The organism is Bacillus cereus group sp. BceL291, from assembly GCF_051776705.1.
GTDB lineage: Bacteria > Bacillota > Bacilli > Bacillales > Bacillaceae_G > Bacillus_A > Bacillus_A cereus.
On sequence record NZ_JBPWAP010000012.1, the window covers coordinates 57,672 to 105,164 of the forward strand.

The window sequence follows — 47,493 nt, forward strand, 5'->3', positions numbered from 1 at the left end:
AATAATAATGTGATCAAAGAAATTACATAAAGGCGAATTTCCGATTCTTGATTGTTGCACCTTCGTATATCCATTCGTAATAATACCTAACTTGCAATCTTGAAGATTTTCACATAATTGCACTGCACCTTCTATAAGGTGTACCTCTTTTCCTAAGTTTTCAAGATATACATCACTAAATTGCTGCGCATCTACGTCTATATTATGAAGTGCAAATAATTGTCTAAATCGCTCTACGGCTAATTCACTTAGCGTAATCATTTTATTTTCTAAATCTCTCCATAATCCATTACTAATCTCTTTATAACTTGCAAGATGATCATTATACCCTGTAGGCATACCAAACTGTACAAACGCATTATGTAATGCGTGTCTTTCCGTTTCAGGGAAATCTAATAATGTATCGTCTACGTCGAATAATATAAATTTGTATTTCATGATGTTCTCCTCAATTCCTATTTTAAAAGCTTCGTTCTCATTGCTTATAAGTTTTTATATATGTCGTGATGAAGCGCTTTAACCCGCTCTTTATAGAATACACCTTTATCTTTTATTTTCAAATGTGCTATAAATAAATTTGCTAGCATGACTGCTGTATCTAGTCTATAAAATAAACTAACAATATGAGGAGTAACATTAAAGATACTATCATTCTTATATCCATCTTTAAATTCATCCCAACTAACCTCATTTGTTTCAGCTATTCTCATAAGCTCCAGCAATGGATGACCAATTAAAGCATTATCCCAATCAACTATTGCTTTAACTTCTCCATTATACCCGATTAAATTGGCTGGTCGAATGTCCATATGTAATAAACATTTTACATGATCTGCTGTACTAAGAATATATTCAATTGTTTTTGTATCCGGAAGATTAATTTTGCAGTTCGTGATTGTATTAAACCCTTCTATCCGTTTCACAATTCGTTCTGCTATATACTTACTAATGGGCTTTTGTTTGTAATACAAACCATCAATTGGCATACTATGAAGATTGCTCACTAACTCCCCTATTTTGCATGCGGAAATTGGCATATGATCAGCATACACACAATCCGAAATTAAAAAATCAAGTTCGGTTGAAAGATGCAATCCGTGTATCCTTGGTACTGGAATACCTTTTGAATGACAATACTTAGACAGCACCGCTTCCTTTTGCAACGAAATCCGACTGTTAAATAAGTCTTCATTTATATTTTCCACTTCTCTTTCCCACGGTACTCGAAATGCCAAAGACCCCTTTTCTGAATCTCCTTGAAAAACAATATTTTGCACTCCCGTTCCAATCACCTTTAAATCTTGAATAGCTAGTTCCTTATACTCTTGACTTAGTATTGTTGCCAGCTTCTCTCTTAACCCCTCTGCTTTTACACGTGTATGAATCATTTTATCCCCCGATTCTTAAGTTCTTTTCATCCATTTTCTCCTCTGTGCACAACATCCTCATTAACAAAATTATAGCAACAATAGTAAAAGGAGGCTAATCCGCTCAGCCTCCTTCTCATTATTAATCTTCTAGCAATAACTCTTTCATTTCCTCTAACGACTCTTTCGTAAAGCCAAGAGCTTTTTCAGCGTATGCTTCAACTGATCCGTATTGCTTTTGAATTTCACCAATCGCAGCTTGCAAGTATTCAGCACGTGCTTCAAACATTGCACCTAATATCGCTCTGCTCTCATCGTTTTGTAATTTCGCACCTAAAAAGGCCATCATTTTTTCATTTAGCTTTTCACGGAATCCGTTACTTAGTAAGTAGTCTTCCATTACTGTTTTTTCTGGTACACCTAGTAAAAGTAGTAATAATGCTGAACCAAATCCAGTACGATCTTTTCCAGCTGTACAGTGGTTTACTAACGGTAAGTTTTCCGGGTTTTGCGCTAAGTTTAAGAAGCTCACGAATGCCTCGTTACCACTTACGAAATCTTGATTCATTTTCACAAGATACTCACCTGGTTTTCCTAACATAGAAAGGTCACCAACTTGGAAAAACTCATTTATATTTAAGTCTTTCGCTAAGTCTTGCATAACTGGTAAGCACACTTGACGAGCACCCGTAATTTCTGGATTCGGCTTATGCTTCACTTCAAAGTCTGTACGGTAATCGCAAATTAACTTTAAACCAGACTTTTGTAAATAGGCAATATCCCATTCAGTTAGCCCTGCTAATTCTTCAGAGCGGTATAATTTGCCCCATTTTACTTTACGGCCTTCAGTCGTTTCATATCCTCCCATATCACGGAAGTTAAACGCACCTTGTAATGGCAATCTACGCTCGGCTACTGTTACTGCTTGTCCATTACTTCCTACTAATTTAAAATATGGACGCTCATTTTCACTCGGGTTTTCAATTGTATATGATAATTCCCCATTTACTGTTGCAAGTAATTCTCCATTTTCTTCAATATGATCTGGTGAAGTACTCCAATAAATACGAACTTCTTCTATATTATTTTCCCACTTTATTTGTAACGTATTATCTTTATTTCTTTCTACAGTTGCTTGTAACCAATTTCTTTGCTGTCCCATTCTTTCACCAACGCTTTCTCATATAATCGAATCTCACTCTATTGTATTATACAAATATCTACTTTGTCGTTCTCATTTTTCTTTTTATCTTACAAACAGGCGAAAAGTTCTTTTACTTGTTCAAAATTTGTACAAGGGTTCTCACTAGATGTGTCCCAGATTATATCCTAAAACTTCCTTACATACCGCTCAGTACAACTCAGCAACTGACATCCATTCTTTTCAAAAACATCCTTCATCCATTCATTTTGTATATTTGTCTCACCAATATAATAAGATGCACCTATTTCCTTTAAGACAAACATCGCACCTGCAAATAATGCCGCTTCATATCCCTTATTACGCATATTTGGAGTAACTGCGAAGTACATAAGTTTCCCTTCTTCTAACGTACCTCTTTCAATATGCGGGATTACAATTCCTATCGGCTCTTCATCGACACTCGCTGTTAAGCAATGTTCTTTCCATTGCTCACCAATTTCTTGTAGCATCATATGCACAAATTGATCATGAGCGACTGGTTCTCCCGTCGCTTCATTCCACAGTGAATAAAAAGCCTCTTCTCCAACTTCTTCAATAAGCTTAAAATCAATTTCACTTTCTGCATCTTCTACTTCATATATATCTTTAAATACAATCATGTTTTCCGTAACATATTCAAATGAATACGTTTCAAAACATTTTTTATACACATCATAATTTGGACTTTTTGAAGAGATTTCAAAATGTAGTTTTTCTAATCCATCTTTTTTAGCTTCAGCAACGCAATATTGCATCATTTCCTCTAATTGCTCTTCTGTAAAAATCTCTGCATTATTTTCTTTTATCATAATAGAAGAAGCATTTCTTCTTATTTTAAAATATTTTTCTAACTGTTCTATCGTCGTCATATTCTTCCCTCATCTATATCATACTCGAATTTCTAATCGTTCTCCTTGCATGAGCAGGATTGTCCTTGAATATATAGAATACTAGAAAAGATCGCATCTTTAAAGTGCGGAGGAGGTTCTCCAGTGGATATTACAGCATTGCAACAACAGTTAGAGCTTATACAACAAAATGACTATACGCAACTACAGCATATAGACGTAAATGAGTTAACTTTGAACATGCTTCAGTATATCGGAACGACTGATAGCTACGTTCGTTACCAACTTATATATAAATGTTTTGCGCATTTCATTCATCATGAATTCCTTATGGACGATCAGCTGAAATTACTTCTGCAAACTTGTTTAAGTGATGAGTATTTATATTGTGACATTTACTCCCCACATTCAGATGGGGTTTTCACACGTTCTTACACTATTTCGTTAATTGCGTTAATACTCCAATTCGCTAATTCGCACTACTTTTGTACAGAGGAGGATATCGAAGAAATAAAAAACAAACTCATTACATACACAAACTTAGAAACGGATTTTCGGGGCTATATCGAAAATAAAGGATGGGCTCATTGTCTTGCTCACGTATCTGATGCCTTTACTGAAATTGTTCATAATACGTATACAACTTTTGAATGGTACGAAGAATTAATTCATTGTTTATTAAATAAAATCTTTATTCCATCTGACCTTTTTCATAATAACGAAGATGAACGCATTGTTACTCCATTACTAGCAATGCTGTATCATGATTTTCCTCAGAACGATTTAATTTCTATTATTCATAAAAAAATAAAAAGGCTTCCTCAAATTAGAAAACGCCTTTCGCTTAATGAGTATTGTATTTTATGTGCCAATATTAAAACCTTTTTACGCACATTATTTTTCAGAACGAAAGATGACCATAACTTAGCCTTTACAGCACGTAAAACAGAAAGAATGTTAAAAGAACTTCCTAACTATTATTAAATACAAGGAGCAATGACATGGGTTATATTGAAGATATGAGAAATCTAGTAGGAAATCATCCACTTATTTTAATAGGATCACACGCCATTATATTAAATGAAAAAGATGAAGTATTGCTGCAGCTCCGTACAGATTTTAAACGCTGGGGCATTATTGGAGGCGCATTAGAATATAACGAAACGTTAGAAGAAGCTTTAAAACGAGAAGTATATGAAGAAACTGGACTTATCATTAAAAATCCAGAACTATTCCGTACATACTCAGGGCCTGATTTCTTTCAAATCTATCCAAACGGCGATCAAGTACACGGTGTACTCGTTGTTTATATTTGCCGAGAATTTTATGGTGAACTTGTATGCGATCAAAGTGAATCAAAAGAACTACGCTTCTTTTCACTTGATGAATTACCTAATAATCTTCCCCCTGTTATTGAGAGGATTATTACAGATTATCAAAAAAAATAAGGGAACGCTTAACGTTCCCTCTCAAATCCAATCCGTTTTTTAATTTCCGCTAAATTTACCTTTGCAATAGCGCGTGCCTTCTCAGCACCGTTTTCTAATGCTTCATATAATAAATCCGGCTCATTCATATACATTGCGTACTTTTCACGAGGTCCAGCTAACTCTCGATCTACAACGCGAAACAACTCTTTTTTTACATCGCCCCATCCGATTCCAGTCTCATATTTTTCACGTAATGACTGTATTTCGTCTTCTGTCGCAAATTCTTTATAAATTGTAAATAAGGTTTCTAGTTCTTTCGGTTCATTTGGAAGTGAAGAATCTGTTTTGATTTTAAATATTAACTTTCGTAGTTTTTCTTGCTCTGCAAATAATGGGATTACATTTCCGTAACTTTTACTCATCTTCCTTCCGTCAAGACCAGGTAAAATAGCTCCTTCTTCTTGTATGACATACTCCGGAAGTGTAAATGTCGTGCCAAATGTATGATTAAAATACGTCGCAATATCACGCGCGATTTCAATATGCTGAATTTGGTCTTTTCCAACTGGTACATGGGTAGCTTGAAATAATAATATGTCAGCTGCCATTAAAATCGGATACGTATATAACCCCATATTCACTCCTGCATCGACCTCTAACCCCGCTTCTTTATTTTGCTCCACCTTCGCTTTATACGCATGAGCACGGTTCATAAGACCTTTCGGAGTTAGGCAAGCTAAAATCCAAGCTAATTCTAGAATTTCTGGTACTTCTGTTTGCCGATAAAAAACAACATCTTCCCCAAGTCCAAGCGATAACCAAGTAGCTGCTACCTCTTTCGTATAACTGCTGAACTTTTCTGAATCATGCACAGCATTTAATGCATGATAATCAGCTATAAAGTACAATGCTTTTCCTTCATTATTCTTTGACATTTGTAATGCAGGTTTAATCGCACCAATATAATTCCCTAAATGCGGATAACCTGTCGGCTTAATTCCTGTTAACATTATTTTTTCACTCACACTAACTCCTCCTTTCGCAAAATAAAAAGAGCCCCTCATCCTTAAAAAGGACGAGAGACTCCCGCGGTACCACCTTAATTAGCTATCATTAGCTCACTTCATACTTCAATAACGTGAAGTAACCGTCTTTACCTACTCATTTCAGTTAGAAGCTCCAGAGTCCATTCCATATTCATCCCTTACTGATTCTCACCACATATCAGCTCTCTGAAAAGTTTCGAATATGTACTCTTCTCTTTCATTGCTTTTTCGTTATTTTTTACAGTTTATCACATTTCACTTCCAAACAAACCCGAATTTTCTATTTTATATAGCAGGAATTTCCACTTCAATTGTCTAATATTATATAGGTTTGCAGAAATATTCGAAACAACTTTGGAGGTTTTTTCATGGTAAAATATATATCCATTTTAGGTTCCACAGGATCCATCGGCACATCTGCATTAGATGTCGTTTCAGCTCATCCTGAACATTTCAAAATCGTCGGTTTAACCGCAAATTATAATATCGATCTTCTTGAGCAACAAATCAAAACGTTTCAACCTCGTATTGTAAGCGTTGCAACAAAAGACTTAGCAGACACGCTTCGTACGCGTATTTCAGCGAATACAAAAATCACATACGGAACTGATGGCTTAATTGCGGTAGCTACTCACCCTGATTCAAATCTTGTATTAAGTTCTGTTGTCGGAGTTTCCGGACTACTTCCAACGATTGAAGCATTAAAGGCGAAGAAAGATATTGCCATCGCTAATAAAGAAACGTTAGTTGCAGCTGGACATATCGTAACTGAACTAGCGAAACAAAACGGATGTCGCTTAATTCCAGTAGATAGCGAACATTCAGCTATTTTCCAATGTTTAAACGGAGAAAATAATAAAGAAATTGAGAAATTAATCGTTACAGCTTCTGGCGGTGCATTCCGTGATAAAACACGTGATGAAATGCAAACATTACAAGCAAAAGATGCTTTAAAGCACCCAAACTGGTTAATGGGCGCAAAACTAACGATTGATTCTGCCACATTAATGAATAAAGGGTTCGAAGTAATGGAAGCGAGATGGCTATTTGATATTCCATATGAAAAAATTGATGTAATGATTCATAAAGAAAGTATCATTCATTCTTTAGTAGAATTTATTGATGGATCAGTTATGGCACAGCTCGGTGCTCCTGATATGAGAATGCCGATTCAATATGCGTTTCACTATCCTACTCGGCTACCTTCTTCCTATGAAAAATTAAATTTATTAGAAATCGGTAGTTTACATTTTGAAAAACCAGATTTAGAGAAGTTCCCTTGTCTACAATACGCATATGAATGTGGCAAAATCGGTGGTACTACTCCCGCTGTATTAAATGCAGCAAATGAACTTGCGAATGCACTATTCTTAAAAAATGAAATTGCCTTTTTCGCTATTGAAAAAACAATTTACAAAACAGTTGAAGCTCATCATAACGTAAAAGATCCTTCACTAGATGCTATATTAGAAGCGGATCAATGGGCGCGCCAATATGCAAATGAATTGTTAATAAAAAAGCGCTAAAACAGTTCCCACTGTTTTAGCGCTTTTTTTCACGTATTCAACTTAACAAATCTATAACCGTGTGTAACTAACACTTTTAATATCGCATACCCTGGAATCGCTAAAATAATCCCCATAATCCCGAATAAGTTTCCGGCAGTTAAAATGATAAAAATGATAGTAATCGGGTGAATATCTAACTTTTTACCCATGACTTGCGGAGAAATAAATTTACCTTCTGCTAATTGTACAACCATCATAACGATGATTACTTTTAACACCATTGCTGGCGAGTCGATAAATGCGATAATTAACGCTGGTGTAATGGCGATAATTGGTCCTACGTACGGAACGATATTTACAATCATCGCTAAAATAGCAAGCAGTACAGCATATTTAATACCGATAATAAGGTAACCGATTAATAACATAATACCGATAAATAAGCTCACGATAATTTGACCTCTAATATACGAGCTAATCGCATAATGCATATCATCTAGTATTCTCATTGCTGCTGGTTGTCTTTGCTCTGAAATAAACTTTAAAAAGTGATTCGGCAATTGCTCACCATCTTTTAAAAGATAGAACAATATAAATGGAACCATTACAAATGTTAAAACAACCTCTGTAACAGTACTCAAAAATCCAGTTACATTCCCAGTTACTGATGATAATGACTTTGTAAAATCAACTGTGTATTCTTTTACCATATTCGCAACATTAATATTTAAATTCTCTTGAATTTTACCGAGTAAATTACTTTCCCCGAATCTACGTGCTGCTTGTTCAATCTCATGGCCAAAATACGGTAAGTTATCAATTAATGCATCAATTTGATCTTTAATAATAGGGATAACCGTTACAACTAAAAATACAAATAATCCTAGTACGATTAAATATATGGAAGCTATCGATACGATTCTTGAAACACCTTTCTTTTCTAAAAGCGAAACGAATGGATGTAAAATATAGAATAGTACGCCTGCTAATAGTACTGGGAAGAAAATTGTTTTTAAAAATACGATAAACGGTGTAAAAACAAATGATATTTTTGTTAGCAATAAAATATTAATGAACAATAACGCAAATCCAAGTAATACCGCCAAATAATTTTGTTCTCTAAAAAACTTTCTTAACTTATCTCTTTTTCTTATATTTATTTTCTCCAATGAAACCACCTCTTCGAATGATGAAAAGCCCTTATTCAGGGCTCTTCATCATAATCTATATATCTATTTCTTTGCAGCTTTCACTACAAATGATACAATAAAAATTAACACGATTGCACCTAATAATGCTGGCACGACGTGAATCCCACCAAATGATGGCCCAAAGGAGCCAAATAATCTACCACCTAACGAAGCACCTAATAAACCTGCGATAATATTTCCGAACATACCACCTGGGAAATTTTTACCTGTTATAGAACTAGCAATTGCACCTATAATAGCACCAACTATTAATGTGATAATCCACCCCATTTTTAGTCCTCCATTTCTATTATAGTTTGTATGATTTAATACAAACATATGTATTTATCATTGCTAACCATATTTCACTATAGAAATATATTTACTACTATTTTACATATGGAGATACATATATTATATGCAAAAAAGAAAAATATTGTCAAACTCACCCATAAAGCAATTATATTCATATACCATATTTAAAGGAGGCTTCATTATCTATGATTCTTAAGTTAAATTCCACTTCTTTTGAAGTAGCAACATCCATTTTACAGGTTCAAATTCCAGCTTATAAAGTTGAAGCAGGCTACTTAAATAGTACTGCCATACCTCGTTTATATGATACTGTAAACGATATTCAAAATTGCGTTGAAACATTCTATGGATATTTTTCTGAAAATAAACTTGTCGGTTTTATTTCTTTTGTACAAGAAGAAAAACTAATCGATATCCACAGGCTAGTTGTATCGCCCGATTTTTTTCAAAAAGGAATCGCAACGAAACTCCTAATTTATATATTTAACATGTTCCCTTCTTCTATGACATACATTGTGCGAACGGGTAAAGCGAATACCCCTGCTATTACTTTATATAAAAAACACGGATTCATTACAGTATCAGATACAATACTTCCTGACGGTATGATTCTTACGCAATTAAAAAAGACAGAATACACAAAATAATTTGACTTGTTCGCTCCTTTATGTTATTTTTTACTTTATAAAACCTTTTGCTGAGTCCAAATTTTGGAGCGGGGGAACCATTTTTGTAGCTATGCTACTTGGGGCGAATCTTTTTTAAGTAGGGAAACTCTCACTTCCCGAGTCCGACAGCTAACCTCGTAAGCGTAATGGGAGAGGAAGGTGCTTTTTGCCTATGTTACACATTTTGCCTCCTTAATTATAAATATGGGATCGATATCAAATAGTCACCTATATTTATAGAAAAGGAGAATGTATTATGTTACGTTTATCTGATCACGCAATAAAAATGATGGAGCAAAGACTCCGAATTGAAAAACAACGCACATATCAAGCAAATAAAGTTGTAGATAACTTACATCACAAATACTTCTTTCAGCATATTTTCCAACCGAAAAGATGAAGAAAATGTTTATTTAATATTAAAAAACACAAGGTGTGTCTTACAAAGACTTTCCTTGTGTTTTTTATATTCTTTATAAAATTCTCACTATATTTAAGCTTGCTGTAATCGCACCTGCTATAGTAGTCACATGCCCTACACCTAACGGGCCATTTTGTAATATTAATGTTGAATTGGCACTCGTCACATTCACAAGAAGTGTATTTGAAATGGCTGGTTCGATTACTACAGTTGATGTCGTTACGTTTTGTATAAAACTCCCTGTTAGTTGCGTTCCATTTAATAGCAATCTAACAGATACTGTCTCATTCCTACCATTGGCATCCCCTTGAAAATATTACACCTTTTATATGAAATGCATTTTTATAAGAAAAGTACACCTTTGACCTCATTTTTTTAAAATAAAGAAGCCTATCATTTCATCTATTTGAAATGATAGGCTTCTTTTTATAAAACAATTTACTTCCTCGCCTTAATAATAAAAGTAGTTGGCACCATCCTAGCTTTATATAAAGAATAATATTTCGTAGACGGCTCAGCTAGTTCTCCATCAAGCGAGCTCGATGGTTCAGGCTCTTCTATTCTCTCAATTTTAAATCCCGCTCTATTTAACTCATTTATGTATGTACTTATTTTTCTCTTATGTAATGTCGCTTGTACATTTTCTCCTTTAAAAGTTTCAAACGTAATGGGCGTTTCCTCATGATAAGAAGACTTTATAGCAACTTCTTCCGTACCATACTGTAAGTTTGAATATACTGGGTGCTCCCAACTAAAAATAAAACTTCCCCCTGGCTTTACATATGAATAAATCAGTTCCAACGTTTTTCTTAAATCTGAAGTCCAACCTAATGCATAAATGGAATATACAATATCAAAATATCCTTTCGGAATATCTCCTTCTTCTTCCATTGCTCCGCATACTAACTTTGGATTCCAATCCTTTAACGTCTTATTCGCTATTTCAATTTGTGTACTCGAAAGATCAAGCCCCCATAATTCCTCTGCCCCTTGTTCCGCCATATATTGCAACGAATGCCCACTTCCACAGCCAATATCAAGAACCTTTTTCTTTCTGATTGAATCGAACAAACGAATCTCATCTTCAGACGCCGTATACGGACCATATTTAGGTAAACAATCCACTTGAAAGAAATAAGGTGCAACTGTATCCCAACACTTTTTATTTGTAGCTAGCATTTGTGTGCCTTTCATATTATTCATTCCCCCATCCATTTTTCTTTCTCTAATATTACTTACATATCATAACCAGATCGCCCTTTTCTCTTCGCCCTGTAGTTTTTCACTTTCGCAATCGTACCGCATGCTCTTCCTCCTTCTTCTCCAGCATACATACCGCACCATCTTTTACTTCCATTTCGCGAATGATCATAAAATACCCAGCGACAATCTGGACATGCTTTTAACCTTCCCCACACATTTTCTTGAATTGACATTAACACAATGCTTAAAACTTTTGTATACACATTCTCTTCATATACTGGTTCATATGTAATACCTTTCATATCATCCTTTATATGTACATGAAATGGGTATTTCTCTAACCATTTTTGCAATGATCCTTCGCCTTCAATTGTCATCCGAATATCTTCTCGAAAACCTCTTAATTCCTCTATCGTATGAAATGGAAACTCTTCATCAAAATATTCTTTCATAAAGAGCTTTATATCTTCTTTTGTTTGCAGCAAATCAATTGGCTCTCTCGTATCGTTTGGTATTCTCCATGTATTTAAAAATTCCCGAATATATTCTAGTTCATTTGGAGCGTTTTGATTCAATTCAATCCACCTTCTTCTTAAAATTTACTTTTTTCTGACTTTATGTATAATTATAATATAAAGTAGTTAACCATCAAATAATTTTACTGGTTACATAATTAGGAGGATTTCTATGAAAAGTTTCTCAACACCGATACGTTTCATGCTTATTTCTTCATTTTTTATGTCTTTTGGGTATTTTGCAGTATACGCATTTTTAGCTATTTATCTATTAACCTTTCTTCATTTTTCTGCTGTCCAAGTAGGAACAGTGTTGACGATTATGACAATTACATCACGAGTTATCCCATTATTCTCAGGGTTAATTGCTGACAAAATAGGCTATATCATTATGATGATAGCCGGTTTATTTTTGAGAGGAATCGGATTTATCGCTTTAGGAATATGCTCTGATTTCTATACAATTTCTATTTCTTCTGCACTTATTGGCTTCGGAACTGCATTTTACGAACCTGCCGCTCGCGCTATATTTGGCTCACAGCCAGCTCATTTGAGAAAAAATTTATTTACATATTTAAACCTTAGCTTTAATTGCGGTGCAATAATCGGACCAATTGCAGGAGGATTCTTACTCTTACTCGATCCACTCTACGCTTTCTCTCTAACAGGATCTCTTATGCTGTTATTTGCTTTTATTTTTTACTTACTTAAAAATCACTTCCAAGTCACTACTGAAAACACGTCTATTACATTAGGAATACAGGTCATCTTACAAAACAAATCTTTCCTTCTGTTTTCCTTTATCATGATTTTCTTCTATATTATGTTTACTCAGCTTACTGTCGCACTTCCACTTCATATGAAAAACATTAGTAATAGCAATCAACTTGCTACACTCGTTATTACGATAAATGCGATAACAGGCGTCATATTTATGGTATTATTCCGAAAATTATTCCACAAATACAACACACTTTCGATTATTAAATACGGTGTTTTATTAATGAGTATTTCCTTTTTACTCATTCCTTTATTTCAACACCCATATTGGCTCTTTATTTGTGTAATTTTATTTACAATCGGTGAAACACTCGTATTACCTAACGCTGATATCGCTATTGCAAATTACAGTAATGAATCATATACAGCCACTTTCTTCGGATTTTATCAACTATCACTCGCATTTGGTTTTATCATTGGTAATTATACCGGTACATCTTTTACATCCAACTTAAGCGGAATGTATACACCATGGCTTATTTTTGGCGGAATAGGACTTATTGGTTTTATTTCACTACATATTTTGAATATAAAAAAAGTGGCCTCTAAAGAGGATATACACCTATGTAATACAAGCGACCTATAACGAAAAAGATTCGACCATCATATGTGACAGTCGAATCTTTTTATTTTTCATATTCAAGGTGATTATGTCTTTTACAACCAAATAAATAGCAAGCCCCTATATGATCAGTTTCAAACTCTAATCCTGGAACGTATCCAGATTTGATACGTTCTACCATTGTTTTATAACAATTATTCTCTTCTGTATATTCCTCAATTAACTCTTTCTTATCATTTTCTGTCCAGTTTTCTTCTACTTCTTCACTCTGAACATCTTCTATTTCTGCTGTTTTCGCTTCGATAGATTCCCGTATAACTTCATTTATACGGGAGAAATTATTCGTTTTATATAGAGCATACACAAATCTACCAATCCAATTAGGACTTTTCCAGCATTCTTTATATCCCTTTTCGAACCATTCAATTGCTTCTTTATAGCAATTCAATTCAACATATAAATCTGCTACATTAATTTCCCCTAAAAAATTATCAGATTCCCTGTTAAAAGTATCTAACTTCTCTTTTGCTTCTGTCGTTCGTTCTAAATCAATTAAACATTTTACATAGCTATACATGATATAGTCCGAATCCCCTGCAACTCGTAAAAAAAATTCCGAAGCTTTTTCCAGCTCTCCAAGGTTATAATGAGCTACAGCTACATTATGATATGCTTCATCCGATGGTTGAATCGAAATAGATTTTTGTAATACTTCTTTCGCTTCTGTCCATTTTTCTTGTTTCATGTAAATGTCCCCTAAGATGTTATAAGGAAAGTATGAAGAAGGATTCAACTTAACAACTTCTCTTATTAATTCAAGAGCTTTATCATCATTCTCTTCCTCATAGAAGTACATCCAAGCAAGATTATTGAGAGATTGTACGTCTCTAGATTCATGTACTGCTTGTTGAAACAGTTCCATTGCTTCCTCATATTTATTTTGTTCAAACATTTCAATTGCCTTCTCGTTAATATTCAAATAACTACCTCCGAAGTGAATAAATTCATCTACGCTTTATCATTATTTTAAGATGTAAAAATTGAAATTTCTATAAAAAATTTCTTTATCCTGTCTACATTTCGATTGAAATAGAAGCTAAAACACACGAATTTACAACAATGAGTAAATTTTTCAATCTCCCTTAAATTGGATATACATCCTGTTTCATTTTACATATTATGGTACAATCAAAAGGGTACTAACTAAACATTTACGCTCCACACTAGTAATCTAGCAATACCAAAATCAAAATTCACATGGAATTGAGGGATGTTATGAAACAGAAATTAGCTGTTCTTCTATTCACCGGAATCATATTATCAGGATGTTCAACTATAGCAGAGAATTCTTTAGAAAGCGGGAAAGGCAGTATGGAATTATTAACACCAACGATCACAGCAAAAGATAATGAATTAGAAATTAAAACTAAAGGCATTGATGAAAATAAAGTAACTTTTATTTATGTTGCTAATAAAAAAGTATTGGAACAAAAACTAAAAAATGGTGAATCCTACAAGCTTAATATTAAAGATATCGAACACGCTCATAGGACAGACTACAAACCAAAAGTTCAACTTTTCCAAACGAAAGATGATAATGATGATGGAGAAATGGTAACCTTCAAACAAGTTAGATATACAGTTAAAAACTGATTTTAAAGTTGTTTCATTATAAATGTAACGAACGAAAATATACTTTTAACAGTAGATAAATGTAGGGGGTGCTAACATGAAAAAACGATGGATTTCTTGGTGGATTGGTAACATATTTTGGATTATCGTTTTTGGAATATGGGCCGCTATTATTTGGCTACGAGATGTTGATGGTGCTGGTGTTATTCAAACACCTGAAATTAAATCAATATCACTTATCGTTTTATTAATTGCGTTTATCATACCGGTATTTTTTCAAATTATATGGCTAATCATTAATTTGAGAATGAGTAAAAAAAATAATTATACGATTTAGTTTTTTTGAATTAACAGATCAATATTTTTCATAAAAAAAGAGAGGAATCTACATCAAAATAGATTCCTCCTTTTACATTTGGACTTATACTGCACTTTTACTGCAGCACTACTCCTCTTTTTTACGATGCATGTTCATCTTTCTTCTTCATTAACGCTCTTTTCTTCATCGCCTTCGTTAAATATCCACCCTTAAACGAGCGAATTTCATACGAAGACATAAACGCTTTCGGTGCAATTTCATTAATGATTTCTAAAAGCTCTTTCTCTCTAGAACGCTTTGCGACGATATCTAAGCGATAACGTATAGAATTAATACCTTCGCCTTCAAATACTGTAACGCCAAATCCAGAGTGACGTAACTCATCTACTAATTCATTACAACGGTCTAGTAAACTAACTTGATACGTAATATAACCAATTGCTAATTTATTCTCTATATAACCGCCTAATAACAGTCCCGCACTAAAGCCAATGACATAGGCAACGATGTTCATCCAATTTGATAAATCTTGAAACACAATACCTAAACTGACAATGTAAATAGCTCCTTCTAACAATCCAACACCAGCAGCGGATCTTGTTTGATTCTTTACAAGCAAAATCGTACGGATTGTTAAAATTGGAACGTAAATAATTTGTAGCACAAAAATAAGTAGCGCTTGTAACATTGGTATCCACCTCTTTCAAAAAGTCTTTTGTCATAATAACATACATAACCTTTAGAAATCGATGGGTTTTTTAAAATTTTTTTATTATTTTTCATACTATTGAAAAACGTAAAAAAGAAGCGTATTATATTTGTCGTTAATTTGTTTACTTGTATCAAATCACTAAAATAAAAAAGGAACCCGATTAGGTCCCTTTCATCATAGCTCTATGTTTTTCGAAGCATGTTCCCTTTGCTTCTCTTCTTCTTTCACTAACTGCATATTTGCATACGCTAAATTTGCAATCATTAAAAAGTGGCCACCTAAAATACCTGTACCGAATGCCCACATTTCCATCTCATGCTCAATTTCATACATGATGATAGCTCCTAAAATAGCAGCTGCAAATCGGTTTAAAACTCCTAATCCAGGAGCCTTTTCCTTCATTACGATACTTTTTCCGAGTTTCTCCACTCTGCGAGCTAATAACCAAAGACAATAGGCGCTTACTGCTAATCCAATACCGAACCCTGTCACTTGTTTTCCAAACGGAGTAATCGTCCACATAAGTAGTAAACCACTAAAGATCACATACAATTGTAATCGATATACACGTAAGGCTTCTTGAATCAAAATATCCGCTCCTAAGTTCTCATTTTTTGTACTTTAGAAGAAAAGCAGCAACTTACACAGTTGCTGCTTTCTCTTCTTCTTGTTCTTGTTCCATCTTACGAATTTCAACACGTTTAATTTGGTAAGCGTCTTTTTCTAACACTTTAAATTCATAACCTTCCGCGTCAACATGTTGTCCTTCTTCGATTTCATGATTTTGCATCATAATCCATCCACCGATTGTATCCACATCATCTTCTTCGATGTGTAATCCAAATAAATCTTTCACTTCTGAAATAAGCACTTTTCCATCAACAATGATATGTTGCTCGTTCACATGTTGAATTGGCGGTGCCTCATCTTCATCATATTCGTCACGAATTTCGCCGACGATTTCCTCCAAGATATCTTCAAGCGTTACAATTCCGGCTGTTCCTCCGTACTCATCATATAAAACAGCCATCGGAATTCGCTTCTTCTGCATTTGAAGTAATAAATCGTGAATTGGAGTCGTTTCCATCACTTCAATAATCGGACGCATATACGAGCGAATAGATGATAAATCTTTTTGATCCTCGGTCATATATCGAATAAAGAAATCTTTTACGTTGACCATACCGATAATATCATCTTTATCTTCTCCAAAAATCGGATAACGTGTGTATCGCTCATTTTGGATTACTTTCATGTGTTCTTCTACTGAATCTTCCAGGTAGAAACCAACGATTTCTGTTCGCGGTACCATAATCTCTTTTGCAATACGATTATCAAATTCAAAAATGTTATTTACATACTTGTATTCAGCTTGATTAATTTCGCCACTTTCATAGCTATCTGAAAGGATAAGACGTAATTCTTCTTCTGTATGAGCTACTTCATGTTCTGAAGCTGGCTTTAAACCGAATAAACCAGTTATCACACGAGCTGAACCGTTCAATACCCAAATAAATGGATACATTACTTTATAGAACATCATTAATGGACCTGCCAATAATAACGTTACCCTTTCAGCCTTTTGAATTGCCATCGTTTTCGGAGCTAATTCCCCTACTACAACGTGTAAATACGTCATAATCATAAAAGCAAGACCAAATGTTAATACTGATGAAATAGAAGGATTTAAGTTCCATTTCTCAAATAACGGGTGTAATAACTTTTCAATTGTCGGTTCACCTAACCAACCTAATCCCATAGCTGTAACTGTAATACCTAATTGACAAGCAGATAAATATTCATCTAAATTTGTTGTTACCTTTTTCGCTGCTAAAGCACCGCGTTTTCCTTCCGCAACAAGCTGATCGATACGACTTGAACGTATCTTTACAATCGCAAACTCTGCTGCTACGAAAAATCCAGTAAATGCGATTAAAATCGCAACCATGACTAAATTAAATATTTCCAATGAATCCCCTTAGTTAAAAAACTAAGGTGTCCACCTCCTGTATACTATAATGTTTTCTTATTTGTTTGTTAGAAAACATAGCCCGATACAAAAATTAAAGAGGTCGGATTTCACTTATTCTATAATAATAGAGCAAGTGTCTGTATTAAAGCTGTCGTTTGACCTGATAAAGATTTCGATATTTTTTCACGTTGTGAATCAGTCAATTCATCTAAAAGCGGCTTTAACTCAGTAAGCTCCACTTCTAATTGATGAATATGGTCTGTCACTTCATTCACTTGTTTCGAAACGTGTTCATTGATACCGAGCAGCTTCTTCTTCTCCTCGATTTTCTCTTTAATCTCACAAAGCGGCATATGCATTTCTTTGCACTTCTCAATAAATTGTAATGTCTCAAATGCTGTTTCGTCGTAATAGCGATAATTAGATTGAGATCGCTCCGCTTTTAAGATACCTAGATTCGTATAATAATCAATCGTTCGTTTCGACACGTGAGCCATGAGAGCCAACTGTCCGATTCGATACACCTTCCCAACGATCTTCCCCCCTTGTTTATATTACTTACATCATACAACACATAAACTGTACAGTCAAACGTGACGGTTTATTATTCACAATTTATACAAAATTCCAATCTCCTCCTATGATGATTCAATACGAGTAATCTACACTTATACAATAAAATTACTAAACTACTACCTAATCACTACATTGTCTGCCACTTTTAACCTTTCTTATTTAAAAGCATATCCTACTAATAATGATTGCTTGTATAGGAGGGAATTAATATGAAAAAGACAATCATTTCTCATTTTTATAATGAAGAATACCTACTTCCATGGTGGCTTATGCATCACACGAAAATATTCGATCACGGCATTTTAATTAATAGAGGGTCTACAGATCGTTCCGTAGAGATTTGTAAACTATTAGCACCCCACTGGGAGGTACGAAATTCAAGATTTCTTGAGTTTGATCCAACTAATACTGATATTGAAGTGATGGAAATTGAAAGAGAAGTTTCAGGTTGGAAAATCGTTTTAAATACTACTGAATTCTTTTGTTGTAATAATACTGAAGAATTTTTTTCATCTCTTCATACACTAGGCCAAAACATGTATGCGATTAGAATGATTTTAATGATAGATAATCATAATTATAATTATTCAAAGCCTAGATATTCTATCCCCTTAGTAGAACAGCGATACCACGGTGTCTTCCCTTATAACCCAAATCTCGGATGTGCTTGGAGATTTATTCACAATCATCTAGACGGTGCATATTTACCTGGTAGACATCATTCGCGGCACGGATATATAATTTATGACTATCCTTCATTTATTTTAAAATTTTATTTTAGCCCTTGGAATGAACAATCAAAGGCAAGAAAATTACAAATTACACCTACCCTTTCAAAAAGGGGTGTTCAAATGGGACTTCAAACACATTACGGTCAATCTCCTGAAGTACTGGACATACGTTTTTTAGAGCTTAGTAACCTAACACAAGACCTCCGTCATAACCCTGAATATCAAGAATTATTTCCAAAATTCAAACCGTAATATTTTCTGCATCGTCATCACCTCAAACATTTTCATTCACTTAATCAAAAACAATCTCATTTGCATAAAACATGAATACTGTATAAATAATATATTTTTATTTTAGGAGGAAAAAATGAAAGCTGTTATTCTTGCTGGTGGGTACGGTACAAGAATTGGGGAAGAAACACATTTAAAACCGAAACCTATGATTGAAATTGGAACAAAACCCATTCTATGGCACATTATGAGTTTGTATAGTCATTACGGAATTACTGAGTTTATTATTTGCTTAGGCTATAAAGGATATGCAATTAAAGAGTTCTTTCTAAATTACAACTTACACATGTCTGATTTCACAATACAGTTAAACGATAATACAATTACTAGCCATTCTCATCGTGTAGAACCATGGAAAGTTACACTAATCGATACTGGTGTAAATACCGAAACGGGTGGCCGAGTGAAAAAGATTCAAAATTATGTCGGAGACGAACCTTTCTGCCTCACTTATGGTGATGGATTAAGTAATGTAAATATAAAAGAACTTATTACATTCCATAAAAAACATGGAAAAATGGCTACTGTTACTGCCGTACAACCTCCTGGTAGATTCGGTTCTCTCATATTAGATAAACAGTCTGTAACATCTTTTCAAGAAAAACCATTAGGTGATGGCGGATGGGTTAATGGTGGATTTTTCGTTTTAAATCCTGAAGTTTTCAATTACATTAGTGGAGATAAGTCTGTTTTTGAAACAGACTCTTTAGTTCAGTTAGTAAATAAAAATGAATTGGCCGCATATCAACATTCTGGTTTTTGGCATCCGATGGATACATTGCGCGATAAAAATAAATTAGTCGAGCTATGGGAAAGTAATAACGCTCCGTGGAAGGTTTGGTAATATGGCTTCATCATCTTTTTGGAATAAGAAAAAAGTATTTATTACGGGACATACTGGATTTAAAGGCTCCTGGCTCACCCTTTTCTTAAGTTCTTTAGGTGCAGAAGTAGTAGGCTTTTCTTCTCATCCCCCATCCATTCCTAACATTTTCGAACAAGGTAACGTAGCAAAAGAGTGCACGACAATGAAAGGCGATATTACAGATTACCATTCTTTATTTCATGCCATGAAGCAGCATAAACCTGACATAATATTTCATTTAGCAGCTCAGCCAATCGTAACTGCTTCATACAAAAACCCTATCGATACATTCAAAACGAATGTTTTAGGTACTGTTCACGTGCTAGAAGCAGCAAAGTCCGTCGAAAGCGTACGTGCCATTATTAATGTGACAAGCGATAAATGTTATGAGAATGACGGTAGTGGCGACCGAGCGTTCGTGGAAAATGACCGACTAGGAGGTTTCGACCCTTATAGCGCTAGTAAAGCTTGCGCTGAAATAGTGGCAACATCCTATCAAAAATCATTCTTCCGCACTAATACCCAGAAACTCGCCTCAGTCAGAGCTGGTAACGTCATCGGCGGTGGTGATTGGGCAGAAGATCGATTATTCCCTGATATCATTCGGGCATATTTGCACAATCATACTTTGTGTATTCGAAACAAATATGCCGTCCGTCCGTGGCAACATGTTTTAGATCCTCTACATGGCTATATCCTTTTAGCTGAGAAACTTTGGAATGATGCTAAATATGCAGAAGCGTGGAATTTCGGCCCAATGAATGAACATAACAGAACCGTTCATGATGTCATTGAATCTGTAATAAAATTATGGAATAACCCACTAACAATCATTTCCTCCTCTACAAATACTCCTTATGAATCACCTGTTTTAACACTCGATAGTACAAAAGCAGTAAACAAACTCGGCTGGACTCCTAAGTTATCAACAGATGATTCTATCGCTTGGACTGTTGATTGGTACAAAAAATATGCATCTGGTGAAAATATAGAATCTTTCACACGACAACAAATCGATGCATTCAAAAATTTATAAAGGGGCTATAAAATGGAACAGAAAAAATGCCGTTTTTGCCACTCATTACTAACCAACACTTTTTTAGATTTGGGCGTTTCCCCTCTCGCTAATTCATTTGTAGCTCCTGAAAGCTCATATAAAATGGAACCTTTTTATCCGCTGCACACATTTGTTTGTCACTCTTGTTTACTCGTACAGCTAGATGAATTTGAATCCCCGCAAAATATTTTTCATAACTATTTATACTTCAGCTCTTACTCCTCAAGTTGGCTACTACACGCTAAACAATATGTAGAAATGGCGATTAAGCGTTTCAACTTAACGAAACATTCAAAAGTGATTGAAATCGCAAGTAACGATGGGTACTTATTACAATACTTTAAAAAAGAAAATATCGAGACATTGGGAATTGAACCCGCGAAAAACGTAGCAGAAATTGCTATCAAAAAAGGAATTCCTACTCATGTGAATTTTTTCAGTAATGACTTAGCAAAAAAATTGCCACAAGCTGATTTAATCGTCGCAAATAACGTATTAGCACATGTTCCAAACTTGCATGATTTTGTTGCTGGTTTAAAAACACTATTAAAACGTGATGGCACGATAACAATCGAATTCCCGCACTTATTAAACCTTATATCCTTTAACCAATTTGATACCATCTACCATGAACACTTCTCCTACTTCTCACTTATAAGCCTTCAAAAAATTTTAGCTCATCATCATTTACAAATTGTTGATGTAGAAGAGCTTTCAACACATGGTGGTTCATTACGTATTTTTGTAAACCATCTAAGTTCCCAATCCACTATCCATTCCAACGTTACAAACTTACTCCAAAAAGAAGTCAATCACGGACTCGATACATTAGATTGCTATCTCCTTTTTTCTAAACGAGTGGAACAATTGAAAATAAATATTTTAAAGTTTTTTATCAAAGCAAAAGCTTTAAACAAACAAATCATCGGCTACGGCGCTCCGGCTAAAGGAAACACCCTGTTGAATTATTGCGGAATAGGTAAAGAATTTTTAGCGTATACAGTAGATAAAAATCCTCACAAACAAAATCTCCTTTTACCAGGAACTCGTATTCCAATAAAATCTCCAGCAGAAATTAAACGTACAAAACCGGATTACATTCTCATACTTCCTTGGAATTTGAAAGACGAAATTATAAAAGAATGCTCTTTCATTCGTGAATGGGGCGGTAAATTTTTAGTGACAGTTCCAGAAGTTGAGGTGATTGAGCCATGAAGAAAGTTGTTGTAACAGGTGGTAGTGGCTGGATAGGTAAATATGTTGTACATTCACTTATACAAAAGGGATACGAAGTGCACGCCACGTATAATAAAAATAAACCCTCTCACCTCCCTTGCCACTGGCATAAAGTAAACTTGCTCCGCAATGACGAAGTAAAACCATTCATTTACGACGTTCAGCCTAGCCATCTCATTCACCTTGCTTGGGAAGCAGTGCCACCAGCATGCTATGTATCTATTAATAATTACTATTGGCTAAAGTCTAGTATTTCATTGATTCAGCACTTTACAACATGCGGCGGAAAGCGTATTGTCGTTGCAGGTACTGGCGCAGAATACGAATGGTTTAACGGCGTATTATTTGAAGATTCACCGCTCCTTTCCTATAAAACCCCGTATTCTTTATGTAAAAATGCACTGCACTCCTGGCTAGAAACGTATGCACAACAAACAGGCCTCAGCATGTGTTGGGGCCGCATTTTTCATATGTATGGACCTCACGAACAAGGTAATCGGCTCGTTTCTAACATTATCACTTCCTTATTAAAAAACGAGGAAGCACTATGTACACATGGAAAACAATCGAGAGATTTCCTCCATGTGAGTGACGTCGCTGACGCTCTCGTAACAATATTAGAACACGGCGTTACAGGCACCATCAATATCGCTTCTGGTCAATCTGTACAAATTAAAGAGTTAGCTTCTATCATTGCTAAAAAGATAGGAAAAGAACATTTAATTAAACTAGGTGCAATCCCTTTCTCTAAAGATGAACCTTTATTTGTCGGGGTTAATGTAGAACGTTTAAAAACTGAAGTAAACTGGAAACCAACATACGATCTAAATACAGGAATAGAAGAAACAATTTTATGGTGGAAATCATTTATACAAAAACATAACGATATGCATCATTAAAACGTAAATCCTTCGTTCCTCTCGCTAATTCCTTATACCATTCTTCTAATCTTTCCGGCGTAACAATATGATGCGTACCCATTCCTCCATGCTTACTAGCTTCAGAAAGAGTCGGACCAATTTGTAACTTTCTCTTTCTCATCGCATCATTCCACGGACTAAACCCAAACCATAATATACAGGCAAGAGGTGGATAAATCATCGATTCATGCGCAGATAAATGTCTTCCAACCGTATAACTTCCATGCTCATGATTATGAATAAATCTTCCCCTTCTCCATAGTCTCCACTCCTCTGGTAAATAACCATGAAATCGCTGTTTCATTAAAGGTATTCCAAAGTTAAGTTCCGGATAATTATAGTTAGGATCATCGACCATAATAAGCCCTTCTAGCCAATACATCCTACCTCCCAATTCATCTAGTGATTTCCAAAACTGATTTTTATCTTGCATGCAAAGAAACTCAGTCGTATTTAAAATCATTTTCCATCCTTGTACTTCTTGTTCTATCCTCATCACTTCATGATCTGTCGCATATGCATCAAACTCTGGATTTACAGAATCTCGCACTTCCCAATGCGGTGCGAATTTTTTACAAATCTCAACGGAACGATCTGTTGAACCTTTATTAATTAAAATACCATGATCAAAAAGTTTCGTATGATGCATAAGCCACCATGGCAATAAATATTCTTCATTGTAAAAATGCGAAATAACGGTTGTAGTTATAATAATCTCCTCCTCTTTCTCTATTAATCTACTTTTTATCCTACAACCAATATACTCATAAGCAAAAATATGTTTCCTAATTATTGATCAAATATTATTATTAATATTTTTGTAAGTTTTCCTTTGGTACCCAGCCCTTCTCACCATCTCTTCCTTTGCCCCAAACCCATCCATTGAATTCTTCTAATCCAATCACTCTTTCTCCAATACTCACATTTAATTCTTTCGCAGTATATTGTTTTATAATAATTCCTGTTCCATTCATATCTTTTTTTATAATTTGCTCCGGAACCCATCCTTTCCGGTCATATTTCTCTTCGTGACAAAACATCCAGTTTTCCCAGTTTTCCGGACCAGCGTAACTCTCTATCATTTTCACTACATCCCCCTCTTCTAAGCAAATTGGATTAGGATAATTGCTAACATGTGATTTTATAACGATATATTTCATAACAACCTCCAATAATCAGAAAATTAAGTTATAATATCATTATAACTTAATGAGGAGGAATGCACGCATGTACTACAACACTTCATTCGAAAACGATCAACCTGTAGGCCGTCTATAAACTAAGACGGGCAATCATATAACACATACACTACGCCTCGTCTTAGGGAACTCATAATACCCTAAAAATAGACGGAGGTACTTCAAATGAAACAAACCATTTTAGGAGCTATATGTTTATCATTAGCAGCAAGTATATGGGGCGGTATGTATGTTGTTAGCAAATACGTACTCGATTTTATCCCACCACTAACACTCGTTTGGCTACGCTTTATTATCGCTTTTGTTGTTTTGTATGGCATTTTGAAACTAGCTGAGAAAAAGCAAAAGAAAAAAGTAACCATTCGCAAAAAAGATTGGCTCCTATTCGCTTGGATTGGATTTATCGGCTATTTCATTTCGATCACATGCCAATTTATCGGAACAAAATTATCCGACGCTCATACAGGCTCGTTAGTTACATCTGCTACATCTGCATTTATGGTTATATTTGCAGCGCTCATTTTGAAAGAAAAACTAACTGCTCGTAGACTTTTATCTACTATAATAGCGACAATCGGTGTCATTATTGTAATCGGATGGGATATTGAAATTGGCTCCTATTTTATCGGAACAATCATTTTAGTTGGAGCCGCTATTACGTGGGCTTTACTATCTAGTTATGTAAAAATCGCTTCAATCCAATTCTCATCCTTAGTTATTACAACGTATGCCATATTCTTTTCACTCTTTTTTATTACACCTTTTATGATATGGGAACTACAAACATCCTCTATCGGAACAGTAAATACGTACGTAATATTAGGCGTATTATACTTAGGTATTGTCTCAACAGCAGGTGCCTTTTTCCTTTGGAATAAAGGATTAGAATTAATAGATGCAAGCATCGGTTCCTTATTTTTCTTCTTCCAACCTATTGTTGGATCATTACTTGGCTGGCTCTTATTAAATGAGACATTAAATAGTAACTTTTTTATTGGCGGTATTCTTATTATATGTAGCGTTTTAATTACTACTTTTGAAAAGAAATAAAAAGCAGGCAGAGATTCTTAGTCTCTGCCTGTTCGCATTATTGGATCTTGATCGTGAAAACCAATACAAATCGGTATATATCATAATACTTCGCTTCTATTTGCTCTACTGCTAACGAAAAGACATCCTCTTGCATCTCTTCTAAATACTGAAATATATCCACACTAAACACTCCTCACTCTTTACGCACTCCAATGCGATGGACGGGATAACATTTTCGGTAATTTCGTATGCTTATCCCCTTTCGCTGCGTTAATTTGAACTTGCGTCAGAAAAATACTATTTGTAAAATCAGCCCCGCGAATATCTGCATCTCTTAAATCTGCTCCGATAAGATCTGCTCCTCTTAAATTTGCTCCATTTAAGTTAGCCGCAATTAAGTAAGCACCCCTTAAATTTGCACCTTGTAAATTTTTCTTTTTCAAAATTGCTCCCATAAGATCTGCTCCGCGGTGAATGATTCGTTTCTTACGTGCAGTATTCATTTCCTTCCATACTAATTCGCTCGTTTCTAAAAGAAGAATGTTCACCTCTGCCCTATGCATTGGAACATTTATTTTCATTAACTCATCTGGATTTAAATTCGAAAGTCGCTCTGTCTCCTCAATTGCGGTCTCCAGCTCTTTATGAATTGGCTGTGTTGCCTTTAAAAGAATCGCTTCATTCAAATACCAAAGCATTTCATGAAGTTGATGCATAACCGGAAAAGCATCGTACATTTTTCTTGCATGCTTTGCATCTTTCCGCCAATCAATCCCTTTAAACGTACCCTGAGAAATCTTCTGCCCAGCACCGAAACACTCAAATACTGTACAACCTTTATAACCTTTTCCTCTAAGATTTTTATGTATACTACATTTAAAATCTGATTGCAAGTTAGAACATGGTTTACCACCATCTTTATTCACTGCAAAATCTACCGATGCTGCGAACGGTAATGCAACGCAACATAGACCGAAGCATTTTTCGCAGTTTGCTTTTAAATGATCATTATGATTAGTCAAAATCTATACCCCCTGTTGTCTTTTGACTATTTCATAATATTCCAACTGTAATAAATAATCAATTTTAAAATAAACCGGCATCTTTCGTTCCAATTCATAACTTTATCATTCGATTTCCTTTCAATTGAAAAGGACTATTTCTATTTAATGAATTATAATTAAATTATAAATTTTCTAACTAAAAGGAGACTTATTATGGCACTAGAAATGAAAACAAACTGTCAAATTTGCGATCAATCGCTCGAACAAGATTCTGAAGCATACATTTGTGTATATGAATGTACATTTTGCGCACCATGTACAGAAGAAAGACAAAACGTTTGTCCAAACTGCGGCGGCGAATTAGTACGTAGGCCGAAAAAGAAACAATAAAAAGCAAAGCGATATCGCTTTGCTTTTTATTGTTTTCTGAGTATATGAAATTATATCGAACACAACTTAAACATTTAAAAACTTCACACAAACAGGCTCTGGCACAGCAACATCAGATTGTAAAAGTGTTAACTTTCCTGTAGATTCATCTCTTGAAAATAGCACAAGATTATGTGACTTTTCATTTGTAGCAACAAGAAACTTTTCAGTAGGATCTAATACAAAGTCTCTTGGCCAATTTCCTTCTGTAGATGTATGTTCCACAAATGCAAGCTCACCTGAGTTTTGATCTACGCTATAAACAGCGATACTATTATGACCACGATTACCTGCATATACAAAGCGGCCGTCAGAAGAAATATGGATAGCACTGCCTTGACTATTTTCATCAAATTGTTCTGGAAGAGTAGAAATATACTGTAATTCTGTAAAGGATCCTTCTTCCGAGTTATATGTTAGCGCAATAACCTCTGAACTAAGCTCCGTCATTACATAAGCGTATTTTCCATTTGGATGAAAAGCAATGTGTCTTGGTCCACTTCCCGGATTCACAGACAGGCTATTCACTTCTATTAATGTACTATCTTTTACTTCATACGTAATTATTTTATCTATCCCTAAATCAACGCCCACTACATATTTTTCATCAGGAGTGTACCCCGCGTAATGTGCATGTGGTTTTTCTTGTCTTTCTTTATTCGGACCTGAACCTTCATGTGCCATAATAGATGAAGCAGGATTTACAGTTCCATTTTCTTCATTTATTTCAAAAGACTCAATCGTTCCTTTATGGTAATTTGCTGTAACTACTGTATGATTTCCACTATCAACACTAATATGACAAGGAGAAGCCCCTTCTACTACTTGTCTATTTTTCGCTTTTAGTTCTCCAGTATGACTATCAATGGAATAAGCAGCTACACCGCCAGATTCGCCTTCCTTAACAACAGAATAGAGATATTCATTATTTCGGTTAATCGTTACATATGTAGGGTTATCCAGCTTAGCAGTAAGTGTTACATTACCAATTTTTTTTGCTTCCGTGTCTAAAATAAACTTATATATTCCTTCGCTATTTTCTTTCGTGTAAGTCCCAACATATCCGATAAACTCTTTGTTATCCTTCATTTTCATAACCCTCTCTCCCTATATTTTTCGTTCATCATACTTTTTAAAATATTTTATGTTGAAAGAGTATCCTAAAAAATCGGAGTACCTCTTTATACGTTACCATATTTTCTTGGTAAATAGCTTTTAAACCCACTTTTTTTGATACGCTGCTATACTTTCATATTCTTCTTCCAATTGACGGGACAAGCGGATATAGATTGGCGTTAAATCTTTATATTTTTCCACACTTTCCATGTTTGGCTCATGATGAAAATCTGCACCTACCATTTCAGAAACTACGGATAATGTATCTATTTCACCTAAACTATATAAACCGAGGATTGCAGCTCCTAAGCAAGAGCTTTCGAAACTTTCCGGAACATATACGTCTTGATGGAAAATATCCGCCATCATCTGTCTCCAAAGTTCCGACCTTGCAAAACCGCCTGTCGCTTGAATTTTTTTCGGTTCGCCAATTAGTTCTTTTAAAGCGAGAAGAACTGTATATAAGTTATAAATTACTCCTTCTAAAACAGCACGTATCAGATGTTCTTTCTTATGATGCAATCCGAGTCCAAAGAAAGATCCTCGCGCATTTGCATTCCATAAAGGAGCCCTTTCCCCCGCTAAATACGGGTGAAATAATAAACCGTCAGATCCCGGATTCACTTTTGCTGCTATTTCAGTAAGCACCTCATATGGATCTTTTCCTAAGCGCTTTGCAAGTTCAATCTCTGAAGTGCCCAATTGGTCACGAGCCCACCTGAAAATCATACCGCCGTTATTAACTGGTCCACCGATTACCCAATGGTCTTCAGTTAACGCATAACAAAAAATTCTACCTTTTGGATCTGTTACAGGACGATTTGTTACAGCACGTATCGCACCGCTTGTACCAATTGTAACAGCCACAACGCCAGGATCTATTGCATTTACACCTAAATTAGATAGTACTCCATCACTCGCTCCTACTACAAAAGGCGTAGAAACAAGTACATTCATCTCTTTGGCAAACTCTTCATCTAATCCTGTTAAACTGTGCGTTGTTGGAACAAGCTTTGAAAGCTTTTTATCTGTAATTCCCGCTACATGTAAAGCCTCTTCATCCCACTTTAAAGATTTTAAATTGAACATTCCTGTCGCTGATGCTATAGAATAATCAATTACATATTCTTTATATAACTTGTAAAAAACATATTCTTTAATAGAAATGAATTTATAACTTTTTGCGAATAACTCTGCTTGCTCATTCTGTAGCCAAACTAATTTCGAAAGTGGTGACATCGGATGAATTGGTGTCCCAGTACGAAGGTAAATTTCATGACCATTCATATCATTCTTTATTTTCTCCGCCCAGCTTGCACTTCTATTATCTGCCCAAGTGATACATCTCGTTAACGGCTTTCCCTTTTCATCTACAGCAATGATACTATGCATTGCCGAACTAAAAGAGACACAAAGAATATCATTCGGCTGTAAACTACTTATTCGTACAGTTTCTTTAATCGTATTTATTACTGCATGAAAGATTTCTTCTGGGTCTTGTTCTGCTGTTTCAGGTGTAGGAGAATATAAAGGATATTCAATTCCATGACTAGCAATAACAGATCCATCAGTAGAAAATAGAACTGATTTTGTACTAGTTGTCCCAATATCTACACCAATCATATATTTTGAGCTCACCATCTCTTCCTCCTAACAAAAATCCCTACAGTGTCCTAATCATATAAGAACCATAAAAATATATTTATTTTATCTATTCATAACGTTATGTGCTAAAGTTGTCTCTCTCAATTCATATAAAAATATCCTTATTTTAAACAAACATATCGAGTAGTAAAACGCCTCCAAAAGCGATAAATGAAAGTAACGTTTCTAATACTGTCCATGTTTTAAATGTTTCTTTCACTGTTAAGCCTAGGTATTCTTTTACCATCCAGAACCCAGCATCGTTTACGTGAGAAAACATTAACGCTCCTGCACCTGTTGCAATAACGAGTAACTCTAAGTTCACACCTATCGTATTTTCAACGATTGGCGAAACGATACCCGCTGCTGTTGTTAAAGCGACTGTCGCTGACCCTGTCGCAATTCGAATTAATCCTGCTACTATAAATGCTAATACAATTGGAGATAGAGCTAAATGCTCAGACATTTGAGCAATAGCATTCCCTACACCACTATCGATAAGAATTTGCTTAAATCCGCCACCAGCACCAATAATCGCAACAATTGAACCGATTGGTAATAAGCTATCTTCTGTTACCTTCTTAATAGCCTTTTTATCGATACCTTGACGAAATCCAAGAAAATAAAACGCTGCAAAACATGCAATCAATAACGCAATGATAGGACTACCGATTAATGTGACAATCTTCATCAAAGTAGTAGACAGTGGAACATACGGAGCCGCTGCAGCTAAAACCATTAACATAACTGGTAACAATATAACTAAAAATGAAACTCCTATTCCTGGTAATTTCGTTGATTTTGTATTTACACGAATCAATTCTGGCTCATTTTCAGGAATTACACGTTTGTGAATCCATTTAGCGAATATAGGACCTGCAATAATCGCTGCAAAAAATGTAATAATGAGTGAATACAATAGTACCTTCCCAAGGTTCGCTTTATAAATACCAATTGCAACTATGGCCCCTGGATGCGGAGGAACAAGGCCGTGTACGACAGATAGCCCAGCAATTGCTGGTAATGCTATCAATAAAATATTTTGTTTCGTTGTTTTATGAATTGAAATTACTAACGGCAGTAATATTAAAATGCCTACTTCAAAAAACACCGGGATTCCAATAATAAAACCTGCAATTAACATCGCCCATGGTAAGTTTTTTATCCCAAAGGATTTAATAAAGAACTCTGCCACTTGCATTCCAGCACCTGACTCTGCCATCATTTTCCCTAAAATTGTACCTAATACTAAAATACCTACTAAATGCCCGAGAACACTGCCGACTCCCGTTTCATAAGCACTCACTATTTTATCCATTGGCATCCCAGACATAATTGCTAAAAACAAACTTGCAATCGTTAAACTAATAAATGCATGCCATCTCCACCACGATACCCCTAAAATAACAATTACGATTGATAATAATGTAATCATTAAAAGGTACATATTCATACGCAGTTCCACCCCTTTATGTAAACCCTTTCAAAATTGCTATACGATTAAGAGAACCTATATAGTTCTTTCATGAGTAAGAATTTATATATCGATATACAAATCATCTTCACAAAATAATAATTTATACAAAAAGAATCTCCCTTATCAGAGATACATGTTAACTCACCTCTCTGATAAGGGGATTTCTCTTCCATAATTATAATGTTATTGTGATAAACGCTTCGCGCGATCAATTTTCCCTTTTTTAAAAGTGAATGACACTTTCTTCTCTTGCTGTTTTCACGTAGTAAGACTACAAACTCAGTATCCACTTTAAACGATGAAGTTACTTAGGATTTGTCTTCTCATGAAAAACAACTTTCGGAAAGCACCTTCACTTTCATAACATTATAATTTAGGCGCTTTCGCCCAATCAGCAGCAAATTTCTCAATACCTTGGTCTGTTAATGGGTGCATAGCAAGTTGTTCAATTACTTTATAAGGGATTGTTGCAATGTGAGCACCTGCCATCGCTACACGAGTTACATGATCTGGATGTCTAACAGAAGCCGCAATAATTTGTGTATCTAGTTGATGAACATCGAATAATTCAGCAATTTTAGCAACTAATAGTACACCATCTTCAGAAATATCATCTAAGCGACCTAAAAATGGAGAAACGTACGTTGCACCTGCTCGAGCAGCTAAAAGTGCTTGGTTCACCGTGAAAATAAGTGTAACATTCGTTTTCACACCTTTTTCAGTAAGGTAGCGACAAGCTTCTAATCCTGCTAACGTCATCGGAAGTTTAATTGTAACTTTTTCATCGCCACCGTTAATTTTAATCAGTTCTTCTGCTTGGGCGATCATCTCTTCAGCTGTAACAGCATCTGGCGTTACTTCTGCCGAAACAGATTCAACTTTAGGAACTGCCTGACAAATTTCTGCAATACGGTCTTCAAATTTAATGCCCTCTTTTGCTACTAAAGAAGGATTCGTTGTAACACCAGCTAAAACTCCAAGTTTATATGCTTTTTTTATATCCTCAAGATTTGCAGTATCAATAAAAAATTTCATGATTAATTCCCTCCAGTTTTTAAACGTTGATGAGTTACATGTTTAATATGCTTATCCCGTAAAAGCCCGATTTGTGTGGAATGAAGCCCCTACTTATTAAAGTTTCACTTTATTTCTTTTCTACTGCATGTCCGCCAAATTCATTGCGCAGAGCTGCTACAACTTTTCCTGTAAATGTATCATTGTCTAATGAGCGGTAGCGCATTAATAGAGACATTGCGATAACAGGAGTTGCTGTTTGAAGGTCTAATGCTGTTTCTACTGTCCATTTTCCTTCACCAGAAGAATGCATAACACCCTTAATCTCATCCAGTTTTGCATCTTTAGAAAATGCATTTTCTGTTAATTCCATTAACCAAGAACGAATGACTGAACCGTTGTTCCATACTCTTGATACTTTTTCATAATCGTAGTCAAATTCACTTTTTTCTAGAATCTCAAATCCTTCACCAATAGCAGCCATCATACCGTATTCAATTCCGTTATGAACCATTTTTAAGAAGTGACCACTACCAGCTTTTCCAGCATATAAGAATCCATTTTCTACAGCAGTATCGCGGAAGATAGGTTCAACGATGTCCCAAGCTTCTTGATCTCCTCCGATCATGTAACAAGCACCATTACGAGCGCCTTCCATTCCACCAGAAGTTCCTGCATCCATAAAGTGAATGCCATCTTTCTTTAATTGCTCATATCGGCGGATAGACTCTTTATAATGTGAATTACCAGCTTCAATTAAAATATCTCCTTTTGATAAAAGTGGTGTAACCTCATCAATAACAGAATCAACAACAGCGTGTGGTACCATTACCCAAAGAATTCTTGGTGATTGTAATGACTGAACAAGTTCACTTAAACTAGATGTACCTGTTGCCCCGTACTCTTTCATTTCTTCTACTGCGCTCGTATTTAAATCAAACGCTACTACTTCATGTTTATGATCCATTAAATTTTTCCCTAAATTTAATCCCATTTTACCTAACCCAATTAATCCTACTTGCATAATATAATTCCTCCTCAAATCATCTTTTATTAAAAATCCATATCACTACAATCTGGAATACCTTTCAGCACTGAAATGTTAGTATGTACAGAAAGGTATTCACAGTCATAGCTTAAGAATTCAACACATTTTTTGTAATTTGAACAACATTTTCTGTCGTAAATCCAAATAGATTCATGACTTCAGCTCCAGTACCTGAAGCTCCAAATGTTTCAATTGATATTACTTTTCCTTCTTGTCCTACATAACGTTCCCAACCGAGAGATACACCCATCTCAAGAGATACTCGTTTCGTTATAGAAGACGGAAGAACGGATTCTTTATATTCGTTCGATTGGCGATCGAATAACTCCCAGCTCGGCATTGCAACGATGCGAACAGAAACTTGATCTTCTTCTAATTTTGCTTTCGCACTAGCAGCTAAGGATACTTCAGAACCTGTCGCAATTAAAATTACATCCGGATTTTCATTTGTTTGTGTTAATACGTAAGCTCCTTTAGAGAAATTCTCTATGTTCGCTTTCGTTTCATTAAACACCGGTAAATTTTGACGACTCAGTACTAAAACGACTGGACCATCCGTTTGCTGTAAAACATACGCCCAAGCACTTGCTGTTTCATTTGCATCTGACGGGCGGATAACTGTTAAACCAGGAATTGCTCGAAGAGCTGCCAATTGTTCAATTGGTTCATGCGTTGGACCATCTTCTCCTACAGCAATCGAATCATGTGTAAATACGTAAGTAACAGGTAACTTTTGCAGTGCAGCCAGTCGAATGGACGGACGAAGATAATCATTAAATACAAAGAATGTACTTACGAAAGGTTTTACTCCTCCATGAAGCGCCAATCCATTCGCTGCAGCGCCCATTGCATGTTCACGTACACCGAAATATATATTTCGTCCAGCATATGATTCTACTGCATATACTGCTTCACCTTTTATATCTGTCATCGTAGAATGAGAAAGATCCGCACTTCCACCGAAAATAGAAGGAATCGATTTCACATAATGATTAATAGCTTCCCCACTTGCAACACGAGTGGAAATCGTTTTTTCAGTATCAAAAGATAGAATGTCTTTTGCTTCAATTAAAACCTCACCTGTAATCGCTTTTTCTAATTCATCTGCCAGTGTAGGATTCGCTTCTCTGTATAAGTTGAACTGCTCATTCCAGTCATTGTCTTTTTCAATACCTTTTTGTTTTAGTTCATTAAAATGAGCTTTTACTTCTTCAGGTACAAAGAAATCTTCCTCATAATCCCAACCATACACTTGTTTTGTCGCTGTCGCTTCTTCTACTCCAAGCGGATTACCATGTGCTTTGTTCGTTCCAGCAACTTTTGGACTTCCATAACCTATAATGGTTCTAATTTCTATAAGAGTAGGTTGATCCGTATTTTCTTTCGCTGATTGAATAGCTTTTGTAATCGCATCAACATCGTTTCCATCTTCAACTCTTACATATTGCCAATGTACAGATTCTGCCCTTTTCTGAATATCTTCAGAGAAAGCAATGCCTAATTCACCATCAAGTGAAATTTCATTTGAATCATACAGTACAATTAACTTGCCAAGTTTCATATGTCCTGCCATTGACATCGCTTCATAAGCGACACCCTCCATTAAGTCACCATCTCCGACTAAAGCATACGTATTGTGATCTATAATAGAGTGACCATCCTTATTGAACTTCGCTGCTAAATGAGCTTCTGCCATTGCCATTCCTACAGCATTAGCAATCCCTTGTCCTAACGGGCCTGTAGTCGCTTCAACTCCAGGAGTATGCCCAAACTCAGGATGTCCAGGTGTTTTACTATTTAACTTTCTGAAATTTTTCAAGTCATCAATTGAAACGTCATATCCAGCTAAATGAAGTAGGCTATATAACAGACTAGATCCATGTCCCGCCGATAAAACGAAACGATCACGGTTAAACCATTCTGGGTGATTAGGATTGTAATTTAAATGATTCGCCCATAATGCATAAGCCATTGGTGCTGCTCCCATCGGAAGACCTGGATGACCTGAGTTTGCCGCATTAATAGCATCAATCGATAACGTACGAAGTGTATTCACTGCTAATTGATTTATGTTTTGTGTCATAGTAATCGTCCCCCTAAATGCTTTCATTAAAGAAAGTACTTATTTTTCCGTCTCTTGATCTAACCACCATTTAAATCCACTTTCTTGTAACAGTTCATTAGACGCTTCTGGACCATATGAACCAGACTCATATTCATGAAGCGGTAATAAGTTTTCCTCGAACGCTTCAAGAATTGGTTGTACCCATTCCCATGACAATTCAACTTCTCTCCAATGTGCAAAGAATGTAGCGTCTCCACTCACAGCATCATGAATGAGTCTTTCATACGCTTCAGGTACTCCCACATCCGCTTGCTCACAAGTAAAGTTAATACGCATCGGTTCAATTTCTCCATTTTTCAATGGATTTTTACTGTTTAACTGTAATGAAACGTTCTCACCTGGGCTAATTTCAATTATTAATAAGTTAGGTGCTGCATTTGGATTATTATCTTGATATTGCTGTTTTAACGTATTTTTAAATTCGATTACAATACGAGTAGACTTTTCTTTCATTCGTTTGCCTGTTCGTATATAGAAGGGAACGCCAGTCCAAAATGGATTATCGATCCACAGGCGAGCAGCAACAAATGTGTCTATGTTAGAAGAAGGATTTACTCCTGGCTCCTCTTTGTATGCTACAACTTGCCCGCCTTTTATCTCACCTGCAGCGTATTGTCCGCGAATGATATGGCTTTGAACGTCTTCTTTTTTCACTTTACGAAGCGTTTCCATTACCTTTCGCTTTTCCTCTCGAATTTCACATGCATTAACCTTTTCCGGCAGATTCATAGCAGTCATCATTAATATTTGTAACATATGATTTTGAACCATATCTCGAACGGCCCCTGCCTGGTCATAATATCCTGCCCTTTCTTCAACCCCAACTGTTTCACTCGCTGTGATTTGCACATTCGCTATATGTTCTTTATTCCAAATTGATTGGAGAACAGGATTTGCAAATTCTAATGCTTCAAGGTTTTGAATCATCGGTTTACCTAAATAATGATCAATACGGTATATCTCGTCTTCTTCAAACGTGCGACTAAGCTTATCGTTAAGCTCACGAGCAGATGTAAGGTCGTGCCCGAATGGTTTCTCAATCATCAGACGTTTCCATCCATCCGTTTTATCAAGTCCGCTTTCCTTAATATTTAAAGCAATGGTCTCGAAAAATTCAGGAGCAACGGAAAGATAAAACATTCTATTTCCTTTTATATGTAATTCTTCTTCCCTTTCACGAACGACTTGTAATAACCTCTCATAGTCTTCCGGCTTACTCACATCTAATGGACAATAGCGAAAATTATCTAAAAAACCTTCCAGTTCCGGAGTACCTTCTTCTCTATGACGGGAAAACGTCTCTATTGATTCTTTTATTCTTTCTTGAAAATCTACATGAGATACTTGACGTCTCCCAAGCCCGATAACGGATATTTGCTTTGGAAGCTTTTGATCTCTATATAAATTATATAGTGCTGGGTAAATTTTGCGTTTCGCTAAGTCCCCTGTCGCTCCAAATAAAACAAAGGTCATTGATTCCAATTTCAGTCCCCCTCTTGTTGTATAATCCTTGTCAATATTTTAAAAATGAATTGTACAGAAGCTCATGTTTTATAAAAACAAAGAGTTATCAAATCCCAATTCTTTTTATACCTTTCGCTTTTTAATTGTCCCCAATATTAATAGTGGCAATTCAAAGCATTTCTACCACAACTTACTTATTTATAGAATTTAACGAAACATTTTATATCCGATTACTTTTAGTAATTAAATAATCTTATGTCTAATATATTAACCACATAAATTATTATCGTCAATAAAAATGTCTTGAATTACATACGATTTATTTCGTAATACTTTTCTAAGTGTATTCCTAGTTACCATTCATTTTCAAAGATAATGATCGTTATAATAAATATCATTTTTATCAAAATATTCAATTAATTTATCACTAAACTCACGAGCAGACGTTACATTATAACCAAAAGGCTTCTCTATAATAAGACGATTTAATCCTTTTGTAGCTCACAATCCACTTTCTTTCTTTCTTTCCTTCATTCATATAAATCTATACTTTTCATATTTCTACTCAAAATTGATAGGCAATACTGTAACACCACATTGTTGCCTATTGTAACCGTTATAACTTTCTTTGTGCTACGAGTGTTATTATAAATCGGCCATAACATGAATAGCAGTACGTACTTTAAAGTGATGTAGGCACTTTAAAATACCTATACTAAGTGAGTAATAATAAACATAATGAATAAATCATGCTGCAAAAATAACATCTACCCTTTCTTCAAAAAGCTTTACAGTAGTTTTTAGAAGTACGTTACATTATTTCATTTCATTTCATGCACTTTCCTCTTCTTTATATAAAATTCTCACTAACCAAATTCAAAATATTATACTTATTTTTCGTACTTTGCTATGCTATAACCACAAACAGGAGGTATAAACTATGAAAGCACAAATTATCCATTCTTTTGGGGATTCATCTGTATTTCAATTAGAAGAAGTTTCAAAACCGAAACTTTTACCAGGTCATGTTCTAATCGATGTAAAAGCAACAAGTGTAAATCCAATCGATACAAAAATGCGTAGTGGTGCCGTTTCAGCCGTCGCTCCTGAGTTTCCAGCTATATTACACGGCGATGTAGCTGGTATTGTTATTGAAGTAGGAGAAGGTGTTTCGAAATTCAAATCAGGGGATAAAGTATACGGATGTGCCGGAGGTTTTAAAGAAACTGGAGGTGCACTTGCAGAATTTATGCTTGCTGATGCACGATTAATTGCTCACAAACCTAATAATTTAACAATGGAAGAAGCTGCTGCTCTACCATTAGTTGCAATTACAGCTTGGGAATCTTTATTTGATCGTGCAAATATTAAACCTGGTCAAAATGTTCTCATTCATGGAGCTACTGGCGGCGTAGGACACGTAGCCATTCAACTAGCTAAATGGGCAGGCGCTAAAGTTTTTACAACAGCTTCTCAGCAAAACAAAATGGAAATAGCCCATCGTTTAGGAGCCGATATAGCTATTAATTATAAAGAAGAATCTGTTCAAGAATATGTACAAAAACATACGAACGGAAACGGATTTGAAGTTATATTTGACACAGTAGGCGGCAAGAATCTTGATCATTCTTTTGAAGCTGCTGCGGTCAATGGAACCGTCGTAACAATCGCTGCTCGTTCAACCCATGACCTCTCTCCTTTACACGCAAAAGGGCTCTCTCTGCACGTTACTTTTATGGCATTAAAAATATTACATACAGATAAGCGTAATGATTGCGGAGAAATCTTAACGAAAATAACGCAAATTGTAGAAGAAGGAAAACTTCGTCCATTGCTAGATTCTAAATCTTTTACGTTTGATGAAGTTGCACAAGCACATGATCATTTGGAGTCAAATAAAGCAATAGGTAAAATAGTTTTGAAAAACGTTTGGTAACTTTCACTAAATAATACAAATAACAAATGTTTGTTGTTGGAAAATAACAGCGAGATCGCTTCGCCTTATCTTTTTCTTAAGAGGCGTGCCACAACCTTAAAAGATTTCCATCCTTTACAACAAGTAAAAAAATAACAGCTGAATTTTGAGACGGGGTCTTACTGCCCGGCAAATAGCGGGATAACATTCAAAAACCTTGCAGAAAAATTCTACAAGGTTTTTGTCTATAAATACAAATTAATCACTATATTAAAATGAAAGAGTTTGTAATTCATCACAATAATATTAAATATACGCTGCTTTAAAGGCTTGTTGGACAGCTTGTACTTCTAATGAGTCTTTACCATATAAGTTCGTTGCTACACGAATACAAGCTTCTTTTAATTCTTTAAAATCAGAAGTCATATTTAATTCATCCGTATTTGCATAATAGAAAATATCAAACATTTTATCTTCTCCAATGCCATGTACGTTTACTCCATTATGGCTTCCACCACTAGCAACCAAGTAAGCTACTTTATTAATAATGCTAGAGTTCGTGTGTACACCACCATGATCGTGGTCAGCATCAATAGGTAAGTTATTATAATGCTTATAATCCTCTGGATATCTAGAAGAGATAGATGATGGGTTTTTCATATCTCTAAAAATACGACCTGATTGTTCTCCCATTGTCCAATTGAACTTTCCGTTATTGGCATACTTTTCAACTGCTACTCCTAAAATATCAGATAACGCTTCATTAATTGCACCAGCTTCTCCTGCGTACTCAAGTCCAGACTCATTTCTTGTAACCGCGTGTGTAAATTCATGTCCTGCCACATCAAATGCTCTAACAATTGGATCTCCGTATACTAGCATAGCTCCATTACTAAATGCATTAAACCACTGCTTAGGATTTCCTTTATTTGTACCATTTGTGTTCCAACCATGAACGACAGAAATTACTTTTTGTCCGTTATTATCAAAGCTGTTACGGCCATATTTTTCTTGATAAAAATCATATACTTTCGTTGCTAAATAATGGGCACTAACTGCTTTAGGATCTGTAAAATTTGTAGAATTACTTGTTACTAAATCATCGAGATAACCCCATACATTTCTTCTATAATTATTATAATCCTTATAATTAGCAGTATATGTTTCAATTCCCTTACCACGAGAATAATCTGCAAGCATGTACGTTCCATCACTTCTTTGTGTAATTCCAAACGTACGATTAATACCTAAGTCATCTTTTCCTGTACCCGTTAATTTTGAAGGATCTGTTGATTTATTTGATGTCGCAGATTGGACAATACTACTCTCTACTTGTATACCCAATTTTTGAACGAGTTCTTTTAATAGATTACCACCAAAAGCATCAATTAATACTGTACCGGACACATATTCAGGTGTAGATGCACTAAAAGTAATTTGATATGCGTTTGTAGCTTTATTTGTAGTTTCATCTACATATACCACTTGTTTAATTTCTGGTTCTTCAATAAATGTGAGATCATTTCCATAGATGTTGAAAAGCTGTTTCTTTGCATCCTCTTCTGATAGAGTAATAGGTTGTTTCAAAACTTCCTGTTGTTGTAAATCTTGGGCACTATCTCCCGAAACGCTCGTAAGTACACCATCATCATTAATATGTGCTGTTAGTTGATATCCGTATACATCACGTCCTTCATACGTTTGTTGAAGACGTACCAATGTAGTACCATCATAGGATTTACGACTTTGCGTAACATTATAATTAACTTTGGATTCCGTATTAACTTGCTTTGATGATAATGCTTGTTCTGTTTTTCCTTTTAGTGCATCCTTTGCTACATTTTCTGCCGAATTTTGAGAAGGTGCTGTTAAATTACCTGTTCGGAACGTATCTTCCTTTGTTTCCACTTTTAAATCTTCTGTTTCCGCATGTACTCCTCCATAAGGCATAATCGCCGATAACACCACTCCTGTAGTTAAACCTACCTTTACGAAATTATTCATATTTTTACCCCTTTATAATCGTATTATTAAATTAAATAAATGTATTTTAGAATTTTAAGCATAGATAAAAAATTTTAACTATAGCCAATCGTTTTTACATACCTCTACATACATAGGTTAATAGATTGGTTTGCTACTTTTTTAGATTCAATTCAATTCATTTCTCAAAAATTACTCATTATATAAGCTATCTTTATATTTATTCATATACGTTATTTTTTGTGGTTCTGATAACATATTTATTGCCATCCACACATTCTTTTTCATTTCTAATTTTTGCATTGGTATCTCTTTTAAAAACTGATTACCTATAATAGCTTCCATTTCTTCATCAATTCTTTGTATAAGATTTTCTTCTGGATTATTTTGCAAAGAAGTATTTTTCAATCCCCATTTTGTTATTATAAATTCATTCGTTTTATTCATAGGATTAATAATAGTAGCTTTACTAGTTAATCGTTTTTTTATTTCATCATGATAGATTTTAATTCTATATCCCTCTTTTAGTGGAATGATATCTTTTACAATTGTTACATTTGTTCCTTCCATTTCCTTCGTATAAATTTTTTCACCTTTTTCATTAAAGATCTCTATCGATGCATATTTTTCACCTGCATAATAGCTATGAGGCGTTTTAGTAGTAATCGTAAAAATAGCTCGATTTTGCTCTAAGTCTGTATTTAATACGGCAAACTGATCATCTCCTAATCCTAGGAATTGAATCGTTTCATTTACCAACTTACTCACTTTCATTTCGTTAATATCAATCTTTAGACTATTATCTTTTTCTTTTACATAGGCATAATACGAACTGAAATGGTACATACTATTCGTTTTCCCACCTGAAATTTCAACCGTATACACTCCATTTGGTACGTCTTGTAAATTGATATCTGTTGTTTCAATTGTTTTCTCTTGAATAACTGTATTCCCTTCTTTTAATTTAATTTTTCCTCCTTTTAATGTATCTATTTCATTTGTATTTAAATGGATATGCAAATTCCCTTTTAGCCCAAGTGGAGCAATTTGCTGATTCGTAACTATTTCGAAGTTGGAGTTTATCGGAATATCAGGATCAACTATAGCTCTTGCTTTCGCTAATTGTGATTCAGGCACTATATAAGCTAAAGAAGTAACAGCCGGAAAACCTTTCGCCCTATTCATCTCTATTTGTTTATGATTAAGCTTAAAACCCCACCTTTCAAAAACAGGTGTAAAATCAACTTGTCCATTCTCACTATAATACTGATTCATTAAATCTGGTAAAGAATGGTCACCTTTTTTGAAAGCAGTATTGCTAGCTAGTTTTCGATAACCTTGATACATTTTTGCAAATGCTTCATCGCCAGCTTTTTGTTTCGCCATCGTTAAAAGAATAAGTTTTTGTCGTAAATCTAAATCATCATAATTTTTATTTTCTTTCATTAGAGCATTATATAAATTCCGTTCTACCTGTTCCTTTTTCCCGAAATTAAACAACCAACCAACTTGATCTGCTTTTTTGCCGTATTTACTATATTGATATTGAACACCAAATAGATTATTAGAAACTTCTCCTGTAAATATTCCTTGATTATCAAAACCAGCTTGGTATCCATGAGCGATTTCATGTAAAGTTCCCCAACTTAGTTTATCTAACCACATCTTTGTACTATCTGTACTATTCGCTGTCCAATTTGTGCCATAATAGGCACCGCCAGCACCAGATATATCTGCTTTTAAGAAATAACGATTTTGACTTTTTTTATTTTCAAACGTTGAGCCATCTAAACCAATAATTGAATCATACATCACAAAAATATCTTCATAATACGCAATTAACTCATCCAACGATTGAAAATCTTTTAAAGATCTTACTAACTCTTTATCTTTTTTAGGTACAAATAATTGAAAACTCTCCCCTTGAAGTAACGCATACTCTCCATCAAATTGATCCCATGTACTAAAAAATTGAGATACACTTCCTTGTTGTTTATAAATGGGAAGGGGTTTAGTAGCACTTTCATTCCCTACTTGGTACTCAAGTACAGCGTGCTCTTCACCGTACGGAGTATCTATGAAAGGAACTAAAGACGTATCACCTTGGATAGTAACCCATTCATTTCCTACTTGTATGGATTTTTCATTTTTTGAGTCATTAGACAATAAACGTAATGTTAATTTGTCTTTAAAATTAGGATTTGTTTGTCTTACCTTTAATGGTGTATTTCTCTTCAAAATAAATCCTAAATCTTGTCGGTCATGATATTTCCCCTTACTTATGCCCGCCTGAAATATCCAAGTAGGCTCTTCTAAACTAGTAATTTTTTTTGCATTTATTCGTTCATCAGCATGTAAGTGTATATTTCCTATGAGGAAAAACATTGTATACATTAGGCCTATAACAAGTAACCTTTTCATTTGCATATCTCCTTCTCTATTTTTTTATATACAAAATACAATAAAGCCCTCCTTCTTCACTTATAACTGTCGTCAATAAGTTACTTATCAGTGTAATTATTATAGTTACATTAACTCGTGATTATCAATCATTAAATGTATGTAATTTTGCATATATGAATATTTTGTGATAAATTCCAAAATATCGTATAATTATCAATATTTTTTCAGACATTATTCAATAAAAAAAACACGAAGACTCTTAAGTCTTCATGTTTTTTATACATGTTATTACACTTGTGATTGAATTAATTACTAAAATCTTTTTAATCGTAAAAAATCAATTATTTTTAGGCTGATAGCCGTACCTAATCTTTTACAATTTACTTATTCTTTTTGTTCTGTAATATTAAATTTTGAAACCAATTCCGTTAATTCTTCCACCTTTTCTTTCATTTTGTTGGATTGGATTGATATTTGTTCAATTGATACGGCCTGTGATTGAATTGAATTTACAGTTTGAAGAGTCTCCTTTTTCACATCCGTTGCAGTTTCAGAAACTAGCGAAAGAGAAGCATTTACTTCTTCTGTACCAGCAGACATCTCTTCTGTCGCTGCGGATACTTCTTGAATTTGACCTGTAATCTTATCAATATCTCTCATAATAGACAAGAAGGTTTGATTCGCTTTGTAAGCAGCTTCTTTTCCTTCTACTGCCTTTTGTTGTCCTTTTTGCATGACATTAACTGTATCTTGGGTATCTTTTTGAATGGATTTTATTAAATGATTAACTTCTTTTGCAGATTCTTTAGATTGCTCAGCCAAGTCTCGAACTTCTGCGGCAACCACTGCAAATCCTTTCCCATTCTCTCCAGCACGTGCCGCTTCAATAGCGGCATTTAAGGCAAGAAGATTCGTTTGTTCGGCAATATTAGTAATTGCAGCGAGAGCTGTATCAATCTGTTGTGTACGTGTAACAAGTTTATTTATTACTTTTGATGTTTCCTCGACAACATCATGCACACTATTCATTTGAAGAATAGAGTGATTTATCACTTCACTACCGATATTTATTCGTTCTGTAGTCGTTACTGCTACCTCAGCGACTACTGCTGAAGATTCAGCTACAGTTTGCACCCCGGTTGTAATTTCTTCCATTGAGGATGAGCTCTCCTGAATACTAGTTACCTGTCCTTCTATTTTTGTTTTTACTTCTAAAACAGTCTGTACAACCTCATTTGAAATACTAGACGCTCGATTTGTATCTTGTAATACACCCTCCGTAGTAAAAATAACCTCTTGTGTTGTCATCTTAACATTCGCAATTAATTGTTGAAGGTTATCTAACATACTATTAAAAGACTGAACAATATGCCCTAATTCATTATTTGCTTTATAAGGAGTACGTGTTGTTAAATCTCCAGCTGCTACTTTTTCCATATCATTTTGTAGTAATGCAAGTGGTTTTCGGATAGTTAATTTAATAACATATCCAATTAATATAATTATTAAAATTGCTAAAATCGAAATACTAACAAACATTATCATTGTATTTTGAGCACTATTATTATTTTCCTTCTGTAAAAGCTCTGCATTATTACTATTATATAAAATCAATTCACGAATTGATTTTATTGATTTTTGCATATTAGGTTCAATCTCTTTTAGATAATATGCATATGCTTCCTCATTATTAGACTTCCCTAATTCTTGTGCTTTCTTCATTTGAGTCCTTAATTCATTAAATGTTTCATGAAACGTGTTATATAATTCTTTTTCTTTAGTAGAAATAAGTTTAGCCTCAAACTGCTTTAAAAGATGATCATTTTCCTTACGAATCCCATCCATTTCTCTTATTAATTCATTCATTCTTTTTTCATCTTTTGATAACATTATTTCCATAAAGTTCATATTAACGTGATAAAAATTAGATTCTACAATTCCAATCCACTCAATTGGCAGTAAATTATCCTCATACATATTAGAGGAAGTACTTTTCCCTCTTTCTAACCCCCAAAACCCTATTAGGGATAATACTATACATGCAATACTTGATATAGTTATTAATATGTTTAGTTTTGTACCAATCTTACTGTTTCTTAATAATTCCAATTCACTTTCTCCATTCTAATATATAGTTTAAGTAATGTATTTTATACCAAGAATCCAAAAATTACGATGTTTATTTTGTAATATGTAATTTTGCATATCGTCCACTACTGATTCAAAATAACCTAACATTGTAATTTTCGTTTTCCAAAAATTCATGATCATGAACACATCTCATTAATTCTTGAACTTCTTACCCAAAATATCCGCATATACTGTGGCACCAGGGAAAACCATCACTGGTATGATATATAAATTACGCTTCCATACAAGACTAGCTTAAAAATATTTTTCTTATTGCTCATTTTTCTATTCCCCCTCTATTAGAAGTACTCCTAGCACATCACACTAATAAAAACGATAATATTAAAAAATAAGGAAAGACATAATACGTATGTCTTTCCTCTAAAATTGTAATACTCAATATGCTCTTGGCTCTATTTGATTTTCCATTTAAATCCTCACATATCTTTCTTTATAATATCTCCTAACTCCATCCAATTTGTAATACGCGGGATATTGAGATATTGATTGTAAGAAGTAGTTTTTGCATATACATTTATCGGTTTTCCTATTAACGTTTCTAAAACAGCCGGCTTATCATCAAAGAAATAGTTTAATTTTATTTCTTGTATAAAGTGTATTTTTTCTTCATCCTTCATTCCATAGAAAAAGCGATCTTCATGTACCGGAAATCCTTTTTCTATTAACCATTTTTTTGTTTGCTCTCCATGCTCTTTAGGTCGCGCCGTTATATAGTAAATTTCATGTCCCTGTCTTTCTAATTCTTGCAATGTCTCTACAGCATACGGAAACGGTGAACAAGAAGTATAATAAATCTCATCCAGCAAACTATTCCACATATGACCGCCTTCCTCGGAAGTCATGCCAAATGCTTCATGAATTTCAATTGTTTTTAAAGAATGGAATACATCCAACCCTACTTTTTTGTTTAATTTCTTATTATATAAATGAAAAGCATGCTGCCTTAAATCAATTAGTGTATCATCGATATCAAATCCAAACTTCACTCTTCATCGCTCCTTTCTGCAATCCATTTATCGGAACATATAAGTAGTTTTTATTCCCCTTATTGCTCATCTTTCCGATATGCTGGATAGCCAATAAATCTATAATCTTTTCCAATCTGGGTAAATGATATATCCTTAAATTCAATTGCATCTTTCATTTTAGTAATACCAGTCCCCTCTACAAAACTAGGCGCCAATCTACCTCCAATAATTTTAGGTGCGAAATATAAAATAATTTTATCCATTAGTTTATTTTCAATAAACGAAGCATTTACTTCTCCACCACCTTCAATAAGCAGGGAGGAAACTCCTTTTTGTCCTAAAACATCAAGCATTTCATGTAAGTTTATATGCTTTTCTCCGCTAGTAACAAATACTTTAACTCCTGCATTTTCTAATGCTTTCTTTTTTTCCTCTGCATGATTACTTGTTGTAAATATCCAGGTAGGAGCTTCTCTATCTGTAACAACGTTAGCTTCCATCGGTATGCGTAATGTCGAGTCCAATATTACTCGAATTGGATTTCGGCCATTTGGAATACGCGTTGTCAATGATGGATTATCCTTTTGAACAGTATTCGCTCCTACTAAAATAGCCGCATTTTCGTTTCGTATTTGGTGTACTTCTTGTCTTGCTTCTGTAGATGTAATCCACTTACTATCCGATAAAGACGTAGCGATTTTCCCATCTAATGTAACTCCTGATTTAATCGTTACAAATGGGCGCTTTGTCAAAATATATTTATTAAAGACTTCATTCATTTTTTTAGATTCTTCTTCACACACTCCTACAAGTACTTCAATACCTGCATCTTGTAGAATTTTAATTCCACGTCCAGAAACAAGCGGGTTTGGATCAAGTGTAGCAACTACTACCTTCTTAATTCCTGCTTGTACAATTGCTTCAGCACAAGGCCCTGTTCTACCATGATGAGAACAAGGTTCAAGAGTTACATAAATTGTACCACCACGTGCCTGTTCTCCAGCCATACGTATCGCATGTATTTCGGCATGTGGTTCTCCGGCCTTCATATGTGCTCCGACCCCACATCCATCAACTTAAGGATTTAGACTATTTTTGAAGTTAAAAGCACGTTACTATTTTCTTATGTTAATGAGAAAGGGTGACGTGTTTTTTATGAATATGAATCAAAAAC

At 34.8% G+C, this 47,493-nt stretch carries 46 protein-coding genes, 3 pseudogenes, 1 riboswitch and 1 other annotated feature (1 of these 51 cut by a window edge); of the genes and pseudogenes, 16 read left to right on the forward strand and 33 right to left on the reverse strand.

Going from position 1 to position 47,493, the window contains the following annotated elements; translation table 11 throughout:
• From ACS2CR_RS10870 to ACS2CR_RS10885, 4 genes are all read right to left on the reverse strand, one after another.
• Positions 1–438, reverse strand: partial view of a YjjG family noncanonical pyrimidine nucleotidase gene (locus ACS2CR_RS10870; RefSeq protein WP_048568373.1) — the 5' portion only. 273 nt of this gene lie to the left of the window's left edge; only the first 438 of its 711 coding nucleotides appear in the window; its start codon is at positions 436–438; the stop codon falls past the left edge of the window.
• Positions 439–482: 44 nt separating this feature from the next.
• Positions 483–1,388 (reverse strand): phosphotransferase family protein, encoded by a 906-nt coding sequence (locus ACS2CR_RS10875; RefSeq protein WP_053512619.1) that lies wholly within the window; start codon positions 1,386–1,388, stop codon positions 483–485.
• A 121-nt stretch (positions 1,389–1,509) separates the two neighbouring features.
• Positions 1,510–2,529 (reverse strand): tyrosine-protein phosphatase, encoded by a 1,020-nt coding sequence (locus tag ACS2CR_RS10880; RefSeq protein WP_053512620.1) that lies wholly within the window; start codon positions 2,527–2,529, stop codon positions 1,510–1,512.
• Between the two features lie 167 nt (positions 2,530–2,696).
• Positions 2,697–3,419 (reverse strand): GNAT family N-acetyltransferase, encoded by a 723-nt coding sequence (locus ACS2CR_RS10885; protein ID WP_053512621.1) that lies wholly within the window; start codon positions 3,417–3,419, stop codon positions 2,697–2,699.
• 123 nt (positions 3,420–3,542) lie between these two features.
• On the opposite strand from ACS2CR_RS10885, the gene ACS2CR_RS10890 reads away from it, so the two are divergent.
• Positions 3,543–4,382: a DUF2785 domain-containing protein gene (locus tag ACS2CR_RS10890; protein ID WP_016111546.1), complete on the forward strand. Its 840-nt coding sequence runs from the start codon at positions 3,543–3,545 to the stop codon at positions 4,380–4,382.
• A 17-nt stretch (positions 4,383–4,399) separates the two neighbouring features.
• A complete protein-coding gene (locus tag ACS2CR_RS10895) occupies positions 4,400–4,846 on the forward strand; it encodes an NUDIX hydrolase (protein ID WP_058839852.1) in 447 nt (148 codons plus the stop codon).
• An 8-nt stretch (positions 4,847–4,854) separates the two neighbouring features.
• Here the strand turns inward: ACS2CR_RS10895 and ACS2CR_RS10900 are convergent, their stop codons facing one another.
• Positions 4,855–5,853 (reverse strand): tryptophan--tRNA ligase, encoded by a 999-nt coding sequence (locus tag ACS2CR_RS10900; protein ID WP_001290893.1) that lies wholly within the window; start codon positions 5,851–5,853, stop codon positions 4,855–4,857.
• A 43-nt stretch (positions 5,854–5,896) separates the two neighbouring features.
• Positions 5,897–6,104: a binding site (T-box leader), on the reverse strand.
• Positions 6,105–6,242: 138 nt separating this feature from the next.
• Here ACS2CR_RS10900 and ACS2CR_RS10905 point away from each other — a divergent pair.
• Positions 6,243–7,400, forward strand: a complete 1,158-nt coding sequence (locus ACS2CR_RS10905; RefSeq protein ID WP_153602593.1) for a 1-deoxy-D-xylulose-5-phosphate reductoisomerase — start codon at positions 6,243–6,245, stop codon at positions 7,398–7,400.
• A gap of 29 nt (positions 7,401–7,429) precedes the next feature.
• Here ACS2CR_RS10905 and ACS2CR_RS10910 read toward each other — a convergent pair whose 3' ends face one another.
• Complete coding sequence (locus ACS2CR_RS10910) at positions 7,430–8,551, reverse strand: AI-2E family transporter (protein WP_000411484.1); 1,122 nt, start codon at positions 8,549–8,551, stop codon at positions 7,430–7,432.
• A gap of 63 nt (positions 8,552–8,614) precedes the next feature.
• Positions 8,615–8,863 (reverse strand): GlsB/YeaQ/YmgE family stress response membrane protein, encoded by a 249-nt coding sequence (locus tag ACS2CR_RS10915; RefSeq protein WP_000539730.1) that lies wholly within the window; start codon positions 8,861–8,863, stop codon positions 8,615–8,617.
• A gap of 209 nt (positions 8,864–9,072) precedes the next feature.
• Between ACS2CR_RS10915 and ACS2CR_RS10920 the strand changes: the two genes are divergently transcribed.
• The gene (locus ACS2CR_RS10920) at positions 9,073–9,534 is read left to right on the forward strand and encodes a GNAT family N-acetyltransferase (protein WP_053512623.1); all 462 of its coding nucleotides are present in this window, start codon (positions 9,073–9,075) and stop codon (positions 9,532–9,534) included.
• 38 nt (positions 9,535–9,572) lie between these two features.
• A riboswitch (cyclic di-AMP (ydaO/yuaA leader) is annotated at positions 9,573–9,715 on the forward strand.
• Positions 9,716–9,811: 96 nt separating this feature from the next.
• Positions 9,812–9,955 (forward strand): hypothetical protein, encoded by a 144-nt coding sequence (locus ACS2CR_RS10925; protein ID WP_000945243.1) that lies wholly within the window; start codon positions 9,812–9,814, stop codon positions 9,953–9,955.
• A 73-nt stretch (positions 9,956–10,028) separates the two neighbouring features.
• Here ACS2CR_RS10925 and ACS2CR_RS10930 read toward each other — a convergent pair.
• The 3 genes and pseudogenes from ACS2CR_RS10930 to ACS2CR_RS10940 form a co-directional block, all read right to left on the reverse strand.
• Positions 10,029–10,292, reverse strand: a pseudogene (locus tag ACS2CR_RS10930) (collagen-like protein); the annotation flags it as partial.
• A 122-nt stretch (positions 10,293–10,414) separates the two neighbouring features.
• Positions 10,415–11,170 (reverse strand): class I SAM-dependent methyltransferase, encoded by a 756-nt coding sequence (locus ACS2CR_RS10935; protein WP_002101127.1) that lies wholly within the window; start codon positions 11,168–11,170, stop codon positions 10,415–10,417.
• Between the two features lie 41 nt (positions 11,171–11,211).
• Positions 11,212–11,754 (reverse strand): CGNR zinc finger domain-containing protein, encoded by a 543-nt coding sequence (locus ACS2CR_RS10940; RefSeq protein WP_016111541.1) that lies wholly within the window; start codon positions 11,752–11,754, stop codon positions 11,212–11,214.
• Between the two features lie 112 nt (positions 11,755–11,866).
• Here ACS2CR_RS10940 and ACS2CR_RS10945 point away from each other — a divergent pair, with 112 nt between their 5' ends.
• The gene (locus tag ACS2CR_RS10945; protein ID WP_053512624.1) at positions 11,867–13,060 is read left to right on the forward strand and encodes an MDR family MFS transporter; all 1,194 of its coding nucleotides are present in this window, start codon (positions 11,867–11,869) and stop codon (positions 13,058–13,060) included.
• A 40-nt stretch (positions 13,061–13,100) separates the two neighbouring features.
• Here ACS2CR_RS10945 and ACS2CR_RS10950 read toward each other — a convergent pair whose 3' ends face one another.
• Positions 13,101–14,015 carry a tetratricopeptide repeat protein gene (locus ACS2CR_RS10950; protein WP_016111539.1) on the reverse strand — a complete coding sequence of 305 codons (915 nt, stop codon included), beginning with the start codon at positions 14,013–14,015 and terminating at the stop codon, positions 13,101–13,103.
• 278 nt (positions 14,016–14,293) lie between these two features.
• Between ACS2CR_RS10950 and ACS2CR_RS10955 the strand changes: the two genes are divergently transcribed.
• Together ACS2CR_RS10955 and ACS2CR_RS10960 are read left to right on the forward strand one after the other, a co-directional pair.
• Entirely contained in the window at positions 14,294–14,689 is a 396-nt protein-coding gene (locus ACS2CR_RS10955) for a hypothetical protein (RefSeq protein WP_002024430.1), read from the forward strand.
• A 76-nt stretch (positions 14,690–14,765) separates the two neighbouring features.
• Entirely contained in the window at positions 14,766–15,005 is a 240-nt protein-coding gene (locus tag ACS2CR_RS10960; RefSeq protein WP_000747679.1) for a DUF3923 family protein, read from the forward strand.
• 121 nt (positions 15,006–15,126) lie between these two features.
• Here the strand turns inward: ACS2CR_RS10960 and ACS2CR_RS10965 are convergent, their stop codons facing one another.
• The 4 genes from ACS2CR_RS10965 to ACS2CR_RS10980 form a co-directional block, all read right to left on the reverse strand.
• Complete coding sequence (locus ACS2CR_RS10965; RefSeq protein ID WP_000938438.1) at positions 15,127–15,675, reverse strand: DUF2179 domain-containing protein; 549 nt, start codon at positions 15,673–15,675, stop codon at positions 15,127–15,129.
• Positions 15,676–15,873: 198 nt separating this feature from the next.
• Entirely contained in the window at positions 15,874–16,287 is a 414-nt protein-coding gene (locus tag ACS2CR_RS10970) for an ATP synthase subunit I (protein WP_000613876.1), read from the reverse strand.
• A 52-nt stretch (positions 16,288–16,339) separates the two neighbouring features.
• Positions 16,340–17,668: a hemolysin family protein gene (locus ACS2CR_RS10975; protein ID WP_000402256.1), complete on the reverse strand. Its 1,329-nt coding sequence runs from the start codon at positions 17,666–17,668 to the stop codon at positions 16,340–16,342.
• A gap of 119 nt (positions 17,669–17,787) precedes the next feature.
• A complete protein-coding gene (locus tag ACS2CR_RS10980; protein ID WP_000285634.1) occupies positions 17,788–18,195 on the reverse strand; it encodes a MerR family transcriptional regulator in 408 nt (135 codons plus the stop codon).
• Between the two features lie 261 nt (positions 18,196–18,456).
• Here ACS2CR_RS10980 and ACS2CR_RS10985 point away from each other — a divergent pair, with 261 nt between their 5' ends.
• The 5 genes from ACS2CR_RS10985 (at position 18,457) to ACS2CR_RS11005 (ending at position 23,326) form a co-directional block, all read left to right on the forward strand.
• Positions 18,457–19,230: a glycosyltransferase family 2 protein gene (locus ACS2CR_RS10985; RefSeq protein ID WP_000750973.1), complete on the forward strand. Its 774-nt coding sequence runs from the start codon at positions 18,457–18,459 to the stop codon at positions 19,228–19,230.
• Positions 19,231–19,345: 115 nt separating this feature from the next.
• Positions 19,346–20,113, forward strand: a complete 768-nt coding sequence (gene rfbF / locus ACS2CR_RS10990) for a glucose-1-phosphate cytidylyltransferase (protein ID WP_000648806.1) — start codon at positions 19,346–19,348, stop codon at positions 20,111–20,113.
• A gap of 1 nt (position 20,114) precedes the next feature.
• Positions 20,115–21,170 carry a CDP-glucose 4,6-dehydratase gene (rfbG, locus tag ACS2CR_RS10995; RefSeq protein WP_016111537.1) on the forward strand — a complete coding sequence of 352 codons (1,056 nt, stop codon included), beginning with the start codon at positions 20,115–20,117 and terminating at the stop codon, positions 21,168–21,170.
• A gap of 12 nt (positions 21,171–21,182) precedes the next feature.
• Positions 21,183–22,406 (forward strand): class I SAM-dependent methyltransferase, encoded by a 1,224-nt coding sequence (locus tag ACS2CR_RS11000; protein WP_000435771.1) that lies wholly within the window; start codon positions 21,183–21,185, stop codon positions 22,404–22,406.
• Positions 22,403–23,326, forward strand: a complete 924-nt coding sequence (locus ACS2CR_RS11005; RefSeq protein ID WP_153602594.1) for an NAD-dependent epimerase/dehydratase family protein — start codon at positions 22,403–22,405, stop codon at positions 23,324–23,326. The genes ACS2CR_RS11000 and ACS2CR_RS11005 overlap by 4 nt, the downstream gene beginning before the upstream one ends.
• On the opposite strand, the gene ACS2CR_RS11010 is transcribed toward ACS2CR_RS11005, so the two are convergent.
• A complete protein-coding gene (locus ACS2CR_RS11010) occupies positions 23,295–24,095 on the reverse strand; it encodes a glycosyltransferase family 2 protein (protein WP_071686365.1) in 801 nt (266 codons plus the stop codon). The genes ACS2CR_RS11005 and ACS2CR_RS11010 overlap by 32 nt on opposite strands.
• A 61-nt stretch (positions 24,096–24,156) precedes the next feature.
• Positions 24,157–24,507 (reverse strand): SH3 domain-containing protein, encoded by a 351-nt coding sequence (locus ACS2CR_RS11015; RefSeq protein WP_053512626.1) that lies wholly within the window; start codon positions 24,505–24,507, stop codon positions 24,157–24,159.
• A gap of 204 nt (positions 24,508–24,711) precedes the next feature.
• Between ACS2CR_RS11015 and ACS2CR_RS11020 the strand changes: the two genes are divergently transcribed.
• The gene (locus tag ACS2CR_RS11020; RefSeq protein WP_053512627.1) at positions 24,712–25,596 is read left to right on the forward strand and encodes a DMT family transporter; all 885 of its coding nucleotides are present in this window, start codon (positions 24,712–24,714) and stop codon (positions 25,594–25,596) included.
• Between the two features lie 37 nt (positions 25,597–25,633).
• Here ACS2CR_RS11020 and ACS2CR_RS11025 read toward each other — a convergent pair whose 3' ends face one another.
• Entirely contained in the window at positions 25,634–25,759 is a 126-nt protein-coding gene (locus tag ACS2CR_RS11025) for a hypothetical protein (RefSeq protein WP_254912586.1), read from the reverse strand.
• Positions 25,760–25,778: 19 nt separating this feature from the next.
• Complete coding sequence (locus ACS2CR_RS11030) at positions 25,779–26,600, reverse strand: pentapeptide repeat-containing protein (RefSeq protein ID WP_153602595.1); 822 nt, start codon at positions 26,598–26,600, stop codon at positions 25,779–25,781.
• 195 nt (positions 26,601–26,795) lie between these two features.
• On the opposite strand from ACS2CR_RS11030, the gene ACS2CR_RS11035 reads away from it, so the two are divergent.
• Positions 26,796–26,972, forward strand: a complete 177-nt coding sequence (locus ACS2CR_RS11035) for a DUF1272 domain-containing protein (RefSeq protein WP_001162791.1) — start codon at positions 26,796–26,798, stop codon at positions 26,970–26,972.
• Between the two features lie 66 nt (positions 26,973–27,038).
• Here ACS2CR_RS11035 and ACS2CR_RS11040 read toward each other — a convergent pair whose 3' ends face one another.
• The 8 genes and pseudogenes from ACS2CR_RS11040 to ACS2CR_RS11075 all read right to left on the reverse strand — a co-directional run.
• Positions 27,039–28,106 (reverse strand): lactonase family protein, encoded by a 1,068-nt coding sequence (locus ACS2CR_RS11040; protein ID WP_000782217.1) that lies wholly within the window; start codon positions 28,104–28,106, stop codon positions 27,039–27,041.
• Between the two features lie 120 nt (positions 28,107–28,226).
• Positions 28,227–29,768 (reverse strand): gluconokinase, encoded by a 1,542-nt coding sequence (gene gntK / locus ACS2CR_RS11045; RefSeq protein WP_053512628.1) that lies wholly within the window; start codon positions 29,766–29,768, stop codon positions 28,227–28,229.
• Between the two features lie 130 nt (positions 29,769–29,898).
• Positions 29,899–31,224, reverse strand: a complete 1,326-nt coding sequence (gene gntP / locus ACS2CR_RS11050) for a gluconate permease GntP (RefSeq protein ID WP_001057616.1) — start codon at positions 31,222–31,224, stop codon at positions 29,899–29,901.
• A gap of 390 nt (positions 31,225–31,614) precedes the next feature.
• Positions 31,615–32,283, reverse strand: a complete 669-nt coding sequence (fsa, locus tag ACS2CR_RS11055) for a fructose-6-phosphate aldolase (protein ID WP_000667676.1) — start codon at positions 32,281–32,283, stop codon at positions 31,615–31,617.
• A gap of 109 nt (positions 32,284–32,392) precedes the next feature.
• Positions 32,393–33,286, reverse strand: a complete 894-nt coding sequence (gene gnd / locus ACS2CR_RS11060; RefSeq protein ID WP_001195925.1) for a phosphogluconate dehydrogenase (NAD(+)-dependent, decarboxylating) — start codon at positions 33,284–33,286, stop codon at positions 32,393–32,395.
• Between the two features lie 112 nt (positions 33,287–33,398).
• Positions 33,399–35,393, reverse strand: a complete 1,995-nt coding sequence (gene tkt, locus ACS2CR_RS11065; RefSeq protein WP_053512629.1) for a transketolase — start codon at positions 35,391–35,393, stop codon at positions 33,399–33,401.
• A 39-nt stretch (positions 35,394–35,432) separates the two neighbouring features.
• Positions 35,433–36,917, reverse strand: coding sequence for a glucose-6-phosphate dehydrogenase (gene zwf, locus ACS2CR_RS11070; protein WP_053512630.1), 1,485 nt, complete (start codon positions 36,915–36,917; stop codon positions 35,433–35,435).
• 348 nt (positions 36,918–37,265) lie between these two features.
• Positions 37,266–37,418 (reverse strand): annotated as a pseudogene (locus ACS2CR_RS11075) (glucose-6-phosphate dehydrogenase); the annotation flags it as partial.
• A gap of 421 nt (positions 37,419–37,839) precedes the next feature.
• On the opposite strand from ACS2CR_RS11075, the gene ACS2CR_RS11080 reads away from it, so the two are divergent.
• On the forward strand, positions 37,840–38,835 hold the full coding sequence (locus ACS2CR_RS11080; RefSeq protein WP_048568355.1) for a zinc-dependent alcohol dehydrogenase family protein: 996 nt from the start codon (positions 37,840–37,842) through the stop codon (positions 38,833–38,835).
• A gap of 285 nt (positions 38,836–39,120) precedes the next feature.
• On the opposite strand, the gene ACS2CR_RS11085 is transcribed toward ACS2CR_RS11080, so the two are convergent.
• From ACS2CR_RS11085 to ribD, 6 genes and pseudogenes are all read right to left on the reverse strand, one after another.
• Complete coding sequence (locus tag ACS2CR_RS11085) at positions 39,121–40,818, reverse strand: M4 family metallopeptidase (protein WP_016111531.1); 1,698 nt, start codon at positions 40,816–40,818, stop codon at positions 39,121–39,123.
• Positions 40,819–40,989: 171 nt separating this feature from the next.
• Positions 40,990–43,218, reverse strand: coding sequence for a putative mucin/carbohydrate-binding domain-containing protein (locus ACS2CR_RS11090; protein ID WP_053512631.1), 2,229 nt, complete (start codon positions 43,216–43,218; stop codon positions 40,990–40,992).
• A gap of 366 nt (positions 43,219–43,584) precedes the next feature.
• The gene (locus ACS2CR_RS11095; protein WP_000421999.1) at positions 43,585–45,309 is read right to left on the reverse strand and encodes a methyl-accepting chemotaxis protein; all 1,725 of its coding nucleotides are present in this window, start codon (positions 45,307–45,309) and stop codon (positions 43,585–43,587) included.
• A 27-nt stretch (positions 45,310–45,336) separates the two neighbouring features.
• Complete coding sequence (locus tag ACS2CR_RS11100; RefSeq protein WP_000605687.1) at positions 45,337–45,471, reverse strand: hypothetical protein; 135 nt, start codon at positions 45,469–45,471, stop codon at positions 45,337–45,339.
• Positions 45,472–45,767: 296 nt separating this feature from the next.
• Complete coding sequence (locus ACS2CR_RS11105) at positions 45,768–46,337, reverse strand: 5' nucleotidase, NT5C type (RefSeq protein ID WP_000668223.1); 570 nt, start codon at positions 46,335–46,337, stop codon at positions 45,768–45,770.
• Positions 46,338–46,396: 59 nt separating this feature from the next.
• Positions 46,397–47,383: pseudogene (gene ribD, locus ACS2CR_RS11110) on the reverse strand (bifunctional diaminohydroxyphosphoribosylaminopyrimidine deaminase/5-amino-6-(5-phosphoribosylamino)uracil reductase RibD); the annotation flags it as partial.
• Positions 47,384–47,493 lie beyond the last annotated feature (110 nt).

Bases quoted from the DNA above. Each gene is read 5' to 3' on its own strand.
- ACS2CR_RS11005 (WP_153602594.1), top strand. From the start codon at position 22,403: ATGAAGAAAGTTGTTGTAACAGGTGGTAGTGGCTGGATAGGTAAATAT.
- ACS2CR_RS10915 (WP_000539730.1), bottom strand. From the start codon at position 8,863: ATGGGGTGGATTATCACATTAATAGTTGGTGCTATTATAGGTGCAATT.
- ACS2CR_RS10895 (WP_058839852.1), top strand. From the start codon at position 4,400: ATGGGTTATATTGAAGATATGAGAAATCTAGTAGGAAATCATCCACTT.
- ACS2CR_RS11020 (WP_053512627.1), top strand. From the start codon at position 24,712: ATGAAACAAACCATTTTAGGAGCTATATGTTTATCATTAGCAGCAAGT.
- ACS2CR_RS10960 (WP_000747679.1), top strand. From the start codon at position 14,766: ATGAAAAAACGATGGATTTCTTGGTGGATTGGTAACATATTTTGGATT.
- ACS2CR_RS11015 (WP_053512626.1), bottom strand. From the start codon at position 24,507: ATGAAATATATCGTTATAAAATCACATGTTAGCAATTATCCTAATCCA.
- ACS2CR_RS11080 (WP_048568355.1), top strand. From the start codon at position 37,840: ATGAAAGCACAAATTATCCATTCTTTTGGGGATTCATCTGTATTTCAA.
- ACS2CR_RS10880 (WP_053512620.1), bottom strand. From the start codon at position 2,529: ATGGGACAGCAAAGAAATTGGTTACAAGCAACTGTAGAAAGAAATAAA.
- ACS2CR_RS10985 (WP_000750973.1), top strand. From the start codon at position 18,457: ATGAAAAAGACAATCATTTCTCATTTTTATAATGAAGAATACCTACTT.
- ACS2CR_RS11085 (WP_016111531.1), bottom strand. From the start codon at position 40,818: ATGAATAATTTCGTAAAGGTAGGTTTAACTACAGGAGTGGTGTTATCG.
- ACS2CR_RS11035 (WP_001162791.1), top strand. From the start codon at position 26,796: ATGGCACTAGAAATGAAAACAAACTGTCAAATTTGCGATCAATCGCTC.
- ACS2CR_RS10965 (WP_000938438.1), bottom strand. From the start codon at position 15,675: ATGTTACAAGCGCTACTTATTTTTGTGCTACAAATTATTTACGTTCCA.
- ACS2CR_RS10885 (WP_053512621.1), bottom strand. From the start codon at position 3,419: ATGACGACGATAGAACAGTTAGAAAAATATTTTAAAATAAGAAGAAAT.
- ACS2CR_RS10955 (WP_002024430.1), top strand. From the start codon at position 14,294: ATGGAATTGAGGGATGTTATGAAACAGAAATTAGCTGTTCTTCTATTC.
- rfbG (WP_016111537.1), top strand. From the start codon at position 20,115: ATGGCTTCATCATCTTTTTGGAATAAGAAAAAAGTATTTATTACGGGA.
- ACS2CR_RS10875 (WP_053512619.1), bottom strand. From the start codon at position 1,388: ATGATTCATACACGTGTAAAAGCAGAGGGGTTAAGAGAGAAGCTGGCA.
- gntP (WP_001057616.1), bottom strand. From the start codon at position 31,224: ATGAATATGTACCTTTTAATGATTACATTATTATCAATCGTAATTGTT.
- tkt (WP_053512629.1), bottom strand. From the start codon at position 35,393: ATGACACAAAACATAAATCAATTAGCAGTGAATACACTTCGTACGTTA.
- ACS2CR_RS10925 (WP_000945243.1), top strand. From the start codon at position 9,812: ATGTTACGTTTATCTGATCACGCAATAAAAATGATGGAGCAAAGACTC.
- ACS2CR_RS11090 (WP_053512631.1), bottom strand. From the start codon at position 43,218: ATGAAAAGGTTACTTGTTATAGGCCTAATGTATACAATGTTTTTCCTC.
- gntK (WP_053512628.1), bottom strand. From the start codon at position 29,768: ATGGTGAGCTCAAAATATATGATTGGTGTAGATATTGGGACAACTAGT.
- ACS2CR_RS11100 (WP_000605687.1), bottom strand. From the start codon at position 45,471: ATGATCATGAATTTTTGGAAAACGAAAATTACAATGTTAGGTTATTTT.
- fsa (WP_000667676.1), bottom strand. From the start codon at position 32,283: ATGAAATTTTTTATTGATACTGCAAATCTTGAGGATATAAAAAAAGCA.
- ACS2CR_RS10945 (WP_053512624.1), top strand. From the start codon at position 11,867: ATGAAAAGTTTCTCAACACCGATACGTTTCATGCTTATTTCTTCATTT.
- ACS2CR_RS10920 (WP_053512623.1), top strand. From the start codon at position 9,073: ATGATTCTTAAGTTAAATTCCACTTCTTTTGAAGTAGCAACATCCATT.
- ACS2CR_RS11000 (WP_000435771.1), top strand. From the start codon at position 21,183: ATGGAACAGAAAAAATGCCGTTTTTGCCACTCATTACTAACCAACACT.
- ACS2CR_RS10905 (WP_153602593.1), top strand. From the start codon at position 6,243: ATGGTAAAATATATATCCATTTTAGGTTCCACAGGATCCATCGGCACA.
- rfbF (WP_000648806.1), top strand. From the start codon at position 19,346: ATGAAAGCTGTTATTCTTGCTGGTGGGTACGGTACAAGAATTGGGGAA.
- gnd (WP_001195925.1), bottom strand. From the start codon at position 33,286: ATGCAAGTAGGATTAATTGGGTTAGGTAAAATGGGATTAAATTTAGGG.
- ACS2CR_RS10935 (WP_002101127.1), bottom strand. From the start codon at position 11,170: ATGAAAGGCACACAAATGCTAGCTACAAATAAAAAGTGTTGGGATACA.
- ACS2CR_RS11040 (WP_000782217.1), bottom strand. From the start codon at position 28,106: ATGAAAATGAAGGATAACAAAGAGTTTATCGGATATGTTGGGACTTAC.